We start from the raw sequence: 54,368 nt of genomic DNA, 5'->3' as shown, positions 1-54,368 counted from the left end.
TCGGCGACCCCCATGTCGCGCAGCTTGTCGTGCAGCCCTTCGCGCCCGACGAGAACCGGGATGCCATAGCCGCCGTCGCGGAACTGGATCGCGGCGCGCAATACAACCTCTTCTTCACCCTCGGCGAACACGACGCGCTTCGGATTGGCGCGCGCTGCCTCATAAGCCAGCGTCAGCACCGAGGTCGTCGGGTTGAGCCGCGCCTTCAGCGAGTTACGATAGGCGGCCATATCCTCGATCGGCCGCTGCGCGACGCCGGTGTCCATCGCCGCCTTGGCGACCGCGGCGGGCACGATTTCCATCAACCGCGGGTCGAAGGGTGAGGGGATGATATATTCGGGGCCGAAACTCGACGCCCGCCCGCCATAGGCCGCCGCGACTTCCTCGGGCACCTGCTGGCGCGCGAGGTCGGCGATGGCGTAAGCGGCGGCGATCTTCATCTCCTCGTTGATCGCGGTCGCGCGCACGTCGAGCGCGCCGCGGAAGATGAAGGGGAAACACAGGACATTGTTGACCTGGTTCGGATAGTCCGACCGCCCGGTGGCGATGATCGCGTCGGGGCGCGCCGCACGCGCATCCGGCGGCGAGATTTCGGGATCGGGGTTCGCCATCGCGAAGATGATCGGCGCCGGCTTCATGTCCTTGACCATCTCGGGCTTCAGCGCGCCAGCCGCCGACAGGCCGAGGAAGACGTCGGCGCCGACCAGTGCCTCGGTCAGCGTGCGCGTCTCGGTTGGCACCGCATGCGCCGACTTCCACTGGTCCATGCCTTCGGCGCGGCCCTGATAGATGGTGCCCTTGCGGTCGCACATGATGACATTTTCATGCCGCACGCCCATCGCCTTGATCAGCGCGGTACAGGCGATCGCGGCGGCGCCGGCGCCATTGACCACGACCTTCACCGTGTCGAGGTCGCGCCCGGTCAGGTGGCAGGCGTTGATCAGCCCGGCGGCGGTGATGATTGCGGTGCCATGCTGGTCGTCATGGAACACCGGGATGTTCATCTTTTCCTTCAGCGCCTGCTCGATGATGAAGCAGTTCGGCGCCGCTATATCTTCGAGGTTGATGCCGCCAAAGCTCGGCTCGAGCAGCTCGACCGCCTCGATGAAGCGCTGGGGGTCTTCGGTATCGACCTCAAGGTCGATCGAATCGACGTCGGCGAAGCGCTTGAACAGCACCGCCTTGCCTTCCATCACCGGCTTCGAGGCGAGCGCGCCAAGGTTGCCGAGGCCGAGGATCGCGGTGCCGTTCGAGATCACTGCGACAAGATTGCCCTTGATCGTATAGTCATAGGCGGTGGCCGGATCCTCGGCGATCGCCTTCACCGGCACCGCGACGCCGGGCGAATAGGCGAGGGACAGGTCGCGCTGCGTCGCCATCGGTTTCGACGCGACGATCTCGATTTTTCCGGGCCGGCCATAATTATGATAGAGCAGGGCCTCGCGATCCGAGAATTGTATCTTGCTGCCGCTGTCCATTAGTTTGTCCCCTCAGTTCGATTCCACAGACGCGCGCCCATTGCGCTGATCCCTAGCGTCACCCTGCGGCGATTGGTACCGCCAATATTGGGTCTCGGCGCAAAGCTTGTACCGGCTGGCGCGAGTGGGGCCGGTTTCGGGCGAAACCAGACGTCGCCCCCGCGAAGGCGGGCGAGGCCGCTCTCTTTTATCGTCACCCCGGACCTGATCCGGGGACCCGCTTGGCGGCGAAGAAAGCAAAGAGCGGGATCCCGGGTCAAACCCGGGATGATGAATGGCATTTAACGACCGATTGCGGCCATAGCGATCCTCTCGGTGCCGGGGAGGACCGGCACCGTCCGCTTCCCACCCCAAAGCAGACATCGCTGTCAGCAATCGAACGCTATTGATACTCCACCGTCACCGGAATGCGCCCGCGATAGTCGCCGTCGTCAAGGCCGGCGATCTGCAGCCGGCCGCCGAAGCGGAATTGCAGGCGGCCGTCGGGTCCCAAGCGTGGGGCGGCATTGAGGTCGGTGACAAGGCCCGACACGCGCGCGCTGCGGCCGCGATCGCTTTCGAGATCGACGCTGGTCGGCAGGATGACGCGGACCTCGGCGCCGGGTTCGCCGGTCACGGTGACCACCCCGGTGACCGCGAAACCGCCGAGATCGACGACGTCGCCGCGCAGGCGGCGCGCGCCCGAGAGTGGATCGAGTTCGACCTCTCCGCCACCCGCGCCGACCGCGACGCGGCCCATGTCGAGCTGGGTTTCGACCTCGACCCGCAGAGGGGTTTCGGCCTTGCGACTCGCGCCGCCGCTCGCCGCGCCTTGCTCGCCGCACAGCATGCACTGCGCCGAAGCCGCGGAGGGCGCGGCGAACATCAGGCCGAGAAGGAAGAAAAGGCGCAATTTCACGCCTTTCCGATAGCCGATCCATGGTTAAGCCGTGGTAAAGCCGCGCGGGCGCTAATCCGCTGGCCTGCCCCCCGCTTTTGCTCCACATGAACGCCATGACGATGAAGCCGCCGACCGCCTGGCTCAACGCGCTTTCCACCGCGACGCCTGATCATGACATCCACAAAGCCTTCATCGATTGGGCGGCCCCGCGGCTGGCCGACGAACGGGTGCGCGCGATCTTTGCGCGGATGGCGGGACGGTCGGGGATCGATCATCGCTGGTCGGTGCTGCCGCCGACCGCCGGCGGCGGATCGCCGGTGGCGCCGGGCGGATTTTACGATGTACCGGGATTGCCGCCGACCTCGGCACGGATGGCCGCTTATGCCAAGCATGCGCCCGAGCTGGCGCTGACCGCCATCGCGGGCTTGGGCGACGCCTTCGAACTGGCGCGGGTCACGCATCTGGTGGTCGCGAGCTGCACCGGTTTCGTCGCCCCGGGGATCGACCAGATCGTCGCGCGGCGGCTGGGGCTGGCGGCGACGGTCGAGCGGGTGCTGATCGGTTTCATGGGGTGCTACGCCGGAGTCACAGCGCTGCGGAGCGCGCGGCATATCGTGCGGTCGGAGCCGGATGCGGTGGTGCTGGTGGTGAGCGTCGAGCTTTCGACACTCCACCTCAGCCTCGCCGACCAGCCCGAGCCCCTGCTCGCGATGCTGCAGTTCAGCGACGGCGCCGCGGCGGGGATCGTGTCGAGCGAAGCCGAAGGATTGCAACTTGGCGAGGGCCGCAGCCTGGCGCTCGAGGACAGCGCCGAGTTGATCCGCTGGGACATCGGCGACAAGGGATTCGCGATGCAATTGTCGGGCGAGGTCCCGGGACGGCTGCGCGCGGCGCTAGGCGAACCCGGGGTGCAGGTGCAATTGTTCGGCGACGGCGCCCCGCCGCCGCTTCTCGCGGTCCATGCTGGCGGTCGCTCGGTGCTCGACGCGGTCGAGGCGGCGCTGCACGTCCCCGCCGATGCGCTGGCCGACAGCCGCGCGGTGCTCGGCGCGTGGGGCAATATGTCGTCGGCGACGATCTTGTTCGTGCTCGCGCGGATGATGGCGCGGCAGGCGAAGGGCGAGGGCATCGCGATCGCCTTCGGCCCCGGGCTCGCCGCCGAAGCGATCCGCTTCACCGCATCATGAACCCCTTCACCAGCCTTCGCACGCCGATCGAGGCCGAGGAGGAGATGGACGCGGTCGAGCTGGCGCCCGAACGCTATGCGAAGGTGCTGCGCGACCTGTCGCGAATCAATGCGCTGACGCTGGCGGCGCGCCCGACGCTGGGTTTTTTGGAGCGGGTGCGGTCGCGCCGCGTGGACACGAAGCCGTGGCGCATCCTCGACGTCGGGTTCGGCGCCGGCGACATGCTGGCGCGGATCGCGCGCTGGGGCGAGCGGCGCGGGGTGGCGCTCGACCTCGTTGGGGTTGACCTCAACCCGAAGAGCGAGGCCGTCGCCGAGGCGCGGCTCGGCGGCCGCGCGCGCTTCGTCACCGGCGATTATCGCGATCTGGCGGGCGACGGGTGGGACATCATCGTGTCGAGCTTGGTAACCCATCATATGACGCCCGGGCAGCGCACCGAATTTTTGCGCTTCATGGAAGGGGAGGCAGCGCGCGGCTGGCTGGTCAATGACCTCCACCGCCAGCGGCTGCCCTTCGCCGGCTATCCGCTGCTCGCGGCGCTGGCGCGGGTCGATCCGATCGTGCGGCGCGACGGGCAGCTGTCGGTCGGGCGCAGTTTCCGACGCGGCGAGTGGGCGGCGATGCTGGCCGAGGCGCTGCCCGATACCGCGGACCAATGCAGCATCTTCAGGAGCTTTCCCTATCGGCTGTGCGTCGAGCGGGTGCGGTGACCGCTCCCGACGCGCTGGTCATCGGCGCCGGGCCGGCGGGGGCGAGCGCGGCGATCGGGCTGGCGCGCGCGGGCGCGAAGACGGTTCTACTCGAGCGAAGCCGCGAGACCGGCGACGCGCTGTGCGGCGGGTTTTTGAGCTGGCAGTCGCTGGCCCGGCTGGCGGCGCTGGGGATCGATGCCGCCATGCTCGGCGGACAGGTCGTGCGCCGGGTGCGGCTGTTCGCGGGCGCGCGGTCGAGCGAGACGATGCTGCCCGAGGCGGCGACGGGGGTATCGCGGTTGCGGCTCGATTCGGTCTTGCAGGCGGCGGCGGTGGCGGCGGGCGCCGGGCTGGAGCGCGGGGTGCATGCGACGGCGCTGGAGGGCAGCGCGGTGCAGACGCGCGACGGCGCTGACCTGGCGGCACCGTCGGTCTTCCTCGCGGCGGGCAAGCACGGGTTTCGCGGCTTTCCGCGCGAGCCGGCGGCGTGGCAGCGGGAGGACCCGGTGATCGGGCTGCGGCTGCGCATGCCGCAGGCCGCCGCGCTCGACCGGCTGGTCGGCGACGCGGTCGAACTGCACCTGTTTGACCGCGGCTATGCCGGGCTGGTGCGGCAGGAGGATGGCAGCGCCAACCTGTGCCTCGCGGTCCACAAGTCGCGGCTGGGCGGCGCCCCCGAAGCGCTGCTGCGCCGACTCGGCGACGAGCATCCGCGGCTCGGCGAAAGGCTCGCCTTTGCCGACTGGTCGCGCGGCATCGATGCGATCGGGCATGTGCCTTATGGCTGGCGCGACGGCGTCACGACGCCGGGACTGTTCCGCCTGGGCGATCAGGCGGGGGTGATCCCGAGCCTGGCGGGCGAGGGCATGGGGATCGCGCTGGCGAGCGCCGAGGCCGCGGTGACGGCATGGCGGCACGGCGCGGCCGGCGCGGCGCCGGGCTTCCAGCGCGCGCTCGCCGCCCGGATGACACGGCCCTTTGCGCTGGCGAACCTCATCTGGCGGCTCGGCGAAAATCCCCGGACGGCGAGCCCCCTTACGGCCTGTGCCGCGGCCGCCCCTTGGCTCGTTCGCCTCACGTCCCGGGCCACCCGGCTCGGCTGAGGGAAAAGATTCGCGCAGCCCACATTCGGCCCGAAGCCCTTGCAGCCGCCCGTATCCAGTCCGATATTGGCGGCAACGAAGGAGATCATCCGATGACCGATCCCAAGACGACCAAGCCGCTCGACCCGATGGCGCATCATGTGCTGCGCGAGGGCGGCACCGAGCGCGCCTTTACCGGCCGATATACCGACCATAAGGGCGACGGCGTCTATCGCTGCGCCGGGTGCGGCGAACCTTTGTTCGACAGCAAGACCAAGTTCGACAGCGGATCGGGCTGGCCCAGCTATACCGCGCCCGCCGAGGGCGGTGCGGTGCAGGAACTGACCGATACCAGCCATGGCATGGTCCGCACCGAGGTGCGCTGCGCCAAATGCGAAGGCCATCTGGGTCACGTGTTTCCCGACGGCCCCGGACCAACCGGACTCAGATACTGCATCAACAGCGCGGCGCTTGACTTCGCGGGTCGCGGGCAGGATGACGCCAAGACCGACGCGGGTTGACGGGCCAACCCTCGATGCGGACCATTATGGGCTGACGCGATCAGGGACGCGGCGAGGGAAGGAAATCGGCTTTGCGCCGCGAAAGACAGCAGGCTTCGTCAGGGAAATCGTCGGGTAGCGCCAAATCGGGCGGGTCGCCTTCGAAGGGTGAGCCGCCACGCTGGCGCGTCTGGCTGCGGCGCGCCTTCCGCTGGGGGCTCGGCCTCGCGCTCGTCGGCGCGGTCGCGCTCGCGGTAGCGGTCGGCATCGCGGTGCAGCGCATCCCGAGCTTTGAGGAGCTCAAGAAATCGCCCGCCGGCCAGACGATCCGTGTGCACGCCGCCGACGGCACCGTTTTCCTGTCGCTCGGTCCCAACTACGGCCGCTGGATGACGCTCAGCGAAACGCCGCGGGTGATGCAGGACGCGATGGTCGCGGTCGAGGACCGGCGCTTTCGCTATCATCCCGGGGTCGATCCGGTCGGCATGACCCGCGCCGCGGTCGTCGCGGTGCAGAACCGCGGCAGCGGCCGGCGCCTGCAGGGCGCGTCGACGATCACCCAGCAGCTCGCGCGTAATGTCTTTCTGTCGAACAGCTATACCTGGACGCGCAAGCTGCGCGAGATGGTCCTGTCGATGGCGCTCGAATGGAAGTTCTCGAAGGACGAGATCCTCGAGCTTTACCTGAACAAGGTCTATTTCGGCGGCGGCAGTTACGGCATCGACGCCGCGTCGCGTCGCTTTTTCGGGCATAGCGCGACGCAGATGTCGCTGTCCGAGGCGGCGGTGGTCGCCGGGCTGGTCAAGGCGCCGTCGCGCTATTCGCCGACCGCCGATGCCAGCGCCGCGCTCGGCCGCGCCGGTGTGGTGCTGGAGGTCATGGTCGACGCCGGGGTGATCACCCAGTCGCAGGCCGACAGCGCCAAACCTGCCGACGTCCAGATGGCGCAGGAGACCGGGCAGAACAGCGCGCGCTATTTCAGCGACTGGGCGCTGCCGCAGCTCGACATGCTGATCGACGAGGGCAGCGAGGCGATCGACGTCTATACCACAATCGACTTGGGCATGCAGCGCGCGGCGACCGCGGCGATCCAGGCCAATGTGCCGGGCGGCGCGCAGGGTGCGCTGGTGTCGATCGACCGCGACGGCGCGGTGCGCGCGATGGTCGGCGGCACCGACTATGTCGCGTCGAACTATAACCGCGCGACGCAGGCGGTGCGCCAGCCGGGATCGGCGTGGAAGGTGTTCGTCTATATGGCCGCGCTCGAGGCCGGCTATAAGGTCAACGACGAGGTGGTCGACGAACCGGTGACGATCCGCGGCTGGAGCCCACGCAACTCGTCGGGCCGCTTTTCGGGCGCGATGGACCTGCGCAGCGCCTTTGCCTATTCGGTCAACACCGTCGCCGCGAAGCTGGGCGACGAGGTCGGCACCTCTTCGGTCGCCAACATGGCGCGCCGGTTCGGCATTTCGACCCCGATCAACACCCAGCCGTCGATGGTGCTCGGCACCTCCGACGTGCGCGTGATCGACATGACCGCCGCCTTTGCCGCGATCTCGCGCAAGGGCGTGTCGGCGGCGCCCTATGGCATCACCAAGGTCACCACCGCCGACGGGCGATTGCTGTATCAGCGCGCCGCGGAGCGCGGCACGGTGCTGGTCGACAATTGGGTCGCGGCCGGAATCACCGACCTGATGCAGACCGCGGTCGCCACGGGCACCGGGCGCGCAGCGCAGATCGGCCGTCCGGTCGCGGGCAAGACCGGCACGACGTCGAGCAACAAGGACGGCTGGTTCCTCGGTTTCTCGAGCGGGCTGACCACCGGCGTGTGGATGGGGCGCGACGATGCGAAAGCCGTCGGCGGGCTGCAGGGTGGGCGCGCGCCCGCCAAGGCTTTTGCCGATTTCATGCGCGTCGCGGTGGCCCGGCGTCCGGTCGAAGCCTTCGACACCGAGGTCAAATTGCCCGAATGGCAGCTTGAGGACGAGGAGGACGCCTATCTGGGCGAGCCTGGCGAAGGCGGACTGGTCGACGACAACGGCATGCCGATCGAACTGCCCTATGACAGCCGTCCCCCGGCGAATCCCGATGGTAGCAACCCGCCGGCCCAGACGCCCGAGGATGCGCCGGTCCTCGACCAGCGCTGGCTCGACGAGCAGACGGGGCGCACCGATCCGGCGCCCAGGACGCCGCCGCCACCCGCGAACAAGGCACTGCCGCCTGCGGTCAAAAGCTCGACGGTGCGCGTCCCGCCGCGGGAGGGCGGCAATCCGGGGAATTAGGCCCCTTCCTCACGGCTGAAGCAATCCCCCTCGACACGAACGGCAGTTTTGGTCGCCGCGCGCTAGCCGAAGCGGTAGCGGTGCAGCCCGCGGCCCTCGCGGCGTAGCCAGGCGCGCGCCGCGGCGACGTCGCCGTCGTGCAGTGCGTCGACGAGCGCGTGAAAGGCGCGGCCATGATCCATGTGGCGAAGATGCGCGACCTCGTGCGCGACGGTCGCGCGGCGGACATGGTCGGGCGCCATCACCAGCCGCCAGCTGTAGCGCAGGTCGCCGGTCGCGGTGCAGCTGCCCCAGCGACTGCGCGGGTCGCCGACCCCGATGCGCCCGATGTCGAGGCCGGCGCGCGCCGCGATGGTGCGGCTTTCGGCGGCCATCAGGTCGAGCGCCTGCGCCTTCAGCCAGCGTTCGACGCGACGGCCGACGCTGTCGGCGGGGCCGCCGAGCATCAGGACATCGCCGTCGAGCCGCACCGCGCGCGGCAGGGCGGCGTCCCACAGGATCCGCCGTTCGACACCGAAGAGCGGTACATGCGCGCCGGGGCCGATGTCGACCGGGACCACCGCCTTGCCAACCTGTTCGGCGAGCCAGTCCTGCTGCTCGCTCGCCCAGCGCAGCGCCTTGGCGGCGCTGCCGCGGCGCGGCAGGGTCAGACGCAGTTCGGCGCGCGCGGCGTCGAAGACGAGGCGGTAGCGGCGCGAGCGGGCGTGGTGGACGAGGCGCACCGGCCAGGCATCGTCGCCGACGAAAATCTGCGGCGCCTCGGCCGCCGGCGGGGCCGCGCGCTTAAACAATGCGTTCGACAAGGTGATTTTCCAGCGGCCCGGCGACCTGTTCGCCGACCGTCCAGCCGACGATCGACTGGCCGGCGCGGTGCACCGCGTCGCGATCGCCGGAGACCAGATAGTGCCATTCGGGCAAGGGGCGGTCCTCGGCGCGCAGGCGATAGGCACAGCTTTGCGGCAGCCATTCAATGCTCTCGAGCTTAGCTTTGGTGAGTGTCAGGCAATCGGGCACATGGCGGCGGCGATGCTTGTAATCGCCGCAGCGCGCGGTTTGCAGGTCGAGCAGGCGGCACGCGACATTGGTCGGATAGATGCGGCCGGTGTCCTCATCCTCGACCTTGTGCAGGCAGCATTTGCCGCAGCCGTCGCACAGGGCTTCCCACTCGCCGGCGTCGAGGCTGGCGAGTGGGGCTTCCCAGAAGTTCTCGCGCGCGGTCACTTCACCCATTTCGCAAGGTCGGCGGCGACCTTGTCGGGGGCGCCCTCATCGCTGTCGGTCGAGGGGTCGTCAAGCGGCAGCAGCGCGAGCGGCTTGCCTGCGGGGTCCATCAGGAAGGCGAGCTGGGTGTGCGCCATCAGATAGCGGTCGGGGGCCGAGCCCTCGACCTTGTGATAGCTGACTACATAAGCCTTCGCGACGGCAGCAATCTGTTCGGGGGTGCCCGTGAGCCCCAGCAGACGCGGGTGATAGCGCGAGACGAACGGCTTCAGCGCGGCGGGGGTGTCGCGCGCGGGGTCGATCGTGACGAACATCGGCACGATCTTAGCGCCGCGCGCCGGGTCCGCCTTTTCGAATTGCGACAGGCCGAGCATCAATTTCTGGATATCGACCGGGCAGATGTCGGGGCAGAAGCTGTAGCCGAAATAGACGAGGCGATATTTGCCGGCGAAATCGCTGTCGCTGACCGTCTTGCCATTCTGGTCGGTGAGGGTGAGGGGGCCGCCGATCCGCGCGCCTTCGAGCGGGGGCCTGGCGTCGGGCGCCGGAGCGGCGGGACCGTTGCACGCCGCAAGCGTCGCCGCCGACAGCAGGAGCAGGCTTGCACGAAGCGCCTTTTGGCCCATATTCAGCTTATTCATCATCGGGCCAGCCTTGCTGGGCTAGGCGCCGAAAATCAACCTTTGTCGTCGCCTGCCGGGAAACGGGCGCGGCAGCCGCTACCCGAGGTCATCATATCATGGTTCGTCGCGCCGCTCTCCGTTTCGCCTCCCTGTCGCTCGCCGCCGCGCTCGTCGCGCTCGCCGTCGCGCCCACCGCGCAGGCGCAGTTTCGCGGCGGCTATGCCTTTCTTCAGGCGGTCGACAGCCGCGACGGGACCAAGGCGACCGACGCGCTGAAGGACGACGACACGCTGATCAACACCCGGCATCCCGACACCGGCGAGACCGCGCTGATCATCGTCACCAAGCGCCGCGACATCATCTGGGTGCGCTTCATGCTCGACAAAAAGGCGAACCCCGAAATCGGCGACAAACAGGGTATGACCCCGCTGATGCACGCCGCGCTGATGAATTTCGCCGAAGCGGGCGAAGAGCTGCTCAACGCCAAGGCGCCGGTCGATCAGACGAACCGCCGCGGCGAAACCGCGCTGATCCTGGCGGTTCAGGCCAAAAACGCCGCGATGATACGCCTCCTGATCAAGCGCGGCGCGAATCCCGACCGGGCCGATCATGTCGCGGGCATGTCGGCGCGCGACTATGCCAAGCGCGACGATCGCAGCGGCCAGCTGCTCGCGCTGCTCGACGCCAAAAGTGACAAGCCGTTGCGCGACAATGGCGCGGTGTTCGGTCCCAACTGAGCCACCCACTCCGCGCAATGTGATGTTTGGATTTGCAATCACATCATGATGTGATATTTGCGCGGCATGTCTACGCAACTCATCGAGCGCATCCGCGCCATCGTCGATGACGGCGCCATGTCCCGCTCGGGCCTTGCGCGCGCCGCCGGTCTCCATGCCAACAGCCTGCGCGACCTCGATTCGCCCGGCTGGAACCCGACCGCCGACACGCTGCGCAAGCTCGAAACCTGGCTCGCGCACGGCAGCGACCTGTCGCCGATGGCGACCCCCGAGGAAATCATCGCCGAGGCGCGCAACGGGCGGATGTTCATCCTGGTCGACGACGAGGACCGCGAAAATGAGGGCGATCTGGTCATCCCGGCGCAGATGGCGACCCCCGACGCGGTCAATTTCATGGCGACGCACGGCCGTGGGCTGATCTGCCTGACGCTGACGAAATCGCGCGTCGACCAGCTCGGGCTCGAACTGATGAGCCGCCAGAACGGCACGCGGCACGAAACCGCCTTCACCACCTCGATCGAGGCGCGCGAGGGCGTCACCACCGGCATTTCGGCCGCCGACCGCGCGCGCACCGTGTCGGTCGCGATCGACGCGGGCAAGAGCCGCGACGATATCGTCACCCCCGGCCATGTCTTTCCGCTGATCGCGCGCGACGGCGGCGTGCTTGTCCGCGCCGGCCATACCGAGGCGTCGGTCGACATCGCGCGGCTCGCGGGACTCAACCCGTCGGGGGTGATCTGCGAGATCATGAACGACGACGGGTCGATGGCGCGGCTCGACGACCTGGTGCCCTTCGCGCGGCGCCACGGACTCAAGATCGGGACGATCGCCGACCTGATCGCCTATCGCCATCGCAACGACCGGCTGGTCGAATGCGTCTCCGATGACCCGTTCGAATCGGATTATGGCGGCGAGTGGCGGCTCAAATCCTATCGCAACAAGATCGACGGCAGCATCAACATGGTGCTGCAGAAGGGCGCGATCGACCCCGAGGGCGTGACCCTGGTGCGCATGCATCCGGTGTCGCTGCTCGACGACCTGATGGGCCGCCCCGGCGCGCGCAAGCGCCGTCTGCAGCGTTCGATGGATGCGATCGGCGAGGCCGGCGGCGGGGTGATCGTGATGTTGATGCGGCCGCTGCCCGGATCGGCCGAGGCCGACGCGACGCCGCCGCCGGCGGGCGGAATGGACCTGCGCACCTACGGCATCGGCGCGCAGATACTGGCGGACCTTGGCGTCCATGCGATGGAATTGCTGACGCCGTCGCACAATAATCTCGTCGGGCTGGAGGGCTATGGCCTGTCGGTCGTCGGTGAACGCTCGATCCCCGGGGAGGCCGCATAATGGCGCATGTATTGATCGTCGAAGCCCGTTTCTACAGCCACCTCAACGACATGCTGCTCGATGGCGTGCGCAGCGCGCTCGATGCCGAGGGGCATAGCCATGATACGGTGACGGTGCCCGGTGCGCTCGAGATTCCCGCGGCGATCTCGCTCGGCGCCGACAGCGGGCGCTATGACGCCTTTGTCGCGCTCGGCGTCGTGATCCGCGGCGAAACCTATCATTTCGAGGTGGTGTCGAACGAGAGCGCGCGCGGGGTGATGGCGCTGACCCTCGATGGCCTTGCAGTCGGCAATGGCATCCTCACCGTCGAAAATGAAGAACAGGCGCTTGCGCGCGCCGACAAGACGCGCAAGGATAAGGGCGGCGAGGCGGCGAAGGCCGCGATCGCCATGCTGGCCCTAAAGGAACAATTCGGCATTGGTTGATCGCCCACCCCCCAGCCGATATTCCGTCGTCGAACGCGGCGGGCGGCTGGTGGTGATCGACACGCAGACCGGCCAGACGCCGCCAACCGCCGCCGAGCGCATGGACAATCATGACCGCGCTTTGGGGGTCGAGCCGATCCGCCCCGCGCGCACCAGCACCGCCCCCGACCTGTCGGCCGCGGCGCGCGCCGAATCGGGGCTCAGCGCACGGCCCGCCCCGGTGCAGCAGACCCCGAAACCCGCGCCGGCGAAGCCCGCGGCCGATCCCGGCAAGGCGCGGATGGCGGCGAAGGCCGCCGAAAGGCAGAGCCGGCCGTGGACCCAAGGCTCCCACGACCGTCCGGCGCTAAAGACCGACGCCGCGCCCGCGCGCATTCCCCAACGCCCGGCACCACCCGCACGCGGGCGCAAGACGATCGTCACCGGCAAATGGTGGGACAGCAAGGGACCGCGCACGATCGAACTGGGACCCAAGGGTCAGCAGACGCTGAGCGGCGGTTTCGTGACGCTGTTTTTCGTCGTGCTGATCGCGGCGATGGTGGTGATGTTCATCGAACCGATCATCCTGTTCGTCGGGGCGTTCGTGCTGTTCCGCTTCGGCGGCAGCGTCCTCGGTCCGATCGGCGCCGGGATCGTCGACAAGGCGCTGGCCGAGCGGAATTAGCCGAAAAAATCCTCCCCATCGCTCCGCGACAGGGAGGATATTAGTCCGCTTATGCCGGCTGCAACGCCGGATAGTCGATATAGCCCTCGGGTCCCGGCGCGTACCAGGTCTGCGGATTGTCGGCCGACCATTCGGCCCCGGCGCGGATCCGTTCGACGAGGTCGGGGTTGCCGATGAACGGACGCCCGAAGGCGATCGCGTCGGCGACTCCGCTGGCGAGCGCCGCTTCGGCGAGCGCAACGTTGTAATCGCTGTTGAGGATCAGCGGTCCCTTGAACGCGGCGCGGATCGCGGGCGACTGCTTCGGCACGTCGGTGTTGCCGAAGGTGCCGTCGGGGCCGGGTTCGCGCAATTCGAGGAAACCGATACCGAGCGCGTCGAGCGCCGACGCGGCCGCAGTGAACAGCGGCGCGGGATTGCTGTCGTCGACACCCTGCGAATTGCCGTTCGGCGACAGGCGGACCGATACGCGGTCGGCGCCCCAGACGCCGGCCAGCGCTTCGGTGACTTCGCGGAGCAGGCGGATGCGGTTTTCGACCGAGCCGCCATAATCGTCGTCGCGCAAATTGCTGTTGTCGCGCAGGAACTGGTCGATCAGATAGCCGTTGGCGCCGTGGAGCTGGACCCCGTCGAAACCGGCCTTTTTGGCATTCTCCGCCGCCTTGGCATAATCGGCGATCAGGCGCGGAATCTCGCCGAGTTCGAGCGGCCGCGCGACCTCGAGGTCGCGGCGGCCGACTGGGGTATGCGCGCGGCCTTCGCCCTGCGTCGCCGAGGCCGAAACCGGCGGCTTGCCGTCGTTGAACACCGAATGGACGAGGCGGCCCATGTGCCAGAGCTGCGCGACGATGCGCCCGCCGGCTTCGTGGACGGCGTCGGTCACCGGCTTCCAGCCTTCGACCTGCGCATCGGTCCACAGGCCCGGCGCCGCCGGCCAGCCCAGGCCTTCCTGCGAAATGCCCGTCGCTTCCGAAATGATCAGACCCGCCGACGCACGCTGGCGATAATATTCGAGCGCGAGCTCGTTCGGCACAAAACCGGGACCGGCGCGGCCGCGGGTGAGCGGCGCCATGATGATGCGGTTCGGCGCCTCGATGGCGCCCAGCTTGATCGGATCGAGCAGCGATGCGGACATGGAATTCTCCTGGATATCTTTGGGGACATCTTTTTTTCGAGCGACGCCCCCCGGGGCCGTCGCTATGGGCTGCGAAGCTATGGACGGACGCCCGCCCACGCAAGCATTGGTAGCAAAAGAAAATCTAAAGGCGAAACAAGCGGTGAGCGACGAGGGTGCAGCAACAGGGGCCGGACGCTGGGCCTTCGCCGCGCTGCTGGCGGGCAATATCGCGCTGTCGATCGGCGCGATGCTCGTCCGTCTCGCCGACACCGGGCCGACCGCCTCGGCCTTCTGGCGCATGACGCTGGCCGCGCCGGTCCTGCTGTTTTTCGCCTGGCGCGAGACCGGCGGGCGGCTGCCGCCGCGCTCCGCGATCCTGATCGCCGCTGCCGCGGGCATCTTCTTCGCTTTCGACCTCGCCGCCTGGCACATCGGCATCCTGCAGACCAAGGTCGCCAACGCGACGCTGTTCGGCAATTGCGCCAGCCTGTTGCTGGTGATCTGGGGGATTTTCCTGACCCGCACCCTGCCGCGCGGGTGGCAGGCGCTGGCGATCGCCCTCGCCTTCGCGGGATCGGCGCTGCTGATGGGGCAAAGTTACGAACTGTCGCCCGACTATCTGGTCGGCGACCTGCTCAGCCTGCTCGCGGGCGTGCTCTACACGGGTTACGTCATCCTGATGCAGCGGGTGCGCGGCACCCTCGCGCCGTGGACCGCGCTGGCGATCGCGTCGGCGGTGTGCGTGCCGATCCTGCTGACGACCGCGTTCGCGCTCGGCGAGACGATCCTTCCGCAAAACTGGACCCCGCTGATCCTGCTCGCGCTGACCAGCCAGATTATCGGCCAGGGGCTGATGATCTGGTCGCTGCCGCGTTTCTCGCCGCTCGTCATCGGGCTGACCCTGCTGATCCAGCCGGCGATCGCCGCGCTCGCGGGGTGGCTGGCGTTCGGCGAGCTGTTGGGGCCCGTCGATCTGCTCGGCGGCGTGATGGTCGGGGCGGCGCTGGTGTTGATAAGGTTGCCGAGCCGCGGCGCGCGGCCTATCTGATGGCCATGGCCTCGATCCTGCCCGACGACCCCACCCTCGAAGAGATTCGCGCCGCGCTGGCGCCGCTGATCGCGCAGAGCGCCGCCTTCGACGGGTTCGGCGATGCGGCGCTCGTCGACGCCGCATCGCGCGTGCGCATCGATATCGACGTCGCGCGACTCGCCTTTCCGGGCGGCGGGCGCGACATGGTCGACGCCTGGTTCGCCGATATCGACGCGCGGATGGCGGCAAAATGGCCCGCCGAGACCCTCGCGGCGCTGAAGATTCGCGAGCGGATCACCACCCTGGTCGAAACGCGGATCGACCTGCTCGCGCCGAATCGCGAAGCGCTGCGCCGCGCGCTGGCGCTGCTCGCGCTGCCGACCAATGTGCCGTTCGCGGCCAAGCTCGGCTGGCGCGCCGCCGACCTGATGTGGCGGCTCGCGGGCGATACCGCGACCGATTATAATCACTACAGCAAGCGTGCGATCCTCGGCAGCGTCTATGGCGCGACGATGGCGGTGTTCCTGAACGACGAGAGCGACGGCCACGCCGACACCCGCGCTTTCCTGTCGCGGCGGATCGACCAGGTGATGCGCTTCGAAGGCTGGAAGCACCGCCGCGCCGCGAGCAAGATCGAACGCCCCAGCCTGGCGCGCTTTGTCGGGCGGCTGCGCTATCCGGGGCGATAAATAGCTGGCGCTTCGTTGTTGGTATTGATAATCGCTCGCAAATGACTGCTTTGCTCGATAGCGCGCCGCTGGGCGTCGCGGTGCGGATCGCCGGGATCGACTGGACTGCCATGTCCGAGGACGAAGGCCGCCGCCTGCGCGAATTCGGATTGATGGAAGGCGTCGAGGTCACCCCGCTCCACCGTGGCAGCCTCTTCTCGCGCGATCCGCTCGCGCTGTCGGTCGGACGCATGCGGGTGATCATCCGCGCGCGGCAGGCGGCGATGATCGTGGTCGAAGCGGTCGAGAGCGAGCCCAAAGTCGCATGACCGGCCCGATCCCCACCATCGCGCTGGTCGGCAATCCCAATGCCGGAAAATCGAGCCTGTTCAACGCGCTGACCGGCGCGCGGCAGAAGATCGCCAATTATCCGGGGGTTACCGTCGAGCGCAAGGCAGGCCATGCGAGCTTCGCCGACGGCCGGCCGCTATCGCTGATCGACCTGCCCGGCAGTTACAGCCTGTCCCCCGCGAGCCCCGACGAAGCGGTGACGCGCGACGTGATCCTTGGGCGTCAGGATGGCGAGCGCCAGCCCGATGCGCTGATCGTCGTGCTCGACGCCGCGAACCTAGACAATCATCTCTGCTTCGCGCTCGAACTGATCGCGCTCGGCCTGCCGACAGTGGTCGCGCTCAACATGCTCGACCTTGCGACACGCGACGGCCTCACCCTCGACCCCGAACGATTGGCACGGGAACTGGGCGTGCCGGTGGTCCCGACGGTCGCGGTGCGCAAGCGCGGCATGGCCGATTTGCTCACCGCAGTCGACGAAACGATCCGGGCAGCGGGCCCGGTCGCGCCGATCTCTCGGGTCCCGACTCCAAGCGATGCCGCGTTGCACAGTCGCGCGCGCGCGATTTCGCGCGCCGCGACCCTGTCCGAAACCCCGGTGCGTCGCTGGACCGCACGCGTCGACGCGGTGGTGCTGCATCCGGTGGCAGGCTTCGCCATCCTGCTCGCGCTGATGTTCATCATGTTCCAGGCGGTCTATGCCGCCGCCGAGGCACCCGCCGACTTCCTCGAAGGCGGGATCGGCGTGCTTCAGCAATGGGTGGTCGCGACCTTCCCCGAAAACTTCCTGCGCGACCTGGTCGTCGAGGGACTGCTTGCCGGCGTCGGCGCGGTCATCGTCTTCCTGCCGCAGATCCTGATCCTGTTCCTGTTCATCCTGCTGCTCGAAGCGTCGGGCTATATGACCCGCGCCGCCTTTCTGATGGACGGGTTGATGGCCAAGGTCGGATTGTCGGGGCGCGGCTTCATTCCGCTGCTGTCGAGCTTCGCTTGTGCGGTACCCGGCATCATGGCGACGCGCGCGATCCCCGACGAGAAGGACCGGCTGACGACGATATTGATCGCGCCGCTGATGACCTGTTCGGCGCGCCTTCCCGTCTATGCGTTGATCATCGCCGCCTTCATCCCCAACCGCACGATCGGCGGCTCGCCGGTGGGGCTTCAGGGGCTGGTGCTCTTCGGCCTCTATCTGTCGGGAATCCTCGGCGCCCTCGTCGTCGCCTATGTCCTGCGGCGTACTGTCGCAAAAGGTCGCCCGGCGGGCTTCATGATGGAAATGCCGCGATACCAGATGCCGCAGTGGCGCGACGTCGCGCTCGGCCTGTGGCAGCGCGCGTGGATCTTCCTGCGCCGCGCCGGCACGATCATCGCGATGACCACCGTCATCCTGTGGCTGCTGCTGACCTTCCCCAAGGCGCCGGTGGGCGAGAGCCAGGTCGAATATAGCGTCGCCGGCCGCATCGCGAGCGGCCTCGAGGTCGTCGTCGCGCCGATCGGGTTCAACCACGACATCGCGCTGGCGCTGATCCCCGCGATGGCGGCGCGCGAGGTCGCGGTGTCGGCGATGGCGACCGCCAATGCGATCGACGCCAATGGCGACGAGGATGCGATGGCCGAGACGCTGGGCGAACGATTGCAGGGCAAGTGGAGCCTCGCCACCGCGCTCGCTTTCCTCGCCTGGTTCGTGTTCGCACCGCAGTGCATTTCGACCATCGCGATCACCCGGCGCGAGACCAACGGGTGGAAATGGCCCATGTTCATGGTTGGCTATTTGTTCCTGCTGGCCTATGCCGCTGCCGGAATCACTTACTGGACAGCCGTCGCCTTTGGACTAGGCTGATCCTCCACATTTTCTAGCGGAGCGGAGCGGCAATGGCTGGCAGCGTCAACAAGGTAATTTTGATCGGCAACCTCGGCGCCGATCCCGAAATCAAGTCGTTCCAGAACGGCGGCAAGATCGCCAATATCCGCATCGCGACGTCGGAAAACTGGAAGGACCGGATGACCGGCGAGCGCAAGGAGCGCACCGAATGGCACAATGTCGTGATCAACGGCGAGGGGCTGGTCGGGGTGGTCGAGCGCTACCTGAAAAAGGGTTCGAAGGTTTATATCGAAGGGTCCTTGCGCACCCGCAAATGGCAGGACCGCGACGGTAACGACAAATATACGACCGAAGTCGTGATCGCCGGCATCGGCGGCGCGCTGACGATGCTCGACGGTGCGCCCGGCGGCGGCGGTGGCGGCGGCGGAGCCTCGCGCGGCGGCGGCGACTGGGGCGGCGATTCGGGCGGAAGCTCGGGCGGCGGCTGGAACCAGGGCGGCGGCGGATCGTCCGGCGGCAGCGCGGGCGGCGGTGGCGGCTTTGGCGGTGGTTCGGGCGGTGGCGGCGGACGCCCGCCGTTCGACGACGATCTGGACGACGACGTCCCCTTCTGAGCGCCTGACCCGTGGCGAGTGACCTGCTGATCGCCGCCGATGTCGCGCGCGGCGTATGCCGGTTGTTCGCGCAGCAGGGACTCGTCGCGATCCCCGAAGTGCCGCTGCCCAACGGGCGGCGCACCGATCTGACCGCGATCGACGCCAGGGGCCGGATCACCATCGTTGAGATCAAGGTCAGCCGCGCCGACCTGCATGGCGACGGCAAATGGCCCGACTATTGCGACTGGTGCGACCGCTTTTACTGGGCGCTGGCGGCGGGGCTCGACCCCGCGATCCTCGACACCCCCGACTATCGCCCCGCGACGTCGGGGCTGATCGTCGCCGACCGTTATGGCGCGGCGGTGGTGCGCGAGGCGGTCGGCTGCGACCTCGCCCCCGCGCGACGCAAGGCCGAACTGCTGCGCATCGGACGGCTGGCGATGCGGCGGTCGATGATCGCCAGCGATCCCGAACTCGCGGCGGGTTGGGGCGAGGGCTAGAGCGGCTCGCTGCGTTCGTAATAGACGGCCCAGACGAGGCCGGCGGCCGAAAAGCCGCCCCACAGCATCAGACCGACGATGAGCCCCGATCCGATCGACAATGGCATGGCGACGAGGACGAGGGCGAGCGCCGCCGACACCAGGGCAGCGCGCAGATAGTTTCGGCGCGGGCGCACCGTGCGTGTTTCGACATATTGGACCGCAAAGCCGAAGGCGACGAGGGTCGCGATGAGCGCGAGGGAAAAGACGTCGAAGCCCTGATTGAGCAGATGAAGAAGGGCAGCCAATGCGACGCCGCCCCAAATCCCCTGGCGAACGCGTGTCAGCGGCCGGGACGACTCGCCGCCGCTCATCCGCGCGCCTGCATCCGCGCCAGATAGCGCGCGAGGATATCGATCTCGAGGTTCACCGGGCGCCCGGCCGCGGCCTCGTCGAGCGTCGTCATCGCGCGGGTGTGCGGGATGATGTTGAGGGTGAAATGGGCGCTGCCGTCGGGCTGGTCGGTGACGTCGTTGACGGTCAGCGACACGCCCTCGACGGTGATCGAACCCTTGGCGGCGATATGCGGCGCGAGGCTGGCGGGGGCCGAGATGACGAGGCCCCAGCTGTCGCCGACCGGGGTGACCGAGACGATCTGTCCGACGGCGTCGACATGGCCGGTGACGATATGGCCGCCAAGTTCGTCGCCGACCTTCAACGCGCGTTCGAGGTTGAGCCGGCGGCCCGGCTCCCACATGCCCGGCGCGGTGCAGGCGATGGTTTCGGCGCTCGCGTCGATCGCGAACCAGCCGCCGGGGCCGTTGCTGTCGCTGTCGACGCCTTTATCGACAACGGTCAGGCACGCCCCAGAACAGGCGATCGAGGCGCCGAGGGCGATGCTGTCGATGTCGAAGACGGTGCCGATGATCAGCCGCGCGTCGCCGCGATCCTCGCGCGCGCGGACGGTGCCGATGTCGGTGATGATGCCGGTGAACATAAGGTCTAGGGTCCTTCTCTGACCCGCTCGTAGACGTCGAGCCGGTCGCTGCCAAGCAGGCGGCTGTCCACGAGGCGCCAGCGGCCGTGCGCATCGGCGAGGTCGGTGAGGCCGATGTCGCCGAGCGCGGCTTTGCCGCCGCCGATCAGGATCGGGGCGCGGTAGAGCAGCAGCCGGTCGACGCGGTCGGCGGCGAGGAAGGCCGAGGCGGCGCCGGCGCCGCCCTCGACGAGCAGCGAATCGACCCCCGCGACCGATCCGGGCGAAGCGACCGCGGTCCAGCCGGCGGGCGCGGCGCCACTTGTGAGAAGGAAACACTGCGGGCTGCGCGATTCGAGTCCCGAAAGGCGGACGTCGAGTTTGGGCGAATCGGCTTCGAAGGTGCCGCGCCCGACGAGAATGCCCGCGTGCCGCGCGCGTTCGAGATGGCCGTGGGCGCGGGCGCGTGCGCCGGTGATCCAGCGGCTCGCCCCGTCAGCGCGCGCGATGCAGCCGTCGAGCGAGGTCGCGAGCTTGAGCGTGACGAACGGGCGGTCCTGCGCCTGCCGCGTCCACCACGGCGCCATCGCGATGCGCGCTTCGGTCGCCATCACATCGACGACGACAGAAAGACCCGCGTCCCGCAGCCGCGCGATACCCTTGCCATTGGTGCGCGAATCGGGGTCCTGCGCCGCGATCACCACCCGCGCCACCCCGGCGGCGATCAGCGCATCGGTGCAGCAGGGTCCGCGCGGGCTGGCATGGGCGCAGGGTTCGAGGCTGACATAGGCGGTCGCGCCGCGCGCCGCGTCGCCCGCAGCAGCCAGCGCGATCGCCTCGGCATGCGGACGGCCACCCGCCTGGGTCCAGCCGCGCCCGACGACGCGGCCGTCGTTGACCAGGATACACCCGACGTTGGGATTGGGCGCCGCGGCCGGGCGCCCGCGCAGCGACAGCGCGATCGCCGCCGCCATCCAGTCGGCATCGGCGGGCGGGCGGCGCATGCCTAGCGGGCGGTCGGAGCGGGGGTGGCGGAGGGGGCCGGCGCAGCCGGCGCCGCCTTCGGACCGCGCGCGGCGCGTTCGGCGAGGGTCGAATGTTTCGGCGGTTCGGGCGCCTTCACGACGGTGTCGGCTTCGGCGCCCAGCGTTTCGCGCGTTTCCTTGTCGGCCTCGCTCGAATCATAGTCGACCCCCATCCGGTCGGCGAGCTTCTGATATTCGGCGCGGCGTATGGCATTGGCGCGGTTCACATCCTTGGCGCGTTCGATCCAGCCGGCATTGACTTCGTCCGTGCTGCGTCCCGCGGTCCAGTTTTCGAAATAGATGATCTGCGCCTTGGGCTCTTCGGTGCGGACGATATTGGTGGCGATGCCGTAAAAGACCGCCAGCGTCACCGCAATCGTCGCGGTCCAGAACGCCCAGCGGTGCGGACGCGGGGCGCGGATATAGTGCCAGAAGTCGGAGACGCCGCCGCGCACGTCCCAATTGTTCATCATCACTCTCATCGCGCCAATTTAGGATAGGTGCGCGCATTTTGCGAGAGGATAGCGATTGCGGCGGTTTTTCAGCCGGTCCGGCGCCCACCGGTGTCACGATTGCAAAAAATGCAATAGCGGATGCTCATTTCGCAGTTGCAACATTTTTTGTGCGCTGCAATATGAGCATGCCTTTTAGGCATCCTCTCCCAAAACTTTCACGGGCCACCTTCGGGTGGCCCTTTTTTTTGGTTTGCGCCCGCGGCCGTCACGGCGACGCATTTGCGTCGTTGATAACGCTAACGAACCAATCAGGCCTGTACGGGCATGCGTTTCTCGAACCGGCGGACTTCGGCGATAAAGCTGCCCGGCAGCGCGGTGACGCCGCCGCTGTCGAGATCGATATGCGCATAGCTGATCTCGATATCGGTCAGCCGCTCCTCCCCGCGAAAGACACCGCAGTGCAGCGTGAAATTGTCGCGCCCGAATCGGCTGATTCGCGCCGCGATGGTGATCAGCTCGTCGAGTCGCGCCGGCGCGTGATAATCGATCTCGCAATGCACCTCGCGGATGTCGGTGCCATATTGATGGAAATAGGGGCCCGGCTGTCCTTCGCCGATGGCGCGGAAATATTCGGTCACCCCGATGTCGGCATAGACGAGATAATGGGCGTTGAAGACGATATTCTGCCCGTCGATTTCATTGAAGCGCACACGAACCGTTTCGTGGACGCGGAAATCGACGAGCGGAACCTGTTCGATGGCCATGGTCAGGCGGCAAGCGCAGCGGGGGCGCGGTCGAGCGGCGCGCACGCCGATTCGAGCCAGGCCCGGTCGCTATCGTCCATGCCCGGCGCGAGCTTTTCGAACACCTCGGCATGATAGGCATCGAGCCAGTCGGCCTCGGCCGGCGACAGCAGCGCGGTTTCGACGAGGTTCTGCGCGATCGGCGCAAAGGTGATCGTCTCGAACCCCAGCATATCCTCTTCGGCGCCGTCGATGCGCTGCGGCACGACGATGACCAGATTTTCGATGCGGATGCCGAAATGCCCGGCCTTGTAATAGCCGGGCTCGTTCGAGAGGATCATGCCGGCGTGCAAGGGTTCCTCGGTCCCCGCCTGCCCGCCCGACGGCTTGGCGATCCGCTGCGGGCCTTCGTGGACCGCGAGATAGGTGCCGACGCCGTGCCCGGTACCATGCGCATAATCGACCCCGTCGGCCCACAGATACTGCCGCGCGAGGATGTCGAGCTGGCTGCCACGCGTGCCCGTCGGGAAACGCGCCATGGCGAGCGCGATATGACCCTTGAGCACCTGGGTGAAGCGGCGGCGCATTTCGGCGGTCGGCGGGCCGATCGCGATCGTGCGCGTGATGTCGGTGGTGCCGTCGGCATATTGGCCGCCCGAATCGACCAGGTAGAGCGTGCCGGTCTCGATTCGGCGATTGGTGGTTTCGTCGACCTTGTAATGCGGCAGCGCGCCATTGGGGCCGGCCGCCGAGATGGTGTCGAAGCTCAGGTCGACGAGACCCCCGCCGGCCTCGCGGAAGTCGCGCAGCTTCGCCGCGGCGCCGAGTTCGTCGAGGCCGCCCTGCGGCGCGACATCTTCCATCCATTGCAGGAAGCGCGCGACCGCGACGCCGTCGCGGACATGCGCGGCGCGGGTGCCGTTCAATTCGACCTCATTCTTGATCGCCTTGGGCAGCACCGCGGGGTCGCGGTGGCGCGCGATCTTTGCCCCCGCCTTTTCGAGCGCGGTGAAGATTGCCGCGACCGCCGATCCGGGATCGACCGCGACCTTCCTGTCCTTGAGACCGGCAAGCGCCGCCTCGAACGCGTCGCGGTCGTGGATACGCACGCTGTTGCCGAGATGCGCGCGCACCGCGTCGGTGATCTTTTCGGGCGCGATGAACAGGTCGGCGGTCGCGTCGGCATGAAGCAGCGCGAAGGCGAGGCCGACCGGCGTGTGGCTGACGTCCTGCCCACGAATATTGAAGGTCCAGGCGATCGAATCCAGCGCGGTCATCACGCCGGTGTCGAGGCCCTTGTCCTTCAGCCAGTCGGCTATGCCCGAGCGCTTGTCGATCGCGCTCTGCCCCGCGAGCTTGACGTCGTGCACCGCGACGACGGCATCGCTCGGCGCGGGCTGGTCGTCCCACACCGCATCGATCGGGTTCGACGCGACCGCGACCAGTTCGACACCCTTGGCGGCCAGCGCCTTCGCCGTCGCATTGGCCCAGTCGATGCCGTGGAGCCACGGATCATAAGCGATCTTCTGCCCCGCGCTGACGTTCGCGCCGAGCCATTCGGCGACGCTCGATGCCGGCACGCCGACATAGTCGAACAAGGCGCCGTCGACCTGGTCGCGCACCTGCACGGTGTAGCGCCCGTCGATGAACACCGCGGCCCTGGCGGGCAGCACCGCCGCGGTCCCGGCCGAACCGCCGAAGCCGGTGAGCCAGGCCATGCGCTGGGCATAGGCGCCGACATATTCGCTCATATGCTCGTCGCTGATCGGCACGACAAAGCCGTCGAGACCGCGCGCGGCAAGTTCGGCGCGGACGCGGGCGAGTCGCTCTGCATGGACGGGGCTGGACATGGCGGCTTCCTTGTTCCTACATCGCGGTCGATCCGGCCCATCGGGGGCGGCACCGCGGAGTTTCCTGATGCGCGCTATTTGGATGTTTATGGCGGCAATTGCCACCCCGCTTGTCGCGGCCCCGGGCGCTTTCGCCGAAGAGAAAGAGACAGCATTGACCGACAACACCCCTGCCCTGTCCGCCGCCCCCGTCGCGGACAAGCGGCCGCACGAGATGACGCTGCACGGCAAGACGCTGTCCGATCCGTACCACTGGCTGAAGGATGACAGCTATCCGGTCGTCGATGACAAGGATGTGCTCGATTATGTCAAAGCCGAAAATGCGTATTTCGACGCGCAGATGAAGCCGCATGCGGCGCTGGTCGAGACTTTGTTCCAGGAGATGAAGGGCCGGATCAAGGAGGCCGATTCCTCGGTGCCGCAGAAGGACGGCGACTGGACCTATTGGGTCGAATATGAGGAGGGCGCCGAGTATAAGAAATGGTACCGCAAGCCCGCGTCAGGCGCCGGCGAGGCCGCGCTGATCCTCGACGAGGTCGCGATGGCGAAGGACAAGGATTATTTCCGCCTCGCCGAACTGTCGATCAGCCCCAACGGCAAGCTGATGGCCTATTCATTCGACGACAATGGCTCCGAACGCTTCGAGGTGTGCATCCGCAACCTCGAAACCGGTGAGATGTTGCCCGACGTCATCCCCGGCACCCTGTCGTCGCTGGTCTGGACCTCGGGCAATGACGCGATCCTCTATGGCCTCGCCAACGAGAATTGGCGCACCGACAATGTCCGACTGCACAAGCTCGGCACGCCGATCGCGGACGATAAATTGCTCTACAAGGAGGCCGACATCGGTTTCGGGGTCGGCATCGGCAAGACCGCCGCCGACAATTATATCGTCATCGCGACGGGTGATAACGAAACCAGCGAGGTCTATCTGCTCCCGGCCGACAATCCCGAGGCGCCGATGCAGCTGGTGTCGGCGCGGAAAAAGGGCCGCGAGTACAGCGTCGATGAACGCGACGGCACCCTCTACATCCACACCAATGACGAGCATCCCAACTTCCGCGTCGCCACCGCCAGCGTGAAAACGCCCGGCGAGTGGAAGACTTTGATCCCCGGGTCGGATCACAGCTACATCACCGGTTTCTCGGTGTTCCGCGATTATTTCGTGCTCGAGGCGCGCGAGGACGGGCTCGACCAGGTCGATGTCCGCCAATATGACGCGCCGCTGACCCCGGGCCGGATCCAGTTCCCCGCCGCTACTTATGTGGCGGGGCTTGGCGACAATCCCGAATATCATCAGGACAAGCTCCGGCTCGACTATGAATCGATGGTCACCCCCGACACCGTCTATGATTACGACCTCGCGAGCGGAAAGCTCGAAACGCTGAAGGTCCAGGAAATTCCCTCAGGTTACGACGCGACGCAATATGTAACCGAACGGGTTAACCTGCCGAGCCGCGACGGCAAGACGATGATCCCCGCCTCGCTCGTCTACAAAAAGGGGACGAAGCTCGACGGCAGCGCGCCGATGCACCTCTATGCCTATGGCAGCTACGGCTATCGCGTCCCGCCGGGCTTTTCGACGACGCGGCTCAGCCTCGTCGATCGCGGCATGGTCTATGCGATCGCGCATGTCCGCGGCGGCGACGATCTGGGCCGCGAATGGTATCTGGAGGGCAAGACCGACCGCCGCAAAAACACCTTCAACGATTTCATCGACGTCGCGAAGGGCCTGATCGCCAAAAAATATACCAGCGCCGGCAAGATTTCAGTCGAAGGTCGCTCGGCGGGCGGGCAGGTGATGGGGGTGATCTATAATGAAGCGCCCGAATTGTGGGGCGCGGTGCTCGCGGGGGTGCCCTTCGTCGACGTGATCAACACGATGGTCGACGAAACGCTACCGCTAACCCCCGGCGAATGGCCCGAATGGGGCAATCCGATCACCGACAAGGCGGCGTTCGATTATATGCTGAGCTACAGCCCCTATGACAATGTCACCGCCAAGGCCTATCCGCCGATGCTGGTGTCGGCAGGCCTCAACGACCCGCGCGTGACCTATTGGGAACCCGCCAAATGGGTCGCCAAGCTGCGCGCGACGCGCACCAACGACGCGACTTTGCTGCTGCGCACCAACATGGGCGCGGGCCACGCCGGCAAGTCGGGCCGCTGGGGCGCCCTGCGCGAGGATGCCGAGGAATTCGCCTTCGTGCTGACCCAGCTGGGGGTGGAGAAATAAGGACGCGAGCGGTCCCGGCCAGCGCTATAAATTCCACTTTAAAGCGCTGGCATCAACGACATCGCTCTTCATGTGTCGGACGAATGCGTCCTTCAGCCACTCTCTGTGCTTCCCCCATTTGTCTGGGTCGTTTGTCCAGTCGATTCCCTCGGCTTCGAAAAGCCAATCGACAAACTGATAGGCGGCAACCGGCCCGCTTTCGGGGATGAACATGTCAACGTGTGACGGCTCATCCTCGACGATCCCACCACACCAGCCGAAACGAATGCAGCATTCATCCATCAAGGCGTCGAATCCCGCTTCATTCCTGAAGAAGCCCCGGTCAAAAAGTTCGGATTCCAGTGTTTCAGCATCGCGAAACACATGCCCCGCGATTCCGACCGATTCAGCGCCCGCGACATTCGCCGCGACATCGTCGATGAACAGCGCACCCGCCGGATCGATCCCGAATCGCGCGATCGCGAGGCGGTAGATCGCGGGGTCGGGCTTCATCAGCTTCTCGGTGCCCGAGACGATGATATCGTGAAAGCGGTCGAACACCGGTTGGGTCGGGCGGAAACCCTCCCAGAAATCATGCCCGAAATTGGTGATCGCGAACAGCGGCACCCCCGCGGCATCGAGCCGCTCGACCAGTTCGAGGCTGCCGGAAACCGGGCCGGGGATCGTCTCGTTGAAGCGCGTGCCATAGGCATCGATCAACGCGGCGTGATCGGGATATTCAAGCTTTCGCTCGGCGACCATCTCGGCGGCAGGGCGGCCGGCGTCGTGCTGGAAATGCCACCCCGGCGTGATGATGTTGCCGACGAAATATTCGAGTTCCTGCTCGTCGGCAATCAGCTTGGCGAACAGATGCCGCAAATCCCAGTCGAACAGGACCTTGCCGACGTCGAAGATAACGCAGCGATCGATCATACAAACGCCAGACACGCGAAAGCGCCGCCGGAAGGGTCCGACGGCGTTACGCGGTTCAGCAAAAGCAAACGGGGCGGTTCAGCCCCGCGCTGGGGCATCAGCCCTGGCGCGCCTTGAAGCGGCGGTTGGTCTTGTTGATCACATAGGTCCGGCCGCGACGGCGGATCACGCGGTTGTCCCGGTGGCGGTCCTTCAGCGACTTCAGGCTGTTGCGAATCTTCATGATCTTGTGTCCGTAAAAACTCAGGCGGTAACGCGAAGCGGCGCAACTATGGGGACGCGGGCCAAAAGTCAACCGGCTTGGCGGCGATTCAGCCCCCACGGTCGTGATTGAATTGGGTTCACGCGGAGGCGCGGAGACGCGGAGAAGAAGAAATTTTCGCGCAGAGACGCAGAGACCGCAGAGGAGAAAGAAAAAGGCGGCAAAGCCGCCCATCCTCCCTCTTCCTCCTCTCCGCGTCTCCGCGTGAACAAATCTCTGCGCCCTCTGCGCCTCTGCGCGAATCCCTTTAAAGGGTCAGGCCGCCAGCCGCCGTTCGGCCAGCGCGCGCTCCCACGCCAGCGCGTGGGCGACGATCGTGTCGAGGTCGGCGTGCTGCGGCTGCCAACCGAGGGTGCCGCGAATCGCGCCATTGTCGGCGATAAGCGCGTCGGGATCGCCCGCGCGGCGGTCGCCCAGGCGGCGCTCGATCTTGCGATTCGTCGCGCGGTCGACCGCGTCTAGCACTTCGAGCACCGAGAAGCCGCGGCCGTAGCCGCAGTTCAATTGGTGGCTGGCCTGAGGATTGGCGATCAGCGCGTCGAGCGCAAGCAGATGCGCCGCGGCAAGGTCGCTGACATGGATATAGTCGCGCACCCCGGTGCCGTCGGGGGTGGCGAAGTCGGTGCCGAACACATCGACATGGCTGCGGCGGCCGAGCGCCGCCTCGACCGCGACCTTGATCAGGTGGGTCGCGCCGGCGGTCGACTGGCCGCTGCGCGCCTTGGGATCGGCGCCCGCGACGTTGAAATAGCGCAGCGCAGCATAGTTGAAGTCGTGCGCGAAGGCGACATCGGCGAGCATCGCCTCGGTCATCAGTTTCGACATGCCATAGGGGTTGATCGGCCGCTGCGGCGCATCTTCGCGCACCGGAATCGTATCGGGGATCCCGTACGTCGCGGCGGTCGAGGAGAAGATGAAATGGCGCACCCCGGCGTGGACCGCGGTGTCGATCAGCGACCGGCTGCGCGCGCTGTTGTTGTCATAATATTTGAGCGGGTTGGTCACCGATTCGGGCACCACGACCGACCCCGCGAAATGCATGATCGCGCCGACATCCTGTTCGGCGACGATCCGCGTAACGAGCGCCGCGTCGGCGATGTCGCCTTCGTAAAAGGCCGCAGCCTTCGGCACCGCCCAGCGGAAGCCCGTTACCAGATTGTCGAGCACTGTAACGGACCAGCCGGCGTCGAGCAGCGCGAGCACCGCGTGGCTGCCGATATAGCCGGCACCGCCGGTCACGAGAATGGTGAAGGGATGGGCAGGCGCAGAGGTCACAGGATTTCGGCTCCTTTGGCCCGAAAGCTAGCCGCGGCGTGGTTAGGAATTGGTTAGCGACGCCCTGAAAGCAGCCCGTTTTCCGTTCGTATCGAGCGAAGTCAGGATACACGAAGGCTTGCGCTGCGGATAGGTGTCTCGACTTCGCCTGACACGAATGGAGTTTAAGCCGGGTTCGCGGACGACTGGGCCTACCCCGCCAAAGCCTTTTGCCGCCGCCTTTGCACCGACGAGCCATAACCCATCGCCTCGCGATATTTGACCACGGTGCGCCGCGCGATGTCGTGGCCCTCGGCCGACAGCTTCTGCGCGATCGTCTCGTCGGACAGGATCGCCTTGCCGTCCTCGCCCTCGATCATCGCCTTGATCCGGCTCTTGATAGATTCGGACGACACCGCGCCGTCGCCCTCGGTCGCCGAAATGCCGCTCGAAAAGAAATATTTGAGTTCGAACAGCCCGCGCGCGCAGGAGAGGTATTTGTTGCTGGTCACCCGGCTGACGGTCGATTCGTGCATGCCGATTTCCTCGGCGACCTGGCGCAGGGTCAGCGGGCGCATATGCGCGACGCCGTGGAGGAAAAAGCCTTCCTGCTGCTTGACGATCGCGCTCGCGACCTTGACGATCGTGCGCTGGCGCTGGTCGAGCGCGCGGACGAGCCAGTTGGCGCCCGCGAGCTGCTCGGACAGCCACGCCTTGCTCTTCGCCGCAGCGCCGGTGGCGAGTTCGGTGTAATAGCGGCGGTTGACGAGCAGGCGCGGCAAGGTGCCGCCGTTGATCTCGACCGCCCAGCCCTTGCCGGTGTGACGGACGTAGATGTCGGGCACGACGGTCTGCGACACGCTGGCGCCGAAGCGCAGTCCGGGCTTGGGATCATAACCGCGCAGCTCGCGGATCATGTCGGCGAGATCTTCGTCGTCGACGCCGCAGATCCGCTTGAGCTGCGGGAAGGCGCCCTTGGCGACCAGATCGAGATGCGCGATCATCGTCGCCATCGCGGGGTCGTAACGATCGGCCTCACGCGCCTGGATCGCGATGCATTCGGCCAGGTCGCGGCCGCCGACGCCCGAAGGATCGAAGCACTGCACCCCCGCGAGCACGGTTTCGACGAGTGCGAGCGGGACGCCGAGCCGCTGCGCAAGGTCGGCGAGGTCGGCGCGAAGGTAACCCGCCTCGTCGATCATCGCGACAAGCTGTTCGGCGATCAGCGCCTCCAGCCCCGAGAAGCGCTCGCCGACCTGCGCGAGCAGATGCTCGTAAAGGCTGTCGGCCTCCCCGGCGAAACTGTCGAAATCGATGCCTTCGCTGTCGCCCGACAGGCCGACGCTGTCGCTCGCGCTGTCGTGGTGGAAACTTTCCGCGCCCAGATCGACGTCGAGATCGTCGGTCGCGCCGCTGTCGGACGCGAGCGCCTGGTCGGCGTCGAGCGTCGCGGCCTCGGCAGGCGTCGCGTCGCCCTCGGGCGCTTCGTCCCCTGCGCCATCGCTGTCGGGCGAGGCGGTGTCGAGCAACGGATTGCCCTCAAGCGCTTCAGCCAGATAGGCGTCGAGTTCGAGGTTCGACAACGCCAGCAGCTTGATCGCCTGCTGCAGCTGCGGCGTCATCACCAGCGATTGCGACTGGCGGAGATCGAGGCGCGGACCGAGCGCCACTAGGAATTAGCGGCCTTCTATCCCGTTTGTGTCGAGCGAAGTCGAGACACGTGAAGCCATGCACGAACTCGGCGTGTCTCGACTTCGCTCGACACAAACGGAAACCAGAACAAGCTTATTCGACACCGACACGGCCCCATTCCCTCACAGGGAGAAACCCTCGCCGAGGTAGAGGCGGCGCACCTCGGGGTCGGCGACGAGTTCGGCGGGCGACCCGGCGAGCAGCACCTTGCCGTCGTAGATGATACAGGCGCGATCGACGAGGTCGAGCGTTTCGCGGACGTTGTGGTCGGTGATCAGCACCCCGATGCCGCGCGTCTTGAGGTCGGCGACAAGGTCGCGAATGTCCGAAATCGACAGCGGATCGATGCCCGCGAACGGTTCGTCGAGCAGCATGATCGACGGGTTCGCGGCCAGCGCCCGCGCGATTTCGGCGCGGCGGCGTTCGCCGCCCGACAGCGCCATCGCGGCGGCGCTGCGCAGCCGGGTCAGGCCGAATTCGTCGAGCAATTCCTCGAGCCGGCGTTCGCGCGACACGCGGTCGGGCTCGCTGAGTTCGAGCACCGCACTGATATTCTGTTCCACCGTCATGCCGCGAAAGATCGAGGTTTCCTGCGGAAGATAGCCGAGACCGAGGATCGCGCGGCGGTACATCGGCAGCGCGGTGATGTCGGCGCCGTCGAGCATGATGCGTCCCGCGTCGGGCTTCACCAGCCCCATGATCGAATAGAAGCAGGTCGTCTTGCCGGCGCCGTTCGGCCCGAGCAGACCCACGACCTCGCCCTTGCCGACCGAGAGCGAGACGTCGGAGAGCACGACGCGCTTGTCATAGCTTTTGGCGATCGAGACGACCGCGAGCCCGTTGCCCGCCGCCGCCTCTTCCTGGACATGCGCGGTGTGTTCGGAAACGCCATGATCGCCGCTGGCTGGCGGGGTCGCGAGGGTAGAGTCGTCGGTCATATCGTCGTCGCTGTCCGTCCAAAGATTGGCACCGCACTACCCGAGGAGCGCCGCAAAGGTCAATCTGGCAAGATTATTGCAGGGACTGTCAGTGCGCGGCCTGCGGTCCGCGCACGACGCCCGACAACGCGAGTTGTTCGTCGATCGCGGCCATCAGCCGGTCGAGCGCCGCCTCGTCCTTCGCCTCGGCGCGCGCGACGAGCACGTCCTGCGTGTTCGACGCCCGGAGCAGCCACCAACCGTCGGCGGTGAGCACGCGCGCGCCATCGGTGCGGTCGACTTCGGCCCCCGATGCCGCGAGGCGGGCGAGAACCTCATCCACAATGGCGAACTTGCGCACCTCATCGACCTGGAAGCGCAACTCCGGCGTGTTGACCATCGGCGCCATGAGCCCACGCAATTCGGTGACGCTCTGCCCGAGCTTGGTCGCGGCCTCGATCAGGCGGATCGCCGCGTAAGGCGCGTCGTCATAGCCATAATAGCGGTCGGCGAAGAAGATATGGCCGCTCATCTCACCCGCGAGCGGACTGCCGGTTTCCTTCATCTTCGCCTTGATCAGGCTGTGGCCGGTTTTCCACATCATCGGCTGACCGCCCAATTCGGCGACGCGGTCGAACAAGGCCTGGCTGGCCTTCACGTCGGCGATCACCGTGGCGCCCGGAATATCCCGGAGCACCGCCGCGGCATAGATTTGCAGCAGCTGGTCGCCCCAGATCACCCGGCCCTGCCCGTCGATCGCGCCAATGCGATCGCCATCTCCATCGAAAGCGACGCCGAAATCGAGATTCCTCTCGGCGACGAGCTTGCGCAAGTCCGCCAGATTCTTTTCCTCAGTGGGATCGGGATGGTGGTTCGGGAAATGGCCGTCGATGTCGGTAAACAGCAGGAAATGCTCGCCGGGAAGCCGCGCCGTCAATTTCTCGATGACCGTGCCGGCGGCGCCGTTACCGGCGTCCCAGCCGATGCGGTAGGCGGCGCCGGCGAAGCCCTCGACCAGCCGATCGACATAGGCGTCGACGATATCGATGCTCTGCGACGATCCCTCGCCGCTGTCCCAGTCGCCCGTGGCCGCCATCGTCCCGATGCCCGCGATGTCGGCGCCGTAGAAGGGGCGACCCTGAAACACCATCTTGAAGCCGTTATAGTCGGGGGGGTTGTGGCTGCCGGTTATCTGTATGCCGCCGTCCACCTCTTCGGTTGACGCGGCATAATAGAGCATCGGCGTCGGGCCGAGCCCGACATTCAGCGCATCGATCCCGGCGGCGTTGATCCCTTCGATCAGCGCCTCGGCGAGCATTGGCGACGACAGGCGGCCGTCATAACCGACCGCGACCGACCTGCCGCCCGCGCGCCGGATCAACGTCGCGAAGCTGCGCCCGATAGCATAGGCGTCGGCGGCCGACAGCGTGTCGCCGACGACCCCGCGGATGTCATATTCGCGCAGCATCGTCGGGTGAAAAACATGCGTCTGGGTCATGGGTCGCTCGCTTTCGGGGGAGAAGGAGGTCAGGCGGCGGCGAACAGGTCGCCGTCGGGATGCAGCCGCTCGCGCGCCGGCAGGTTAAGCCCTGCCATCGCTTCGCGCAGCTCCTGCCGCGCGACGACATGGCCGATCCCCATGCCGCCTAGATGCGCCTTGTCGAGCAGGGTGAGGCCGGCGGGGAAAAGTTCGCGGTAGATGACGCGCTCGCCAAGGCCCGGGATGACGCGAAAGCCGACGCGGCGTGACAATTGGGTCAGCGCCTCGCCGACGCGGCGCATATTATGCGCGTCGACATGCTGGAGGCGGTTGCGCAGGATGATCCAGTCGATCGTCCGCCCATCGGTCTTGGCGCGCGCCTTGCGGGTGTCCCAGATCAGCTCCGAATAGAAGCTGGGGCGGGTGACCTGGAAACTTTCGGGATCGACCTGCCCGATCAGGTCGAAATCGATGAAGCTGTCGTTGATCGGGGTGACGAGGGTGTCGGCGCTGGTCGCGAGGTGGCGCGCGAAGATATCGTCGCGGCCCGGGGTGTCGGCGACAAAATAGTCGGCGCCTTCGGACAGGCGCGCGACCTGCGCGTCGAGTTCCTCGATCGTCGACCCTTCGAACACTTCGAAATGGGGGGTCGGCAGCGCGATGTCGCGCCGCTTTTCGGTCGCGCGGCGATTTTCGAGATAGCGGTGGAAGGTGCGCTGGCGCGGGTCGAGGTCGAGCCCGGCGACGCGCCAGCCCTGGCTCGCCAGCGCCACCGCGAAATGCACGGCGCAGGTCGATTTGCCCGTCCCGCCCTTTTCATTGGCAAAGATGATGCGGTGCGGCGCGGGAGTCATCATGATCGTTGCGAATTTCCTGTCGGCGGCGCATGGGGCCGCATGGGGTGGCGTCTCAGCCGCCATTATCGGAGGGCGGGCAGCCGTGCAAATCATCCGTGACATCGCCACTTTGCACCGCGCGGTCGACGCCCTGAAACGGGACGGAAAAAGCGTCGCGCTGGTCCCCACCATGGGGGCGCTGCACGACGGACATCTGTCGCTGGTCCGCATGGGCAAGCGTGTCGCCGACCATGTCGTGGTGTCGATCTTCGTCAATCCGACCCAGTTCGGCCCCAACGAGGATTTCGCCGCCTACCCGCGCGACGAGGCGCGCGACGCCGCGCTGCTCGCCGACGAAGGCGTCGCGCTGCTGTGGGCGCCCGACGTCGCGGTCATGTATCCCGCCGGGCACAGCACCCATATCGAGGTTGCCGAACTGGGCGGCGATTATTGCGGCGCGGCGCGGCCGGGGCATTTCGACGGGGTCGCCACCGTCGTCGCCAAATTGTTCAACCAGGTGCGCGCCGATGTCGCGATCTTCGGCGAGAAGGACTGGCAGCAACTGGCGATCATCCGCCGCATGGCGCGCGACCTCGATTTCAAGCTCGACATATTGGGCGCCCCGATCGCGCGCGATCGCGACGGACTCGCGATGTCGTCGCGCAACGCCTATCTCAGCGAAGACCAGCGCGCCGCCGCGACCGCCTTTCCCGATGCGCTGAAAACCGCGGCGGCGGCGATCGCCGGCGGCGGCGATGTCGGCGCGGCGCTGGCCGCCGCCGAAGCGGCGATCCTGGCGGGCGGTTTCGACAGCGTCGATTATGTCGCGCTCGCCGATGCCGACAGCCTTGAAAGATTGAAGGTTTTTCGCGCCCCTGCCCGCCTTCTGGCGGCGGCCCGAATCGGAAAAACGCGGCTGATCGACAATTATCCCGTCGGCTGATTGACGCCGAAAATGGCCGATTCCGGTTGGTTTCAGACCTTATCCCCGAAAAAGTCCGATCGTCGTTAACGCTTTGTTGACCATGATCCGCAAGGTTGGGACCCGAAGCTTCCTGTGGGGGGAAGCGACAGGGGGTTATCATGGCCAACAGTCTGAAGTCTGCGCAATATCTGATCGAAAGCCGCTTGCTCGATGCCGCCCGCGGCGACGCCAATGCCTATTTCGATCTGGGGATCGCCTTTTCGACCGGCAGCGGCGGGGTCGATGTCGACCTGATCCAGGCGCATAAATGGTTCAACCTCGCGGCGCTCGGCGGCAACAAGGAAGGCCAGCAATGCCGCGCCGACCTGTCCGACGAAATGAGCCGCGACGAAATCGCCGAAGCCCAGCGCCAGGCGCGCGCCTGGCTCGACGAAACCGCGCGCCGCCCGGCTGCCCGGCGGTTTGCGGCCTAGTCCTTTCGCCGGAAGGGCATATGCCCCTCGAGCCAGTCCATTTCGGCTTCCTCGGCACGGCGTTCCGTTTCCAGATAATCGGCGACCGCGCGCCGGAAGCCCGGATCGGCGATATAATGCGCCGACCAGGTCGCGACCGGGCCATAGCCCCGCGCGAGCTTGTGCCCGCCCTGCGCACCCGCCTCGACCCGCCCCAGGCCGCGTTCGATCGCGATATCGATCGCGCGGTAATAGCATAGTTCGAAATGCAGATAGGGGATGTCGACGAGGCAGCCCCAGTAACGCCCGTAGAGCGTGTCGGCGCCGATGAAATGCATCGCGCCGGCCAGCGGCCGGTCGTTCGCGTCATAGGCAAGGACGAGAATGATATCGTCCGCCATCTGCGCCCCCATCAGGTCGAACGCTTCGCGCGTCAGATAGGGCTGGCCCCATTTGCGCGCGCCGGTATCCTGATAGAAAAGCCACATCGCGTCCCAATGCTCATGGCGGATCGCGGCGCCGGTGAACTCCTCGATCCGCAGACCCTCGACCGCCCGCGCGCGCTCCTTGCGCAGTTGCTTGCGTTTCGCCGAGGTCAGCGTGCCAAGGAAATCGTCGAAGCCGGCATAACCCGCATTGGCGAAATGGAACTGGATGTCGCGGCGGACGAGCCAGCCGGCCTCCTCGAACAACCGCATCTGGTCGGGCGCGACGAAGGTGGCGTGCGCCGACGACAGGCCGTTCTGGCGCACCACCGCCTCGGCGGCGCGAATCAGCAGCAGCGCGTCGTCGCGATTCTGCGACAACAGGCGCGGCCCCGGCACCGGGGTGAAGGGCGCCGCGATCTGCAACTTGGGATAATAATCGCCGCCGGCGCGTGCCCAGGCATCGGCCCACGCATGGTCGAAGACATATTCGCCCTGGCTGTGGGTCTTGAGATAGGCGGGCGCCGCGGCGAGCAGCGTCCCCGCCTCATCCTCGACGAGCAACGGCGCCACCTGCCAGCCGGTGCCCGGCCCGACGCTGCCCGATCGTTCGAGCAGCGACAGAAAGGCATGGCCGATGAAGGGGTTGCCGCCGTCGTGGAGCGCATCCCACGCCGCGGCCTCGATCGCCGCGACGCCGGTGCCGAGCGAGATGGTGCGCGCGGGCGGGTCGGCTTCGGCCATGCCAGCCCTTAGGCCGGCCGCACCGCGACGATCGCGTCGGCCTCGACCGCGGCACCGAGCGGCAGCACCGCGACGCCGACCGCCGCGCGGGCGTGACGGCCGGCGTCGGCGAAGAGCGATTCGAACAGTTCGGACGCGCCGTTCGCGACCTTGGCCTGATCGGTGAAATCGGGCGTGCTGTTCACGAACACGCCGAGCTTCACGACCTTCTCGATGCGCGACCAGTCGCCGCCCAGCGCATTGCCGATCTGCGCGAGCAGCATCAGCGCGCAGCGCCGCGCGGCGTCGTAACCGCCCGCGACATCGACATCGGCGCCGAGGCGGCCGGTGACGACCTTGCCGTCGTCGAAGGGGAGCTGGCCGCTGACATAGAGCATGCCGCCTTGTTCGACGACGGGCACATAGGCGGCGACGGGCGCGGCGGCCTTGGGCAGTTCGAGGCCGAGATCGGCGAGCTTTGCGGCGATATCCATGGGAGGTTCCTTATACGGCGAGCGGGGCGGGGGCGGGAGTATTTTCGGCGAGGCGCGCCAATATCCAGTCCTGCGCCTCGGTCCAATTGTCGATGCGGGCATGGGCATGTTTCGACGGCGCGATCTTGTCGGCGATCGCGGGTTCACCAACCAGATGAAGCCGCCAGACGTCGGGCGCGACCTCCGCCACCGACGTGTGATGCCCGCCAAGGTCGTCGATGAACACCGCGACCGAGGGTTGATATTCCTCGATCAGGCGGCGCACCGGTTCGCCCTTGCCGCCGCGGCTGCCGATGACGGGGGCGTGAAAATTATGCAGCGCGAGCTGGTCGATACGGCGCTGCTGATGCTCGGGGCCGACGTTGGTGAGCACGACGATATCGGCGTGTCTGGCGATCTCCGCCATCGCGGCGAGCGCGCCCGGGATCGGATATTGGCGGGTCATTTCGGTGGTGAAGAAACCGTCGAGGAGCGGCCAGACCTCGGCGGCCTCGAGCGGCGTGCCGCATTCCTTGCGCTTCAATGCGCCGGCGAAGCTCGCATCTTCGATGCGGAAGAGCACACCATGTTCTTCATCGACCCATTTGGCGAAAGGCACGACCATGTGCATCAGCACCTCGTCGCAATCGGTGATGACGAGCGGGCGGTTCATATCTCGATCCTTTCGTCGCCGGACAGGCGATGGGCGGCGGCGGCGATGTCTTCGGGTTTCCGGTCGAGCCCCACCGCGCAGGCGACAAGATCGGCCTCATGCGCGGTCAGGAACGACAGGATCGCGGCGAGCGTCGAGCGTTCGCCGAGCGATTCGCGCAAGTCGTCGGGCGCCAGGCCGGTGAGCGCGAGCAGCCGTTCGGCGCGCGGCTCGTCGGTCAGGATCCAGCCCAGCGCGCTCAGCGCCAGCGCTTCGTCGGCATCGTGCAAGTCGGTTTTCCCTTTCGCGGGAGGCAATTGTATCGCCGCGCCGATTCGCCTAAACCGGCGCCGAACGCAAGGTGGGGACGTGAAATATCATGGGCAAGACCATATTGGTCGTCGAGGATAATGAACTCAACCTGCGCCTGTTCTGCGACCTGCTCAACGCCCATGGCTATAGCGCCCATCCGGTGCGCGACGGGCGCGACGCGCTGGCAAGGGCGCATGAGGTGTCGCCCGACCTGATCATCATGGACATCCAGTTGCCGCATGTCAGCGGGCTCGAACTGATCGGCCAGATGAAGGCCGACCTGACCTTGCGCGCGGTGCCGATCATGGCGGTCACCGCCTATGCGGGCAAAGGCGACGAGGACCAGATCCGCGCCGCGGGGGCCGAGGCCTATGTCTCGAAGCCGATTTCGGTGATCAAGTTCATCGAGAGCGTCGGGGCGTTCGCCTGATCTGGGAGTGGCGCATCACATGGGCAGCTTTTCCGAGACCAAGGCGCTCTATTCAACCCTTGGACCGATACGTTTTTCCATATTGATGGGCGGAATGATCGCCTTCGGCCTAGCGTTCGCGGGGGCGGAAGCGTGGCTGTCCGGCAAGCTGAACTGGCCCGAGGCCTTTGGGTTCCAATGCCGCGGGAGGGGTTGCCTATTCACCAAAATGGGGCATAGCGGCCAATTGTTGGAAGCCGGAGGAGCCTATGCTTGGGGCCTCTTCGCGCTCTACTGGGCAATGCCCGCGATCGCAATTTGCGCGGTGATCGTAATCCGGCTCAGGCGGAGACGCCGCAATCCGATCCGGCCAATGGAATAGCGAGCTTGGCTAGCCAAGCTCGCTAAGACTGGCTGATGACCGATTAGTTGCGATCGGTACGCTTGCCACGCGCCGCGTCATTCCACGGGGCGGCATAATGGACCGCGACTGCGGTCGCCGAGGTTTCGATCATCGCCGCGAACAACCGGTTGATCCAGTTGGTTTCGTTTGTCGTGTGGGTCATGGGGTATCTCCTGCGTCCGGACCGGCAAGGGAGGGGGAGAGCGGCCCGGACGCGATTCTTCTAATCCCGGGGCCGTGCCGATTGGCGCCGAAATTGACCATATGAACGACCAATTTTCGCGTTATGATGGGAATCATGCGAAAAATGCCCGATCTCGACCGTTTCGACCGCCGCCTGCTCGCGCTGGTGCGCGAGGATAATCTCCAGCCCGCGCGAATCCTCGCCGACAAGGTCGGGCTGTCGCTGTCGGCGGTGCTGCGCCGCCTGCGCCGTTTGCGCGAGGAAAAGGTGATCGTCGCCGATATCGCGGTGGTCGACCCTGCGCTGACCGGCTCGGCGCTGACGATGCATGTCCTCGTCCAGATGCAGCAGGCGGGGCCGCAGACGATGGACAATTTCGCGCGCGAGATCGTCCATCACCCCGAAATCACCGGCGCGTGGGACGTGACCGGCGACGACGACTTCCTGCTCAAGGTTCAGGTCGGCACGATGGAGGACTATGACCGCTTCACCCGCCGGGCGCTCGGCGAGGACAAGGGGGTGCATTCGTTCACGACGATGATCGCGATCCGCAACATCATCGAAAACGACATCGCACGGCGGCCTTTGCGCGAGGGGTGACGAGAAGACGCGGCGCGCCAGCAGGAGCGGATTGCCGTGCCGCGGATGTCGGTAAGATACGCAAAGGCGCAAAGGCGCGAAGATGTCGCGATGACCGCGAAGCGGCTCCATTCCCTTTGCGCTGCGCCGGACGCGGCGAAGATGGACAGGCGACCGTGCGGCCGCAAACCAACATCTTTGCGTCTTTGCGCGAAACCAAAAATCCCGCCCTGTCGGCCTTCAACGAAGCGTTATGGGCAGACCGCCGCCTCCGTCTATACGAAATAACCTCCCCAAAACGCCCTTCACCCGCGCACGAAAAAAAAGCGCGGCGCGCCATCGGTTTTCCTCCTAGGACGGCGCATGGCCTATTATCCCGACCTGACCCCCTTCGTGTATGGCGGCGCCGAACCCGACCCCGCGATTCTCAATATCGGCTGGCTCTGTTCGGATCACGCGATCGCTACGGCGGTGCCGGACGCGGCGTTCGTCGCGGCGCTGGCGAAGATCGCGGCCGATCCGATCAACCTCTATCGCGGCAGCCATCTCTGCGACTTCTGCCCCCACCCACCCACCATCCTGTCGCCGGGGGGTATTCCGATGCTCGACTCGCCCCGGGAAACCCGGGGCAATGGCGAAATTCGCGTCGAGGGGCAGGGCGGGTTGACCTATGTCGCGCCGGCGCTGATCCACCATTATGTGGTGGCGCATCATTATGCGCCGCCGCAAGCCTTCATCGACGCGCTAATGGCCGCTCGCTAGGCTGCGAAGCAGGCGGCGGCAGCGCACGAAAAAGGGCGGCGCAAAGGCCGCCCTCTGAATCCCGGCCTTCGCCGGGATGACGCATTTCCGACCCGCGCGCTTTCAACGCACGGGGAAACGCATCACTTGATCTTGGCTTCCTTGAACTCGACATGCTTGCGCACGACGGGGTCATATTTGCGCTGCGCCATCTTGTCGGTCATCGTGCGCGGGTTCTTCTTGGTGACATAGAAGAAGCCGGTGTCGGCGGTGCTCACGAGCTTGATCTTGACGGTCGTCGGCTTGGCCATGGCCCTGTTCCTCGAATAGTGACGCAGAAACCGGCGGGCGGTCGCGGCGCGCGGGGCGAAGACCCCGACTGATGTGTGAAAAACGACAGGGCAGCGCGCAAGCACGCCGCCCCCGATAAGCGCGCGCCTCTGACGGGATTCGGCGCTTGTGTCAAGCGAAACGAACGAGCGACGGCCAGTGTCAGGAGGCCGGCCGCCGCCCGCCCGGGAGAGACGTCAGGCGTTGCGGATCTCGAAACGCACCGTCATCTCCTTCCAGCTTTCCTCGGCCACGCCGCCGCGCGTCGCGGGCTTGAAGCGCCATTTGGCGAGCGCACGGCGCTTCGTCGCGTCGAAAAAGCCGGGGCTGTCGGTGCTGACCAGTTCGACCTGCTTCACCTTGCCGTCGCTGCCGATCAGCACTCGCACCCTGGCGACACCCTCGATCCCCTCACGCTGTTCGCGCGCCGGATAATCGGGCTGGAAATTGGCGAGGTGGCGCTGGTCGAGCTGCGCGAGGACCAGCTTGGGCGTGGGCGGCGCAGGTGGATCATAGGGGATCGAAGGCCCCGTTCCCGTTCCCGCCGGCGGCACGTAAATCTGTTCCGGCACGAAGATCGGGGTCTGCGCGATCGGCGGCAGCGTCGTGGGCGCCGTGGTGATCGGCGTTTGCTGCTGCCTGTGCTGCGGCGCCGGATCGGGTGCCGGCGGCGGCGGGAGCGGCTTTTCGATCGGGATCGAGATGACGGTGGTGGGCCCGGGTTTTTCGGTGATCACCGAAATCATCGGGGTCAGCGCCACGACGGTGAGCAGCGCGATCGGCACACCAACCGCGAAGACCGCGGCGAACGGACGATGGCCGGCGCCGGGACTATAGCTGCCGCGCTGCAGCAGCGAGCCACCGGCGGATGCCGCCGTCGCCGAGCGCGGCGACAGGGCGGCGGATATCAACGGTATCAGGGTCATGGCCTCTCTCCTTGCCGAACCGACCCGTGGCCGCCGCGCTTGTGCTGCTATCCGGCCTGGTCGCAATCATGTGATATTATAACATACCTGTGATTGTCAAGCGAAGAGGTCGGCAAGCGAATCATCGCGGGATACCGGGGGGTTCAGGCGGCGGAGAGCCGCACGATCGCCTGGTCCTTCGCGATCAGCGGCAGCAATTCGCCCATGTCGGGACCATGATCGCGGCCGGTGAGCGCACGGCGCAGCGGCAGGAACAGCGCGCGGCCCTTGGCGCCGGTCGCGTCCTTCACCGCATTGGTCAGCGCGTGCCATGGATCGGCGCCCCAATCGATGGCGGGCGCCGCGGCGGCGGCGGCGGCGAGCACCGCGCGGTCGGCGTCGGCGGCGGACGCCGGGGCCAGCGGTCCGTCGAACACCGCGACCCAGTCGGCCGCCTCGGCAACCGTCATCAAATTCGGGCGAATCGCGTGCCAGCGCGGGGCGTCGATCGCTGCGGGCAGGCGGTCGGCAACCGCCTCATGGCCCAGCTGGTGGACGATCTTCTGGTTGACCAGCGCCAGCTCGGCCTCGTCGAAACGCGCCGGGGCGCGGCCGAAATGGGCGAAGTCGATCGTTTCGATCAGCGGCGCGGCGTCGGTGACCGGCTCGACCGGGTCGCTGGTGCCGAGCCGCGCGAGCAGCGCGACGAGCGCGACCGGCTCGATCCCCTGTTCGCGCAAGCCATCCATCCCGAGCGAGCCCAACCGCTTCGACAATTTGCCCTCGGTCCCGACGAGCAGCGCCTCATGCGCGAAAGCGGGCGGAGCCGCGCCGAGCGCCGCGAACATCTGGATCTGCGCCGCGGTGTTCGACACATGGTCCTCGCCGCGCACGACGTGCGAAATGCCCATCGCGATATCGTCGATCACGCTCGGCAGCAGATAGAGCCAGCTGCCGTCGGCACGGCGCACCACCGGGTCGGACATCGATTTGGGGTCGAAACTCTGGTCGCCGCGGACCATGTCGGTCCATGCGATCATCGCATCATGGTCGAGCCGGAACCGCCAGTGCGGCGTCACGCCTTCGGGAACCGGGGCGTCGGCGGGCTTGCGCTCATACACCGGCGGCAGGCCGCGCGAGAGCAGCACCTTGCGGCGGATGTCGAGTTCCTCGGGGGTCTCGTAACAGGCATAGACGCGCCCCGCGCCCTTCAGCCGGTCGAATTCGCGCTCGTACAGGTCAAAGCGCGCCGACTGGCGCTCCTCGCCGTCGATATCGAGGCCGAGCCAGGCGAGATCGGCGCGAATGCCCGCGACATAGTCTTCCTTCGACCGTTCGCGGTCGGTGTCGTCGATACGCAGCAGGAAGCGCCCGCCGGCCTTGCGCGCCCACATCCAGTTGTGGAGCGCGGTGCGGACATTGCCGACATGGAGGTGGCCCGTCGGCGACGGGGCAAAGCGGGTGATCACGGTCATGCGCGCGCCTATAGCGCCATCGCGCCCCGCATGGCGACCCCAACTTCGCCTGCCGCGCGGTCAGGCTTAACCGCTTCTTTCCGCTTTCTGCGTAGCACCTCTCGTCATGGAGGGCGGAACCACAGGATGGCGGACGCGGCTGTGGCCGCGCGTGCCGGCGGCGATTGCCGACGAGCTGGCGCTGGCACGCGTCGCGCGGCTTCGGGTGCTCGTCCCGATCCTCTATTCGGTGATGATCGCGGTGATCCTCACCGCGATGATCGCCACCGCGGGCGACGCGCCGGCGCTCGCGACCGGCGACGAGGCGCCCTGGCTGGTCCGCTATGGTATGCCGCTGGCCGCGGTCGGGGTCGCCGCGATCCGGCTGGTCCACTGGCTGCGCCGCCGCACCGCGCCGATGAGCGCCGCCGCCGCGCACCGCCTGATCGGCCGGATGTTCCTGATCGCCATGCCGATCGCCGCGCTGTGCAGCGTCTGGGCGGCGTCGAGCTGGTGGCTGTCGGTCCCCGGCCAGCGCTCCTATTATCCGATGTTCGTGGTGATGGGCACGCTGACCACCGCCTTTTGCCTCGCCCCGGTGCGCGGCGCGACATTGTCGGTGATGGCGGCGGGAATCGGCCCCGTGGTCGCGCTGCTGATCGTCGCGGGCAACTGGATGGACCTGATCGCGGTCGCGATCACGCTGCTCGCCGCGGCGTTCCTCGTCCGGCTGGTGCTCGACCAGCATGGCCAGCAGGTCGAGATGCTGATGCTGCGCCGCCGGCTGCAACGCCAGGCGATGACCGACCCGCTGACCGGGCTCGCCAACCGCCGCGCGCTCCATATGGCCGCGGAGGAATTTTTCGCCGCGGGCGGTGCCGGGGCGGCGCTGGTCCTGATCGATCTCGACGGCTTCAAGCCGGTCAACGACCGCCACGGCCACGCCGCCGGCGATCTGTTGCTGATCGCGATCGGCGGGCGGCTGCGCGCGCAGGCGGGCGAAGCGGCGACCGTCGCGCGCGTCGGCGGCGACGAATTCGCGATATGGCTGCCCGGTTGCGATGCCGAAGCGCTCGATGTGCGGGCAAGCGCGCTGCTTGCGGCGCTTGCCGCGCCCTTCCCGATCGACGGCCAGCCGATTCGCATCGGTGCCAGCGCGGGACTGGCGCGCGCGCCCGACGACGGCGCCTCGCTGCTCGATCTGATGCGCAGCGCCGACGAAGCGCTTTATGCCGCCAAGCCGCAGCGCGACACCGCGCCGACCGCGACGGTCAGCCCGCTGGCGCCGCTCGCTGCGGCGACCCGGCCACGACGATCGCGAAAAGCACGCCGCTAAGCCGTGCGGAAACCGTGGGTGATCGGATAACGGCGGTCGCGCCCGAAGTTGCGCGTCGACAATTTGACCCCGGGCGGCGCCTGGCGGCGCTTATATTCGGCGATCGACAGCAGCCGCTCGATCCGGACCACCGCCTCGCGGTCGAAGCCATATTTCGCGACGACATCGTCGACGCTCTTTTCCTCCTCGACCAGCATGTGCAGCATCCGGTCGAGATCGGGATAGGCGGGCAGGCTGTCCTCGTCCTTCTGGTCGGGGCGCAGCTCGGCGCTCGGTGGCTTGGTGATGATGGTCTCGGGCATCACCGGGGTCGCCGGGTTGCGCGACAGGCGCGGGACATTCGCGTTGCGCCACTTCGCCGCGGCGAAGACCGTCATCTTATACGCGTCCTTGAGCGGATTATACCCGCCCGCCATGTCACCATAGATGGTCGCATAACCGACGCTCATCTCGCTCTTGTTGCCCGTGGTCAGCAGCATCGGACCAAATTTGTTGCTGAGCGCCATCAGCGTAACGCCGCGAATGCGCGACTGGACATTTTCCTCGGTGGTGTCGACAGCCGCGTCGGCGAAACTGTCCGACAGCATCGTGTCGAAGGCATCGACCGCCGGGGCGATCGATATGGTGTCGAGACGGCAGCCGATCATCGCCGCGCAGCCAGCGGCATCGTCGAGGCTTTCCTGGCTGGTGAAGCGGCTCGGCAGCATCACGCACCACACTTTGTCGGGACCGAGCGCGTCGGCGGCGATCGCGGCGCAGATCGCCGAATCGATCCCGCCCGACAGGCCGAGCACGACGCCAGGGAAGCGGTTGCGCTCGACATAGTCGCGCAGGGACAGGATCATCGCGCTGTAGATGTCGGCGGGATGCGCCTCCCACTCGGCGATCGTGCCGCTGTCGCAGCGCCAGCCGTCCGAACCCTTCGCCCAGTGGGTAACGCGCTCCTCGGCCTCCCAATCGGTGAGCCGGTGCGCGGTCGTCCCGTCGGCATTCAGCACGAAGGAGCAGCCGTCGAAGACGAGCTCGTCCTGCCCGCCGATGCGGTTGAGGAAGATGAGCGGCAGGCCGGTCTCGGCGACGCGGCCCGCGAAGACCTGCGTCAGCCGGCGATCGTCCTTGTCGATCTCATAGGGGCTGCCGTTGACCGAGATCAGCAGCTCGGCGCCTTGGTCGGCGAGATGCGCCGACACCTTGGGCAGCCAACCGTCCTCGCAGATCGGCAGGCCGAGCTTGATCCCGCGCCACTCGACCACGTCAGGGAGAGGGCCGGGGGCGAAGACGCGCTTTTCGTCGAAAGTGCCGTAATTGGGCAGTTCATGCTTGCGCCGCGTCGCGACGACGCGGCCACCGTCGAGCAGCGCGACGATATTGTAGAGCGCATCGCCGTCTCTTTCGACCGAGCCGACGAGCATCGCGGGGCCACCGTCGGCAGTCTCGGCGGCCAGTTCGGCGAGGATTTTTGCCGCCCGCTCGGCGAGTGCGGGCTTGAGCACCAGATCCTCGGGCGGATAGCCGATCAGCTGCAGCTCGGGATAGAGGAGCAGGTCGGCCTGCGGGTGCCGCGCGCGAACGGCACGCATCGCGTCGGCGTTGGCGGCAAGGTCACCGACGACCTGCGTCATCTGGGAAAGGACGATCGAGAGCTGCTGGGTCATGCCCTGCGGTTTAGGCCGAACCGTTCCGATTTCAACCGAAGACGAGCATCCACAATGTCCGGCCCGGCGCCATGGCGAAGAAGCCGGCAGCGAGCAGCCCGAAATAGACGCCGCGCATCGTCTTGAGGTGGCGATCGATCTGGCCGCTCCGCGCGAACCAGATGGCACGAGGCAGCTGCACCAGCGTCAGCACCGAGAAGAGGTGGATCGGGCCGATGCCGCCGGTGATCGTACGGATCCAGAAGCTGTCGATCGCGGTGACGATCATCAGCAGCGCCCAGACGCGCCCGCCGATGCGGTGCGCCGCGTCGCCCTTGACCGGACGCCACAGCAGCCAGGCGCCGAGCGGCAGCGCCGGGATCACCGTCGCGAGGTGGAGCTGGACGGCCCAAGCCGGGGTGCGATAGTCCGATGTCCCGGTGAAGGAGCGGACGAGCACCGCCGCGACGATCGCCCCCAGCACGATGAGCGCGGTGATGGCGATGCGGCGCAGGTTGGCAGCGCGGGCGGGCTTGGCGGCGAGAGCGGTCATGATGAAATCCCCGTTGGTCGATACGATGCCCTGTCCCTGCCTCGGCGCCGTTCGCGGGCAAGCAGGGCTTCGCAAAAACGGCGGATTTCTTCGCAAAACAGGCTGCTTCGCCGATTGACGCTTCGTGAAATGGCAGACACAAGACGCGACATGGCGAAAAGGCTGACGATTGAATTGCTGGTGATGGTGGCGCTCGGGCTGCTGATCGGGCTGCTCGGCCCCTTCGGCACATTCGACGCTCCGCCGGCGCAGCGGATGCTGAGCTGGGTGATCTGGTTGCTCGCCGGCTATGCGCTGTTTCGCCCGACCGGCGTGGTCGCCAGCTGGCTGTGCGAAGCCACCGGGATGCCGCGCGTTGCCGGCACTTTGCTCGCGCTCGTCGTCGCGAGCGTGCCGCTGACGCTGATCATCACGATGATGGCGATGCGCATGGATTTCGCCGCGGCGCTGCGCTGGCCGGGCTTCTGGACGATGTACCTCTATATTTGGGTCGTCTCGGCGGTCGTCTCGATCGCCATGGGCGCGGTCTTCCGGCGCGATGCGGCCGCATCCGAGGCGACCCCTGCGTTGGCGGGGCCGCCGTTGGCTGCAGCCCCTGTTCCCGGGCCCGCGCCGTCGCCACCCGAACCAGTCGCCGCCGCCTTGCTGCTGCCACCCGGTTTCGGCCCGGTGCGCGCGCTGAAGGGCGAGGATCATTATGTTCGCATCATCGGCGAAGGCCGCGAGGAGATGGTGCTGATGCGGATGCGCGACGCGATCGATCGGCTCGGCGACGCCGACGGCCTGCGTATTCACCGCAGCTGGTGGGTCGCCAGGGACGCGGTCGAAAGCGTGCGCCGCGAAGGCCGCACCGCGGTGATCGTCCTGAAAGGTGGCCACGAAGCACCGGTCGCGCGCGATATGATGCCCGCGTTGCGCGCGGCGGGGTGGCTTTAGGTCTTCCCCTTCGCGCCCCGGCTGGCTAAGGGCCGCGCATCATTCCCGCGCGAAAGGGCGTCGCACCCCATGAAACTGATCTCCGGCAACAGCAACCTGCCGCTGGCGCGCGCCATCGCCGACTATCTGGAACTGCCGCTGACCGACACCAGCGTCCGGCGCTTCGCCGACGAGGAAGTGTTCGTCGAAATCCACGAAAATGTCCGCGGCCAGGATGTCTTTGTCGTCCAGCCGACCAACTACCCCGCGAACGACAATCTGATGGAACTGTTGATCATCAACGACGCGCTGCGCCGCGCCTCGGCGAAGCGCATCACCGCGGTCGTTCCCTATTTCGGCTATGCCCGGCAGGATCGCAAACCCGGCCCGCGCACCCCGATCTCGGCCAAGCTCGTCGCCAACCTGATCACCACCTCGGGCGCTGACCGGGTGCTCGCGATCGACCTGCACGCGGGGCAGATCCAGGGCTTCTTCGATATCCCGACCGACAATCTCTATGCCGCACCGGTGATGAGCGCCGACATCCAGGCGCGCTTCGCAGGCAAGAATCTGATGGTCGTGTCGCCCGACGTCGGCGGCGTGGTGCGCGCCCGCGCGCTCGCCAAACGGCTCGACAACGCCCCTCTGGCGATCGTCGACAAGCGCCGCGAACGCGCCGGCGAATCGGAAGTCATGAACATCATCGGCGACGTGAAGGGGCGTTTCTGCATCCTGATCGACGATATCGTCGATTCGGCGGGCACTTTGTGCAACGCCGCCGCGGCGCTGAAGGCGGCGGGCGCCGAGGGTGTCGTCGCCTATTGCACCCACGGTGTGCTGTCGGGCGGTGCGGTCGCGCGCGTCGATGCGAGCGAGCTCACCGAACTGGTGATCACCGATTCGATCCAGCCGACCGACGCGGTCAACGACAGCGGCAAGGTCCGCGCGCTGACCGTTGCGCCGTTGCTCGGTGAGGCGATCAAGCGCATCGCCGACGAAAGCTCGGTCAGCAGCCTGTTCGACTGAGGCGCGACCGCCGGATTGCCTTGCCCCCGCTTTGCGCCCAGACTTGGCGCGAGGAAGGCACGACATGGGGCACGGCGATGACAAAATTCCTGAACAGCGGTCATCGCGCCGGAAAAGGCTCTTGCGACGCATGTTGACGTCGCTGGTTTTCGCGACCGGAAGCTTTGCATTGCTGGCACTGGCGCTTTGGGCGGCATTCCCGCTCCCGTCGCTCGACGGCCGGCGCGCCAGCGCGGCCCTCGACGGTCAGGGCACGCCGATCGCGGCGGCGATCGCCCCGGTGTCGGCGCGGCACCCGGGGCAAAGCGGCATCTATCTGCTCCCCGATGCGCTCGACGCCTTTGCCGCGCGGGTCGAGATGATCCGCGCCGCCGAACGGTCGGTCGACCTGCAATATTATATTTGGAACAACGACCTGTCGGGGCGCATTCTACTCGCCGAACTGGTCAGGGCGGCCGACCGCGGCGTCCACGTCCGCCTGCTGATCGATGATAACACCACGGCCGGACTCGACCCGATGCTGGTCGGCGCGAACGCCCATCCGCGCATCGAGGTGCGATTGTTCAACCCGCTGACCCTGCGGTCGGTCCGCGCGGCCAATTACCTCTTCGCTTTTCCACGCCTCAACCGGCGGATGCACAACAAGTCGCTGACCATCGACGGCGCGGTAACGATCGTCGGCGGGCGCAATGTCGGCGACGAATATTTCGGCGCCGAACAGGACGGCTTGTTCATCGACATGGACGCGCTGGCGATCGGCGCGGTGCTGCCCGAGGTGTCGGCGCAATTCGACCGCTATTGGAACAGCCGGTCGGCTTATCCGGCCGAATTGCTGATCGCCGCCGATGGCGGCGAGCCGATGCCGGCGCTGCGCGACCCACCCGAATCGGACAGCGAACGCGGACGGCAATATCGCGCGGCCATCGCGGCGACCGCCTTCATTCGGGATGCGATGACCCAGACGCTGAACTGGCAATGGACGGAGGTCCGGCTGTTCAGCGACGATCCGGCAAAGGCGCTCGGGGCCGAACCGCCCGAATCGCTGCTGATCAACCGGTTGAAACCGGTGATCGCCGGCGCGCAGGGCAGCTTCGACCTGGTTTCGGGCTATTTCGTGCCGGCCGGCTCGGGTACCGACCTGCTCACCGGCCTCGCCCGGCGCAAGGTCGATACGCTCGTCGTGACCAACAGCTTTGCGGTTACCGACGTCCCGCTGGTCCACGCCGGCTATGTCAAGAAGCGCATGCCCCTGCTCGAAGCCGGTGTTCGGTTGTTCGAGGTCCGGCCCGGTCCCAAAGGACATGCCGAAGAAAGCCCCCACAGCGCGACCCGATTCAGCGGCGGCGGCGAAAGCCTGCACGCCAAGACCTTCGTCGTCGATCGCCGGCTGCTGTTCGTCGGTTCGTTCAATTTCGATCCGCGGTCGGCCGAACTCAATTGCGAAATGGGCTTCCTGATCGACAGCCCCTATCTGTCCGGGCTGGTCGCCGACGGGCTGCACGCACGCTTGCCCGATCACAGCTACGCCGTGACGCTGTCGCCGGAAGGCACATTGCAATGGGGCATATCCACCGACGGGCGGCAAAGCATCCTGGCCACCGAACCGGCAACCACGGCGTGGAACCGCACCGGCGTGTGGCTGCTGTCGCACCTGCCGATCGACTGGCTGCTCTAGCCTCACACCGGCGGGCATGGCATTGGCGCTCGATTGCCACTCCATTGGAGTTCCCATGCGCGCCGAAGACATTGCCCTCGCCAACCGCCTCGCCGACGCCGCCGGCGCCGCGATCCGCCCGCTGTTCCGTTCCGCCTATCAGCATGAGGCAAAGGCCGACGCATCGCCCGTCACCGAAGCTGACCGCGCAGCCGAGGCCGCGATGCGCCGCCTGCTCGACGCCGAAGCCCCGCGCGATGGCATCATCGGCGAGGAATATGGCGCCGAGCGTCCCGACGCCTCGCGCCAGTGGGTGCTCGACCCGATCGACGGCACCGTCAGCTTCATGGCCGGCCGGCCGATCTTCGGCACGCTGATCGCGCTGCTGCAAGACGGCTGGCCCGTGCTGGGCATCATCGACCAGCCGATCGCGGGCGAACGCTGGGTGGGGGCAATGGGACAGCCGACCCTGTTCAACGGCAAACCCGCACGCACGCGCAGCTGCCGCAACCTGTCCGACGCGGTGCTCGCGACGACGGGCCCGCAATATTTCAGCGACCATGACGGCGAGCATTTCATGGCACTGGCGGCGCAGACCGCGCACAAGCGCATGGTCTTTGGCGGCGACTGTTACAATTACGGGCTGCTGAGCAGCGGCCATATCGATCTGGTGGTCGAGGCCGGGTTGAAGCTTCACGACTTTGCCGCGCTGGTCCCCGTCGTCGAGGGCGCGGGTGGAACGATGTGCGACTGGAACGGCGATCCGCTCCACAGCGAGAGCGAGGGCCATGTCATCGCACTCGGCGATCCGGCGCGGCTCGAGGATGTGGTCGAGGGACTCGCCTGCCACCATTGAGGCGAGCGGTCATCGCCTTCGCAGGCCGTTGGCATTGCGAACGCAATGTCGCTTTACTCTGTCGCCCAAACGGCTAATCGCCCCCGCGACGCTGAACCCAGCGTCTTCTAAACAGGGGGTATTTCGTGAAAAATATGATTGTGGCTGCGATCCTCGCGGCCGGTTTTGCTTCGCCCGCGCTCGCGCAGGAAGACGATGCAGGCAATGCCAAGGCGGGTTTCCGTATCGAAGCGCGCGCCGTCTATGAAACGCCGACGGTCAGCAGCATCGCCCAGAACAACGATGTCTACAAGGTCGGCAGCGCGGTCGCGTGGGGCGGCGAAGCGGGCTTCGACGTCGCCGTCGGCTCGTCGTTCGTGGTTGGCCCCTATGTCACCTTCGAAAAATCGTCGGTCGAGGCCAGCGACGGCATCGACACGCTGAAGGTCAAGGACAATCTCGGCGCCGGCTTGCACCTCGGCTATGCGATCGGGTCGAAGGGCCAGATCTATGGCAAGGTCGGCTATGCCAAGCTGCGCGTCGAAGCGCAGAGCGGCGCGCTGCGCGCCACCGAGAGCGGATCGGGCTTCCAGGGTGCGGTCGGCTATGAACATGGTTTCGGCGAGCAATTCTATGGCCGCGTCGAATTCGGCTATGGCGACAATGGCCGCATCGGCGGCATCAATTTCCAGCGTCGCCACGCTGGCGTCGCGCTCGGCGTCCGCTTCTGAGCATGGCGGGACGGAACGGGGCGCCGGAAACGGCGGCCCGTTCTTTCCTGGGAATGGACCGCAAGGCTTGCATTTCCGGGCGAATCCTTCTAGGCGCGCCGCTTCCGATTGTAACGGCTGGCTGAAAGGGCTGCCATGCCGCTACGCAAACGGACTTCCAAAGGAGACCAAAATGCCCAAGCTGAAGACCAAGAGCGGTGTGAAGAAGCGCTTCAAATTCACCGCCTCGGGCAAGGTGAAGCACGGCGTCGCCGGCAAGCGCCACCGCCTGATCAACCACAATGCCAAATATATCCGCACCAACCGCGGCACCAGCGTGCTGAGCGATTCGGATGTGGCCCATGTGCGCCTCTGGGCGCCCTATGGCCTGAAGTAAGGAGCGCTAAGCCATGTCACGCATCAAACGCGGCGTCACCACGCGCGCCAAGCACAAACGCGTATTGGAACAGGCGAAGGGCTATTACGGCCGTCGCAAGAACACCATTCGCGTTGCCAAGCAGGCGGTCGAAAAGGCCGGCCAATACGCTTATCGCGACCGTAAGGTCAAAAAGCGGAACTTCCGCGCCCTGTGGATCCAGCGTATCAACGCCGCGGTTCGCGCCGAAGGCCTGACCTATTCGCAGTTCATGCACGGCGTGAAGCTGGCGGGTGTCGACCTCGACCGCAAGGTCATGGCCGACCTGGCGATGAACGAAGGCGGCGTGTTCGCCGCGATCATCGCGCAGGCGAAGGCGGCACTGCCCAAGGCGGCCTGAGCTCCGGGCATCATCGCGACAAAGACATAAGGGCGGTCCCGCGAGGGGCCGCCCTTTTTCGTGCCCGCACCATTTGCCGGCGGGCCGCCACAAACAGAAACGGCGCGAAGGTTGCCCCTCGCGCCGTTCCGACGATGATCGTAAACGACGCACCGCCCCCCTCCCTCCGAACCGAAAAGCCGTGGGTCGCAGAAAGCCGCCGGCCGGTGGAAGATGTTCCTTGCCGCGACATATGCGGTCGCGCGCCGCGGAAGAATTGTAAAAACCCGACAAAGGAATCGCTTAGCCTGTTGTTTTTTTTCGCATAGGTGCGAAGGGTGCGGCGTCATGACGGATGAGACCAGTCATTCGGGGCAAGGCACCGACGTGCGCGTGGCGACGCGCTTTTTTCCCGTGTCCGCGGCGCTGCGGCCCTATTCGAGCATCATCTATCTGACCGAGGTCGAGGCGCCGGCGGGTGTGCGCATCGAGGATTATCTGCACCCCGAATGGGCGAACATGCGCTTCATAGAGGGCGACACGACGTTGAGCGCGATCGGGAACGATCCGGTGGTGCCTGCGCCGAATTTCAACGTCACCGGTCCGACCAGCAAGGCGACCTATTTCTCGGTCGGCAGCATGCGCACCTGGGGGATCGGCATCCTGCCGGCGGGCTGGGCGAAATTCTTTGCGATTCCGGCCGAGGAGATGGCCGACCGCTTCGTCGATGGCGCCGCGCACCCCGCCTTTGCCGCGCTCGCCCCGCTGGCCGGAAAATTGCGGCAGGCCAACGACGTCGAAGCCGCGGCGCAGGCGATCGACGATCATTTCACCGGCCTGCTGGACGGTGCGCCGCGCGACGACCCGGCGATCCTTGCCGCGCACGGCGCGCTGATCGACGACGATCTCGGCAGCGTCGCCGAACTGGCCGACAAGCTCGGCTTGTCCGAACGCTCGGTCGAGCGGCTGAGCCGCCGCGCTTTCGGTTTCCCGCCCAAATTGCTGCTACGCCGCCAGCGCTTCCTGCGCAGCCTCGCGCGCTTCATGCTCGACCCGTCGATGGCGTGGATCGATACGCTCGATTATCATTATTACGACCAGGCGCAGTTCACGCGCGATTTCCAACGCTTCATGGGGATGAGTCCACGCGCCTATGCCGCGCGCGCCAAGCCGATCCTCGGTGCCGCCGCCCGCGGGCGCGCCGCCGCGATCGGAGCCGCCGTACAGGGGCTGCACAAGCCCGGAAACTAGCGCGATCCGGGCCCTCGGGGGTTGACCCGCGCCGCCCGTTCGGTGCAAGCGGCGCCGCAGTAAAGCGCGGCATTTCCGCCGCCGCAGGACAAACGACCATGAGCGATTACCAGGCTATGCAGGCCGAGCTGACCGGCGCGATCGAGGCCGCGACCGATGTGGGCGCGCTCGAGGCGCTGCGCGTCGCCGCGCTCGGCAAGGCGGGCAGCGTCACCGGCCTGCTCAAGACGCTCGGCGGCATGACCCCCGAGGAGCGCCAGACGGTCGGCCCGCAGATCCACACGCTGCGCGAGGCGGTGACCGCGGCGCTCGCCGACCGCAAGGACGCGCTCGAAGGTGCGGCGCTCGAGGCGAAGCTCGCGAACGAACGCCTCGACATGACGCTCCCCGCCGGCGCCGCCGCGCGCGGCAGCGTGCATCCGGTCAGTCAGGTGATGGACGAACTTGCCGAAATCTTCGCCGACATGGGCTTCGCGGTCGCGACGGGTCCCGAGATCGAGGACGACTGGCACAATTTCACCGCGCTCAACATTCCCGAGACGCATCCGGCGCGGGCGATGCACGATACCTTCTATTTTCCCGAAGTTGGCGAAGGTTCCGCGCAGCGGATGTTGCTGCGGACGCATACGTCGCCGGTGCAGATCCGCACGATGATGGAAAAAGAACCGCCGATCAGGATTATAGCCCCCGGGCGTGTCTATCGCAGCGACAGCGACGCGACGCACACCCCGATGTTCCACCAGGTCGAAGGTCTCGTCATCGACCGCGGCATCCATATGGGGCACCTCAAATGGACGCTCGAGACCTTCCTCAAGGCCTATTTCGAGCGCGACGACATCGTGCTGCGACTGCGCCCGAGCTACTTCCCCTTCACCGAACCCTCGGCCGAGGTCGATGTCGGCTATAAACAGGAAAA

Annotated in this window: 61 protein-coding genes (2 of these 61 cut by a window edge); 32 read left to right on the top strand and 29 right to left on the bottom strand. The window is 66.8% G+C overall.

Annotation, left to right across the window (positions count from 1 at the left end):
- Together EEB18_RS10390 and EEB18_RS10385 are read right to left on the bottom strand one after the other, a co-directional pair.
- Positions 1–1,478 carry the 5' portion of an NADP-dependent malic enzyme gene (locus tag EEB18_RS10390; protein WP_056341786.1) on the bottom strand. 787 nt of this gene lie to the left of the window's left edge, so 1,478 of the gene's 2,265 nt are visible here — the first part of the coding sequence; its start codon is at positions 1,476–1,478; the stop codon falls past the left edge of the window.
- Positions 1,479–1,860: 382 nt separating this feature from the next.
- Positions 1,861–2,376: a DUF4402 domain-containing protein gene (locus EEB18_RS10385; RefSeq protein ID WP_187139300.1), complete on the bottom strand. Its 516-nt coding sequence runs from the start codon at positions 2,374–2,376 to the stop codon at positions 1,861–1,863.
- An 86-nt stretch (positions 2,377–2,462) separates the two neighbouring features.
- Between EEB18_RS10385 and EEB18_RS10380 the strand changes: the two genes are divergently transcribed.
- The 5 genes from EEB18_RS10380 (at position 2,463) to EEB18_RS10360 (ending at position 8,101) form a co-directional block, all read left to right on the top strand.
- Positions 2,463–3,545 (top strand): type III polyketide synthase, encoded by a 1,083-nt coding sequence (locus EEB18_RS10380; RefSeq protein WP_410468128.1) that lies wholly within the window; start codon positions 2,463–2,465, stop codon positions 3,543–3,545.
- Positions 3,542–4,255: a methyltransferase domain-containing protein gene (locus EEB18_RS10375; protein WP_262408201.1), complete on the top strand. Its 714-nt coding sequence runs from the start codon at positions 3,542–3,544 to the stop codon at positions 4,253–4,255. Before EEB18_RS10380 ends, EEB18_RS10375 begins: the two co-directional genes overlap by 4 nt.
- Positions 4,252–5,340: an NAD(P)/FAD-dependent oxidoreductase gene (locus tag EEB18_RS10370; protein WP_262408200.1), complete on the top strand. Its 1,089-nt coding sequence runs from the start codon at positions 4,252–4,254 to the stop codon at positions 5,338–5,340. Before EEB18_RS10375 ends, EEB18_RS10370 begins: the two co-directional genes overlap by 4 nt.
- A gap of 92 nt (positions 5,341–5,432) precedes the next feature.
- Complete coding sequence (gene msrB / locus EEB18_RS10365) at positions 5,433–5,840, top strand: peptide-methionine (R)-S-oxide reductase MsrB (RefSeq protein WP_056341775.1); 408 nt, start codon at positions 5,433–5,435, stop codon at positions 5,838–5,840.
- Positions 5,841–5,911: 71 nt separating this feature from the next.
- Entirely contained in the window at positions 5,912–8,101 is a 2,190-nt protein-coding gene (locus EEB18_RS10360) for a transglycosylase domain-containing protein (protein ID WP_187139303.1), read from the top strand.
- A gap of 62 nt (positions 8,102–8,163) precedes the next feature.
- Here the strand turns inward: EEB18_RS10360 and EEB18_RS10355 are convergent, their stop codons facing one another.
- Genes EEB18_RS10355 through EEB18_RS10345 form a run of 3 tightly spaced genes read right to left on the bottom strand, consistent with a single transcriptional unit; the run spans position 8,164 to position 9,966 of the window.
- Positions 8,164–8,904 (bottom strand): M48 family metallopeptidase, encoded by a 741-nt coding sequence (locus tag EEB18_RS10355; protein ID WP_262408199.1) that lies wholly within the window; start codon positions 8,902–8,904, stop codon positions 8,164–8,166.
- Positions 8,885–9,331, bottom strand: a complete 447-nt coding sequence (locus EEB18_RS10350) for a YcgN family cysteine cluster protein (RefSeq protein WP_187139304.1) — start codon at positions 9,329–9,331, stop codon at positions 8,885–8,887. Before EEB18_RS10350 ends, EEB18_RS10355 begins: the two co-directional genes overlap by 20 nt.
- On the bottom strand, positions 9,319–9,966 hold the full coding sequence (locus EEB18_RS10345; protein WP_187139305.1) for an SCO family protein: 648 nt from the start codon (positions 9,964–9,966) through the stop codon (positions 9,319–9,321). The genes EEB18_RS10350 and EEB18_RS10345 overlap by 13 nt, the downstream gene beginning before the upstream one ends.
- Before the next feature lie 95 nt (positions 9,967–10,061).
- Here EEB18_RS10345 and EEB18_RS10340 point away from each other — a divergent pair, with 95 nt between their 5' ends.
- The 4 genes from EEB18_RS10340 (at position 10,062) to EEB18_RS10325 (ending at position 13,115) form a co-directional block, all read left to right on the top strand.
- Positions 10,062–10,682 (top strand): ankyrin repeat domain-containing protein, encoded by a 621-nt coding sequence (locus EEB18_RS10340; protein WP_187139306.1) that lies wholly within the window; start codon positions 10,062–10,064, stop codon positions 10,680–10,682.
- Positions 10,683–10,748: 66 nt separating this feature from the next.
- Positions 10,749–12,026 (top strand): 3,4-dihydroxy-2-butanone-4-phosphate synthase, encoded by a 1,278-nt coding sequence (gene ribB / locus EEB18_RS10335; protein ID WP_187139307.1) that lies wholly within the window; start codon positions 10,749–10,751, stop codon positions 12,024–12,026.
- Positions 12,026–12,451 (top strand): 6,7-dimethyl-8-ribityllumazine synthase, encoded by a 426-nt coding sequence (gene ribH, locus EEB18_RS10330; protein WP_056341762.1) that lies wholly within the window; start codon positions 12,026–12,028, stop codon positions 12,449–12,451. Before ribB ends, ribH begins: the two co-directional genes overlap by 1 nt.
- Complete coding sequence (locus EEB18_RS10325) at positions 12,444–13,115, top strand: hypothetical protein (RefSeq protein ID WP_187139308.1); 672 nt, start codon at positions 12,444–12,446, stop codon at positions 13,113–13,115. Before ribH ends, EEB18_RS10325 begins: the two co-directional genes overlap by 8 nt.
- Before the next feature lie 49 nt (positions 13,116–13,164).
- Here the strand turns inward: EEB18_RS10325 and EEB18_RS10320 are convergent, their stop codons facing one another.
- Complete coding sequence (locus EEB18_RS10320; RefSeq protein ID WP_187139309.1) at positions 13,165–14,250, bottom strand: alkene reductase; 1,086 nt, start codon at positions 14,248–14,250, stop codon at positions 13,165–13,167.
- Between the two features lie 142 nt (positions 14,251–14,392).
- On the opposite strand from EEB18_RS10320, the gene EEB18_RS10315 reads away from it, so the two are divergent.
- From EEB18_RS10315 to EEB18_RS10290, 6 genes are read left to right on the top strand one after another with little or no spacing between them, the layout of a single operon-like run.
- Entirely contained in the window at positions 14,393–15,280 is an 888-nt protein-coding gene (locus EEB18_RS10315) for a DMT family transporter (RefSeq protein WP_262408198.1), read from the top strand.
- On the top strand, positions 15,280–15,951 hold the full coding sequence (locus tag EEB18_RS10310; protein ID WP_187139311.1) for a COQ9 family protein: 672 nt from the start codon (positions 15,280–15,282) through the stop codon (positions 15,949–15,951). The genes EEB18_RS10315 and EEB18_RS10310 overlap by 1 nt, the downstream gene beginning before the upstream one ends.
- A 41-nt stretch (positions 15,952–15,992) precedes the next feature.
- Positions 15,993–16,259: a ferrous iron transport protein A gene (locus EEB18_RS10305; protein ID WP_187139312.1), complete on the top strand. Its 267-nt coding sequence runs from the start codon at positions 15,993–15,995 to the stop codon at positions 16,257–16,259.
- Positions 16,256–18,121, top strand: coding sequence for a ferrous iron transporter B (locus EEB18_RS10300; RefSeq protein WP_187139313.1), 1,866 nt, complete (start codon positions 16,256–16,258; stop codon positions 18,119–18,121). The genes EEB18_RS10305 and EEB18_RS10300 overlap by 4 nt, the downstream gene beginning before the upstream one ends.
- A gap of 32 nt (positions 18,122–18,153) precedes the next feature.
- Positions 18,154–18,717: a single-stranded DNA-binding protein gene (gene ssb, locus EEB18_RS10295; RefSeq protein WP_187139314.1), complete on the top strand. Its 564-nt coding sequence runs from the start codon at positions 18,154–18,156 to the stop codon at positions 18,715–18,717.
- Positions 18,718–18,728: 11 nt separating this feature from the next.
- The gene (locus EEB18_RS10290) at positions 18,729–19,199 is read left to right on the top strand and encodes an MmcB family DNA repair protein (protein ID WP_187139315.1); all 471 of its coding nucleotides are present in this window, start codon (positions 18,729–18,731) and stop codon (positions 19,197–19,199) included.
- Here the strand turns inward: EEB18_RS10290 and EEB18_RS10285 are convergent.
- The 6 genes from EEB18_RS10285 to EEB18_RS10260 all read right to left on the bottom strand — a co-directional run bounded on the left by EEB18_RS10285 (position 19,196) and on the right by EEB18_RS10260 (position 24,227).
- Positions 19,196–19,486 (bottom strand): hypothetical protein, encoded by a 291-nt coding sequence (locus EEB18_RS10285; RefSeq protein ID WP_187139316.1) that lies wholly within the window; start codon positions 19,484–19,486, stop codon positions 19,196–19,198. The genes EEB18_RS10290 and EEB18_RS10285 overlap by 4 nt on opposite strands.
- 62 nt (positions 19,487–19,548) lie before the next feature.
- Positions 19,549–20,175 carry a riboflavin synthase gene (locus EEB18_RS10280; protein WP_187139317.1) on the bottom strand — a complete coding sequence of 209 codons (627 nt, stop codon included), beginning with the start codon at positions 20,173–20,175 and terminating at the stop codon, positions 19,549–19,551.
- Between the two features lie 5 nt (positions 20,176–20,180).
- Positions 20,181–21,128: a bifunctional diaminohydroxyphosphoribosylaminopyrimidine deaminase/5-amino-6-(5-phosphoribosylamino)uracil reductase RibD gene (gene ribD, locus EEB18_RS10275; RefSeq protein ID WP_187139333.1), complete on the bottom strand. Its 948-nt coding sequence runs from the start codon at positions 21,126–21,128 to the stop codon at positions 20,181–20,183.
- A 32-nt stretch (positions 21,129–21,160) separates the two neighbouring features.
- Complete coding sequence (locus tag EEB18_RS10270) at positions 21,161–21,661, bottom strand: hypothetical protein (RefSeq protein ID WP_262408195.1); 501 nt, start codon at positions 21,659–21,661, stop codon at positions 21,161–21,163.
- Between the two features lie 281 nt (positions 21,662–21,942).
- The gene (locus EEB18_RS10265; RefSeq protein ID WP_187141765.1) at positions 21,943–22,398 is read right to left on the bottom strand and encodes an acyl-CoA thioesterase; all 456 of its coding nucleotides are present in this window, start codon (positions 22,396–22,398) and stop codon (positions 21,943–21,945) included.
- Positions 22,399–22,400: 2 nt separating this feature from the next.
- Positions 22,401–24,227 carry an aminopeptidase P family protein gene (locus tag EEB18_RS10260; RefSeq protein ID WP_187141764.1) on the bottom strand — a complete coding sequence of 609 codons (1,827 nt, stop codon included), beginning with the start codon at positions 24,225–24,227 and terminating at the stop codon, positions 22,401–22,403.
- Between the two features lie 82 nt (positions 24,228–24,309).
- On the opposite strand from EEB18_RS10260, the gene EEB18_RS10255 reads away from it, so the two are divergent.
- Positions 24,310–26,463, top strand: a complete 2,154-nt coding sequence (locus EEB18_RS10255) for a S9 family peptidase (protein WP_187141770.1) — start codon at positions 24,310–24,312, stop codon at positions 26,461–26,463.
- Positions 26,464–26,487: 24 nt separating this feature from the next.
- Here the strand turns inward: EEB18_RS10255 and EEB18_RS10250 are convergent, their stop codons facing one another.
- The 7 genes from EEB18_RS10250 to EEB18_RS10220 form a co-directional block, all read right to left on the bottom strand.
- Entirely contained in the window at positions 26,488–27,375 is an 888-nt protein-coding gene (locus EEB18_RS10250) for an HAD family phosphatase (RefSeq protein ID WP_316248989.1), read from the bottom strand.
- A 97-nt stretch (positions 27,376–27,472) separates the two neighbouring features.
- Positions 27,473–27,598, bottom strand: a complete 126-nt coding sequence (gene ykgO / locus EEB18_RS10245; RefSeq protein ID WP_003046794.1) for a type B 50S ribosomal protein L36 — start codon at positions 27,596–27,598, stop codon at positions 27,473–27,475.
- A 294-nt stretch (positions 27,599–27,892) separates the two neighbouring features.
- The gene (gene galE, locus EEB18_RS10240) at positions 27,893–28,912 is read right to left on the bottom strand and encodes a UDP-glucose 4-epimerase GalE (RefSeq protein WP_187141763.1); all 1,020 of its coding nucleotides are present in this window, start codon (positions 28,910–28,912) and stop codon (positions 27,893–27,895) included.
- A 191-nt stretch (positions 28,913–29,103) separates the two neighbouring features.
- On the bottom strand, positions 29,104–30,561 hold the full coding sequence (gene rpoN / locus EEB18_RS10235) for an RNA polymerase factor sigma-54 (protein ID WP_187141762.1): 1,458 nt from the start codon (positions 30,559–30,561) through the stop codon (positions 29,104–29,106).
- A gap of 144 nt (positions 30,562–30,705) precedes the next feature.
- The gene (gene lptB / locus EEB18_RS10230; RefSeq protein WP_056341710.1) at positions 30,706–31,521 is read right to left on the bottom strand and encodes an LPS export ABC transporter ATP-binding protein; all 816 of its coding nucleotides are present in this window, start codon (positions 31,519–31,521) and stop codon (positions 30,706–30,708) included.
- Positions 31,522–31,609: 88 nt separating this feature from the next.
- Positions 31,610–32,998 carry a phosphoglucomutase/phosphomannomutase PgmG gene (gene pgmG / locus EEB18_RS10225; protein WP_262408194.1) on the bottom strand — a complete coding sequence of 463 codons (1,389 nt, stop codon included), beginning with the start codon at positions 32,996–32,998 and terminating at the stop codon, positions 31,610–31,612.
- Between the two features lie 29 nt (positions 32,999–33,027).
- Positions 33,028–33,837, bottom strand: a complete 810-nt coding sequence (locus tag EEB18_RS10220; protein WP_410468127.1) for a division plane positioning ATPase MipZ — start codon at positions 33,835–33,837, stop codon at positions 33,028–33,030.
- 82 nt (positions 33,838–33,919) lie between these two features.
- Between EEB18_RS10220 and panC the strand changes: the two genes are divergently transcribed.
- Positions 33,920–34,759, top strand: coding sequence for a pantoate--beta-alanine ligase (gene panC / locus EEB18_RS10215; RefSeq protein WP_187141761.1), 840 nt, complete (start codon positions 33,920–33,922; stop codon positions 34,757–34,759).
- 140 nt (positions 34,760–34,899) lie between these two features.
- Positions 34,900–35,214, top strand: coding sequence for a sel1 repeat family protein (locus EEB18_RS10210; protein WP_056341699.1), 315 nt, complete (start codon positions 34,900–34,902; stop codon positions 35,212–35,214).
- On the opposite strand, the gene EEB18_RS10205 is transcribed toward EEB18_RS10210, so the two are convergent.
- Genes EEB18_RS10205 through EEB18_RS10190 form a run of 4 tightly spaced genes read right to left on the bottom strand, consistent with a single transcriptional unit; the run spans position 35,211 to position 37,756 of the window.
- On the bottom strand, positions 35,211–36,362 hold the full coding sequence (locus EEB18_RS10205) for a GNAT family N-acetyltransferase (protein ID WP_187141760.1): 1,152 nt from the start codon (positions 36,360–36,362) through the stop codon (positions 35,211–35,213). The two genes, EEB18_RS10210 and EEB18_RS10205, sit on opposite strands and share 4 nt — an antisense overlap.
- Positions 36,363–36,370: 8 nt before the next feature.
- Positions 36,371–36,835 (bottom strand): RidA family protein, encoded by a 465-nt coding sequence (locus tag EEB18_RS10200; RefSeq protein WP_187141759.1) that lies wholly within the window; start codon positions 36,833–36,835, stop codon positions 36,371–36,373.
- A 10-nt stretch (positions 36,836–36,845) separates the two neighbouring features.
- Positions 36,846–37,487 carry an HAD family hydrolase gene (locus EEB18_RS10195; protein WP_187141758.1) on the bottom strand — a complete coding sequence of 214 codons (642 nt, stop codon included), beginning with the start codon at positions 37,485–37,487 and terminating at the stop codon, positions 36,846–36,848.
- Positions 37,484–37,756, bottom strand: a complete 273-nt coding sequence (locus EEB18_RS10190) for a DUF3572 domain-containing protein (protein WP_056341688.1) — start codon at positions 37,754–37,756, stop codon at positions 37,484–37,486. Before EEB18_RS10190 ends, EEB18_RS10195 begins: the two co-directional genes overlap by 4 nt.
- Positions 37,757–37,845: 89 nt before the next feature.
- Here EEB18_RS10190 and EEB18_RS10185 point away from each other — a divergent pair, with 89 nt between their 5' ends.
- Both EEB18_RS10185 and EEB18_RS10180 read left to right on the top strand, forming a co-directional pair.
- Positions 37,846–38,208 carry a response regulator gene (locus EEB18_RS10185; RefSeq protein ID WP_187141757.1) on the top strand — a complete coding sequence of 121 codons (363 nt, stop codon included), beginning with the start codon at positions 37,846–37,848 and terminating at the stop codon, positions 38,206–38,208.
- Positions 38,209–38,227: 19 nt separating this feature from the next.
- On the top strand, positions 38,228–38,569 hold the full coding sequence (locus tag EEB18_RS10180) for a hypothetical protein (RefSeq protein ID WP_187141756.1): 342 nt from the start codon (positions 38,228–38,230) through the stop codon (positions 38,567–38,569).
- A gap of 43 nt (positions 38,570–38,612) precedes the next feature.
- On the opposite strand, the gene EEB18_RS10175 is transcribed toward EEB18_RS10180, so the two are convergent.
- On the bottom strand, positions 38,613–38,753 hold the full coding sequence (locus EEB18_RS10175) for a hypothetical protein (protein ID WP_187141755.1): 141 nt from the start codon (positions 38,751–38,753) through the stop codon (positions 38,613–38,615).
- A 135-nt stretch (positions 38,754–38,888) separates the two neighbouring features.
- Here EEB18_RS10175 and EEB18_RS10170 point away from each other — a divergent pair, with 135 nt between their 5' ends.
- Complete coding sequence (locus tag EEB18_RS10170; RefSeq protein WP_187141754.1) at positions 38,889–39,374, top strand: Lrp/AsnC family transcriptional regulator; 486 nt, start codon at positions 38,889–38,891, stop codon at positions 39,372–39,374.
- A 342-nt stretch (positions 39,375–39,716) separates the two neighbouring features.
- Positions 39,717–40,115 (top strand): hypothetical protein, encoded by a 399-nt coding sequence (locus tag EEB18_RS10165; RefSeq protein ID WP_187141753.1) that lies wholly within the window; start codon positions 39,717–39,719, stop codon positions 40,113–40,115.
- 122 nt (positions 40,116–40,237) lie between these two features.
- Here EEB18_RS10165 and rpmG read toward each other — a convergent pair whose 3' ends face one another.
- The 3 genes from rpmG to gltX form a co-directional block, all read right to left on the bottom strand.
- Positions 40,238–40,405, bottom strand: coding sequence for a 50S ribosomal protein L33 (rpmG, locus tag EEB18_RS10160; protein WP_056341677.1), 168 nt, complete (start codon positions 40,403–40,405; stop codon positions 40,238–40,240).
- 216 nt (positions 40,406–40,621) lie between these two features.
- Positions 40,622–41,350, bottom strand: a complete 729-nt coding sequence (locus tag EEB18_RS10155; protein WP_187141752.1) for an energy transducer TonB — start codon at positions 41,348–41,350, stop codon at positions 40,622–40,624.
- A gap of 143 nt (positions 41,351–41,493) precedes the next feature.
- Positions 41,494–42,804 carry a glutamate--tRNA ligase gene (gene gltX / locus EEB18_RS10150; RefSeq protein WP_187141751.1) on the bottom strand — a complete coding sequence of 437 codons (1,311 nt, stop codon included), beginning with the start codon at positions 42,802–42,804 and terminating at the stop codon, positions 41,494–41,496.
- A 106-nt stretch (positions 42,805–42,910) separates the two neighbouring features.
- Here gltX and EEB18_RS10145 point away from each other — a divergent pair, with 106 nt between their 5' ends.
- Complete coding sequence (locus EEB18_RS10145; RefSeq protein WP_187141750.1) at positions 42,911–44,119, top strand: sensor domain-containing diguanylate cyclase; 1,209 nt, start codon at positions 42,911–42,913, stop codon at positions 44,117–44,119.
- Here EEB18_RS10145 and EEB18_RS10140 read toward each other — a convergent pair.
- Together EEB18_RS10140 and EEB18_RS10135 are read right to left on the bottom strand one after the other, a co-directional pair.
- On the bottom strand, positions 44,116–45,774 hold the full coding sequence (locus EEB18_RS10140; protein ID WP_187141749.1) for an NAD+ synthase: 1,659 nt from the start codon (positions 45,772–45,774) through the stop codon (positions 44,116–44,118). The genes EEB18_RS10145 and EEB18_RS10140 overlap by 4 nt on opposite strands.
- A gap of 31 nt (positions 45,775–45,805) precedes the next feature.
- Entirely contained in the window at positions 45,806–46,306 is a 501-nt protein-coding gene (locus tag EEB18_RS10135; protein WP_187141748.1) for a DUF2306 domain-containing protein, read from the bottom strand.
- A gap of 129 nt (positions 46,307–46,435) precedes the next feature.
- Here EEB18_RS10135 and EEB18_RS10130 point away from each other — a divergent pair, with 129 nt between their 5' ends.
- From EEB18_RS10130 to pheS, 9 genes are all read left to right on the top strand, one after another.
- Positions 46,436–47,242, top strand: coding sequence for a LytTR family DNA-binding domain-containing protein (locus EEB18_RS10130; protein ID WP_187141747.1), 807 nt, complete (start codon positions 46,436–46,438; stop codon positions 47,240–47,242).
- A 69-nt stretch (positions 47,243–47,311) separates the two neighbouring features.
- Positions 47,312–48,247 carry a ribose-phosphate pyrophosphokinase gene (locus tag EEB18_RS10125; protein WP_056341658.1) on the top strand — a complete coding sequence of 312 codons (936 nt, stop codon included), beginning with the start codon at positions 47,312–47,314 and terminating at the stop codon, positions 48,245–48,247.
- Between the two features lie 130 nt (positions 48,248–48,377).
- A complete protein-coding gene (locus tag EEB18_RS10120) occupies positions 48,378–49,922 on the top strand; it encodes a phospholipase D family protein (protein ID WP_187141746.1) in 1,545 nt (514 codons plus the stop codon).
- A 55-nt stretch (positions 49,923–49,977) separates the two neighbouring features.
- Entirely contained in the window at positions 49,978–50,757 is a 780-nt protein-coding gene (gene hisN, locus EEB18_RS10115) for a histidinol-phosphatase (protein ID WP_187141745.1), read from the top strand.
- Between the two features lie 134 nt (positions 50,758–50,891).
- On the top strand, positions 50,892–51,467 hold the full coding sequence (locus tag EEB18_RS10110) for a porin family protein (RefSeq protein WP_262408235.1): 576 nt from the start codon (positions 50,892–50,894) through the stop codon (positions 51,465–51,467).
- A 172-nt stretch (positions 51,468–51,639) separates the two neighbouring features.
- Positions 51,640–51,843, top strand: coding sequence for a 50S ribosomal protein L35 (gene rpmI / locus EEB18_RS10105; RefSeq protein WP_056341643.1), 204 nt, complete (start codon positions 51,640–51,642; stop codon positions 51,841–51,843).
- Positions 51,844–51,856: 13 nt separating this feature from the next.
- Complete coding sequence (rplT, locus tag EEB18_RS10100; protein ID WP_056341641.1) at positions 51,857–52,222, top strand: 50S ribosomal protein L20; 366 nt, start codon at positions 51,857–51,859, stop codon at positions 52,220–52,222.
- Positions 52,223–52,549: 327 nt separating this feature from the next.
- Positions 52,550–53,452 (top strand): helix-turn-helix domain-containing protein, encoded by a 903-nt coding sequence (locus tag EEB18_RS10095; RefSeq protein ID WP_187141743.1) that lies wholly within the window; start codon positions 52,550–52,552, stop codon positions 53,450–53,452.
- A 98-nt stretch (positions 53,453–53,550) separates the two neighbouring features.
- Positions 53,551–54,368: the 5' portion of a phenylalanine--tRNA ligase subunit alpha gene (gene pheS, locus EEB18_RS10090; RefSeq protein WP_187141742.1), read on the top strand. 280 nt of this gene lie beyond the right edge of the window; only the first 818 of its 1,098 coding nucleotides appear in the window; it begins with the start codon at positions 53,551–53,553; its stop codon lies beyond the right edge, outside the window.

This window comes from Sphingopyxis sp. OPL5, assembly GCF_003797775.2.
Lineage (GTDB): Bacteria > Pseudomonadota > Alphaproteobacteria > Sphingomonadales > Sphingomonadaceae > Sphingopyxis.
The sequence above is the reverse complement of the archived record's forward strand: the minus strand, read 5'-3'. Positions and strand labels throughout refer to the sequence as shown.

Coding starts and splice junctions, on each gene's coding strand:
- EEB18_RS10380 (WP_410468128.1), top strand. CDS start 2,463: ATGAACGCCATGACGATGAAGCCGCCGACCGCCTGGCTCAACGCGCTT.
- EEB18_RS10375 (WP_262408201.1), top strand. CDS start 3,542: ATGAACCCCTTCACCAGCCTTCGCACGCCGATCGAGGCCGAGGAGGAG.
- msrB (WP_056341775.1), top strand. CDS start 5,433: ATGACCGATCCCAAGACGACCAAGCCGCTCGACCCGATGGCGCATCAT.
- EEB18_RS10350 (WP_187139304.1), bottom strand. CDS start 9,331: ATGGGTGAAGTGACCGCGCGCGAGAACTTCTGGGAAGCCCCACTCGCC.
- EEB18_RS10345 (WP_187139305.1), bottom strand. CDS start 9,966: ATGATGAATAAGCTGAATATGGGCCAAAAGGCGCTTCGTGCAAGCCTG.
- EEB18_RS10340 (WP_187139306.1), top strand. CDS start 10,062: ATGGTTCGTCGCGCCGCTCTCCGTTTCGCCTCCCTGTCGCTCGCCGCC.
- ribB (WP_187139307.1), top strand. CDS start 10,749: ATGTCTACGCAACTCATCGAGCGCATCCGCGCCATCGTCGATGACGGC.
- ribH (WP_056341762.1), top strand. CDS start 12,026: ATGGCGCATGTATTGATCGTCGAAGCCCGTTTCTACAGCCACCTCAAC.
- EEB18_RS10320 (WP_187139309.1), bottom strand. CDS start 14,250: ATGTCCGCATCGCTGCTCGATCCGATCAAGCTGGGCGCCATCGAGGCG.
- EEB18_RS10310 (WP_187139311.1), top strand. CDS start 15,280: ATGGCCATGGCCTCGATCCTGCCCGACGACCCCACCCTCGAAGAGATT.
- EEB18_RS10305 (WP_187139312.1), top strand. CDS start 15,993: ATGACTGCTTTGCTCGATAGCGCGCCGCTGGGCGTCGCGGTGCGGATC.
- EEB18_RS10300 (WP_187139313.1), top strand. CDS start 16,256: ATGACCGGCCCGATCCCCACCATCGCGCTGGTCGGCAATCCCAATGCC.
- ssb (WP_187139314.1), top strand. CDS start 18,154: ATGGCTGGCAGCGTCAACAAGGTAATTTTGATCGGCAACCTCGGCGCC.
- EEB18_RS10280 (WP_187139317.1), bottom strand. CDS start 20,175: ATGTTCACCGGCATCATCACCGACATCGGCACCGTCCGCGCGCGCGAG.
- ribD (WP_187139333.1), bottom strand. CDS start 21,128: ATGGCGGCGGCGATCGCGCTGTCGCTGCGCGGGCGCCCGGCCGCGGCG.
- EEB18_RS10270 (WP_262408195.1), bottom strand. CDS start 21,661: ATGAGAGTGATGATGAACAATTGGGACGTGCGCGGCGGCGTCTCCGAC.
- EEB18_RS10265 (WP_187141765.1), bottom strand. CDS start 22,398: ATGGCCATCGAACAGGTTCCGCTCGTCGATTTCCGCGTCCACGAAACG.
- EEB18_RS10260 (WP_187141764.1), bottom strand. CDS start 24,227: ATGTCCAGCCCCGTCCATGCAGAGCGACTCGCCCGCGTCCGCGCCGAA.
- EEB18_RS10255 (WP_187141770.1), top strand. CDS start 24,310: ATGTTTATGGCGGCAATTGCCACCCCGCTTGTCGCGGCCCCGGGCGCT.
- EEB18_RS10250 (WP_316248989.1), bottom strand. CDS start 27,375: ATGATCGATCGCTGCGTTATCTTCGACGTCGGCAAGGTCCTGTTCGAC.
- ykgO (WP_003046794.1), bottom strand. CDS start 27,598: ATGAAGATTCGCAACAGCCTGAAGTCGCTGAAGGACCGCCACCGGGAC.
- lptB (WP_056341710.1), bottom strand. CDS start 31,521: ATGACCGACGACTCTACCCTCGCGACCCCGCCAGCCAGCGGCGATCAT.
- pgmG (WP_262408194.1), bottom strand. CDS start 32,998: ATGACCCAGACGCATGTTTTTCACCCGACGATGCTGCGCGAATATGAC.
- EEB18_RS10220 (WP_410468127.1), bottom strand. CDS start 33,837: ATGATGACTCCCGCGCCGCACCGCATCATCTTTGCCAATGAAAAGGGC.
- EEB18_RS10210 (WP_056341699.1), top strand. CDS start 34,900: ATGGCCAACAGTCTGAAGTCTGCGCAATATCTGATCGAAAGCCGCTTG.
- EEB18_RS10205 (WP_187141760.1), bottom strand. CDS start 36,362: ATGGCCGAAGCCGACCCGCCCGCGCGCACCATCTCGCTCGGCACCGGC.
- EEB18_RS10200 (WP_187141759.1), bottom strand. CDS start 36,835: ATGGATATCGCCGCAAAGCTCGCCGATCTCGGCCTCGAACTGCCCAAG.
- EEB18_RS10195 (WP_187141758.1), bottom strand. CDS start 37,487: ATGAACCGCCCGCTCGTCATCACCGATTGCGACGAGGTGCTGATGCAC.
- EEB18_RS10185 (WP_187141757.1), top strand. CDS start 37,846: ATGGGCAAGACCATATTGGTCGTCGAGGATAATGAACTCAACCTGCGC.
- EEB18_RS10180 (WP_187141756.1), top strand. CDS start 38,228: ATGGGCAGCTTTTCCGAGACCAAGGCGCTCTATTCAACCCTTGGACCG.
- EEB18_RS10175 (WP_187141755.1), bottom strand. CDS start 38,753: ATGACCCACACGACAAACGAAACCAACTGGATCAACCGGTTGTTCGCG.
- EEB18_RS10170 (WP_187141754.1), top strand. CDS start 38,889: ATGCGAAAAATGCCCGATCTCGACCGTTTCGACCGCCGCCTGCTCGCG.
- EEB18_RS10165 (WP_187141753.1), top strand. CDS start 39,717: ATGGCCTATTATCCCGACCTGACCCCCTTCGTGTATGGCGGCGCCGAA.
- rpmG (WP_056341677.1), bottom strand. CDS start 40,405: ATGGCCAAGCCGACGACCGTCAAGATCAAGCTCGTGAGCACCGCCGAC.
- EEB18_RS10155 (WP_187141752.1), bottom strand. CDS start 41,350: ATGACCCTGATACCGTTGATATCCGCCGCCCTGTCGCCGCGCTCGGCG.
- gltX (WP_187141751.1), bottom strand. CDS start 42,804: ATGACCGTGATCACCCGCTTTGCCCCGTCGCCGACGGGCCACCTCCAT.
- EEB18_RS10145 (WP_187141750.1), top strand. CDS start 42,911: ATGGAGGGCGGAACCACAGGATGGCGGACGCGGCTGTGGCCGCGCGTG.
- EEB18_RS10140 (WP_187141749.1), bottom strand. CDS start 45,774: ATGACCCAGCAGCTCTCGATCGTCCTTTCCCAGATGACGCAGGTCGTC.
- EEB18_RS10135 (WP_187141748.1), bottom strand. CDS start 46,306: ATGACCGCTCTCGCCGCCAAGCCCGCCCGCGCTGCCAACCTGCGCCGC.
- EEB18_RS10130 (WP_187141747.1), top strand. CDS start 46,436: ATGGCAGACACAAGACGCGACATGGCGAAAAGGCTGACGATTGAATTG.
- EEB18_RS10125 (WP_056341658.1), top strand. CDS start 47,312: ATGAAACTGATCTCCGGCAACAGCAACCTGCCGCTGGCGCGCGCCATC.
- EEB18_RS10120 (WP_187141746.1), top strand. CDS start 48,378: ATGTTGACGTCGCTGGTTTTCGCGACCGGAAGCTTTGCATTGCTGGCA.
- hisN (WP_187141745.1), top strand. CDS start 49,978: ATGCGCGCCGAAGACATTGCCCTCGCCAACCGCCTCGCCGACGCCGCC.
- EEB18_RS10110 (WP_262408235.1), top strand. CDS start 50,892: ATGATTGTGGCTGCGATCCTCGCGGCCGGTTTTGCTTCGCCCGCGCTC.
- rpmI (WP_056341643.1), top strand. CDS start 51,640: ATGCCCAAGCTGAAGACCAAGAGCGGTGTGAAGAAGCGCTTCAAATTC.
- rplT (WP_056341641.1), top strand. CDS start 51,857: ATGTCACGCATCAAACGCGGCGTCACCACGCGCGCCAAGCACAAACGC.
- EEB18_RS10095 (WP_187141743.1), top strand. CDS start 52,550: ATGACGGATGAGACCAGTCATTCGGGGCAAGGCACCGACGTGCGCGTG.